Below are 56,830 nucleotides of genomic sequence, written 5' to 3'. Positions count from 1 at the left end.
GGACAAGTATTAGCCTGGCTTGAAGCGCATGGCCGTACGGTGTTAAATGGAACGAGCGCCCTAAAGCTGGAAGTTAGTAAGGTGCTGCAGTACTTAGAGTTAAACAAGTATGGTGTGAAGACGCCAAAAACCATTGCAGCAGTTGGAAAACAAAATATTATGAGGGCAGCTAAAAGCTTTGCAGGACAATCCTTTATTACAAAGCATAACCGTGCAGGTAAAGGCTTGGGTGTACAATTATTCCATAGTTTAGAAGCATTAAAAGCTTATGTGGAAGGCCCAACTTTCGAAGAACCGGTCGATGGCATTACCCTGATTCAAGAATACATTAAATCCCCTGAAAGCTATATCACCCGCTGTGAGTTTGTAGGAGGAAACTTTGTTTATGCAGTTAATGTTGATACCTCGGAAGGATTTGAACTTTGCCCAGCGGATGCCTGCCAAATTGGCGATTTATTCTGCCCGGTCGGAGAAGAAGTAGAAGAGAAGCCTAAATTTCAAATTATTGAAGGGTTTGAGGACGAGATCATTGAAAAATATAAAAAGGTTCTAGCTGCTAATCGTATTCAAATAGCTGGAATCGAGTTCATCAGAAATGCTGATGGTGAAATTTTTACCTATGATATTAATACAAACACGAACTATAATTCTGATGCAGAAGCAAAAGCCGGAAAATACGGAATGCTCGAACTCGCTTTATTTTTAAAGAAGACTTTAGAAGAAACGTACGTAACGGCTTAATTCGGTGAAGTAACATCGATTTAATTTAAGTAAGCTGCCATAATTGGCAGCTTGTTTTGTTTGTTTGCAGCATCGAAGCGAGCAAAACACCAATTCGTATTTGTGATACGGTTCACTGTAACCCATCAAAATGAGGTTTTTATAAATAGAAGTCCTATCCTTAATTAAGTAACCAGAGAAAGTAAAATAAGCGGAGAATTTTCGGTTAGATGCAGAATGGAGCACGTTTCGGGGTAAATAAGGGAAGTTTTTCCGATTATGCAAAGCAAAATTCCCGATTTTAGCGTTTTTCGAGTCAATAGGCGAAATTTCTCCGTCTATTTAAGCTATTTTTAATATTATTTACTAATTAAGCGAAATTTTTCCGTCTATTTATCTGATCGGGTACTTAACATGATCCCCCAAACGATATGAGCGGATCCTCTTGATCCCAGATGCAGGAATCAACATCTTTTTATCGACAAGTTGGGAAAGTACTTTTTTTACCGTCTTATCACATAGCTTCAAATACTCCTCGACTTCTTTTGGGGATACGTCTTCTCCTTTTCGAATCGCTAGCCGAAGCACTTCCTTTTCGATAAAGGACAGAGAAGTCTGGTCCAGTTCATCACCCAGCCATTGGCCAATCACTTGCTGAACAATCTGTTGACATTGACGTGGCTTTTCCTTAACTTGATCATAAGAAAATCGGATCACGGTCCATCCATCAATCACTAACTGGTTTTGACGTTCAAGGTTGTCGGAAAATTGCCATCTGCTTATGTTCTTTAAGTGAGGGCCATACCCGTCGACTTCGAAGCAAATCCGGATGGCGGCACGAATATAAGCAAAATCCAAATAACGTTTGCCATCCTTGAAATCATTGACTTCATATTCCGGATGTAGATATCGGAAATGGTAAAATAAGGGCCACCACACTTGCTTCAAAAACAACATTTCAGCCTGCTTGTGACCTTCTTGTAAGCGCCGCAGCCGTTCACCGGTTCTTGCTTGCAAGTGAGCATTCATAAAGGCCTGGTATTCTTCTTCAAATCCCATATCATCTCTCCTCCATTTCTCCTATTATTAAATGTCCCCTGAAACCAATATGTTTTCGGTATATTTCTCTACTGTTTCGATGTATTAATAACCGCACCTCATACAAAAGATGAACTTTATGAGTTTTGTAATAATATCTTCAAATGCAAAACGTCCACAACATGGGCATTTAATAGCAAACATATTCTATGCCACGAATGAAAGGTTTCCATTATGAATTCAGACAGATTCTTAAAATTAATGAGTAATAATACGAGTGAAAGAAGTGTATAATGTGGCTTCAATGGTAGATTGTAAAAACAAATATAGACTTGCGGAATAGTTAATTTAAAAAGAATATTTAGAGAAGAATTTGAGGATAGAACTACTTTTAGTTTAATAGAATTGTTAAGTTTGTCAATCTATTTTCCTTATATTTCGACAACACAGCGACATTTTAAGACACCTCTTATTTAAGTCTTTCAATACGAAATAAAAAAACTACACTCTGATAAAAACAACTAGGTAAGGGGACTCCCTCTTACCTAGTTAAGAAAAGTTATTTAGCCTCCTGAAATACCGTTACTACCTCACCTGTATGCTATCCCAACTCCGGGAGGGGCTTAAGGGCAAACATACCAAACACCACGCAGGCAATAAGCGCAAGGAGGAATGTGAGCATTAATCAAACCAATAATTAGCAGAAGTAAAATAAGCGGAGAATTTTCGGTTAGATGCAGAATGGAGCACGTTTTGGGGTAAATAAGGGAAGTTTTTCCGATTATGCAAAGCAAAATTCCCGATTTTAGCGTTTTTCGAGTCAATAGGCGAAATTTCTCCGTCTATTTAAGCTATTTTTAATATTATTCACTAATTAAGCGGAATTTTTCCGTCTATTTATCAGATCGGATGCTTAACCTGATCCCCCAACCGATAAGAGCGGAACCTCTTGATCCCAGAAGCGGGAATCAGCATCTTTTTATCAACTAGTTGAGAAAGTACTGATTTTACCGTCTTGTCACTTAGCTTCAAATACTTCATGTTCAAGCGTCCCCAACCTTAAGGAGAGAACCTCATTTATTTGTGATACGATTCACTGTAACCCATCTATATGAGGTTTAACGGGCACTGCTTAAGTACAAAATAGAAATACTCTTTCCTGTAAACCTTCTAAGACTTCTTCGGGAACTTCCCTGATCTTGATATCCTCACCTAGGAAAAGAAGCCAATTGGTTATTTCGGTCAATTCTTCTGAATGATTCACATTGATAAAAGTCTTTAGAATGGCTGTGGTTTGGTAAGGATCCGTATAGGAAATGGAAACCTTTAATGGATGGTATTTTTTGAACTGGGCAATCGCCTTTGGACCAAGTTCAACGACAAGGTTAATTACTTCTTCGTGCTTCCTTAGTTTTTCTAAGATCTTTTTCTTACTAACTCTTTTTTCCGTGGGGTATGGTTGTACATCGGTGAGGTTGTCGACAGAGAAAATTTGTCTCTTTTCCTCCTTTAAGTTAAAGCCTTCAATCAGCCAAAGGCCTTTTTCCTGATAAAGGTGTAAGAGATAAATGGGATAAGACTTTATGACCTTCCCTTCTTTAATGGTAATCAATAAATAGCGATCCAAAAGAAGGATTTGAATAAGTTTTTCTAACATCGGATGGGGAAGGTCTGACAGTTCAAGCAGGTCTGGGTTATGGGGATTGGTCCCTTCAAAAAGCAGGATTTGATTTAATAGGACCAGGTCATCCTGCTGGGTTTCTGAAATGAGGCCAAGTAATTTTTCAGCTAAAGACTGACGGCTCTTTAGATAAGGGAGTTGTTGATTTCTTGTGGCCATAAAGGCAATAAAGAGAGCTTTAATCTCATTATCGGTAAAGCGGACGGTGGGCAGGACCGAATTGTTCATGACAAAATAGCCGCCATCCCTGCCAACTTCAGCGACAAGCGGCATCCCCATGGCTTCAATTTCCCGAATATCTCGAATCGCGGTCGAACGAGAGATGTTAAATTCTTGCATGATCTCAGAAATGGTAAAGTGGGATCGGTTGTTGATATACCGCATGATGGTATTAATCCGTTCAACTTTTTTCATCGGGGTCTCCTAAACAGTTTCATTTTTTGACATGATTAAAGATTATTATAAACTCATCAAGTGAAAAGATAAATCATTTGATAAATTTTAAAAAAGGGATGGATTGAATATGACAAATTATACGTTAGAAGAAAAGGAAAGCTTCACCGTTTTAGGTATTGGAACAGAGCTTAAGAGCCACTACACAGACTATGCTGGCATCACCAAAGAAAAGGCAGACTTTTGGTCGGCCGTCAATCAAGATGGAAGGCTTGACAAGTTAAAAGCCGTTGCCGCAAATGACTACATTTTTGTCGTGAATGAAGCAGTGAATAACAAGATGATGCATTATGCCGGCGTCATGACAGAGGCATCCTTACCAGAAGCATCCAGAGTGATTCAATTTCCTAAAAGTGAATACCTCGTTGTAAAAGGGGAAGCAGAGACGGCTGAACAGTTGAGTAATATGGTTACTGGCATTGCCTTTGGTCAAGTATTGCCAGAAGCAAAGGATTTTGCCTATGTGGGCGGGCCAAATACAGCGGTCATCATGGGGCAGCGAAACGGCTCTGTATTTGGTGAAATGTGGATTCCGGTTGTTAGGAAATAGAGAGATAACTATAGGGAGATTAAAATTAGAGACCACTATAAATTATATACGGGCTAGTCAACAAATGGGCGCAATTGTTGAATAAATGAATCCCAATTTCTCATTTATAGCACTGAGAGATTGGGATTTTTAATTTTTGAATATCCTTAACGCTGTAAATCCGTATATAAAACGCTGAGTATTGAATGACTTTTCAGCTCGTGTGATCATTGATTACTTCTGCATGATTTATCGCTGTTTCGATGTAGGTATTCAAAGTGTCGATAAACGCTCGGGCTGCAAATCCCAAGTACTTTTCAGTGCGATAAACTATACAAATATTTTGACTCGGTGTGGGATTAGTTAACTTAATAATTTTAATATCTTTGTTATCAAGATTTTCAAGTAACAATTTTGGCAGAACACTTACCCCAATTCCTTGCTGTACCATGTTAATTAGAGAGGATATTGTTGTAGTTTCAATCTTTGGATGTAGATGAAATCCTAGTTCCGTGCAAAATTTATCAACTAATTTACGACACTGATGATTAGAAGGAAACATTACTGTTTCCATGTATTGTAGATCCTTTAGTTGAACAGTCCTTTTATTTGCAAAGGAACTCTCTACTGGAACAGCTAAAGAAAACTCTTCATTAAATAGAGGAATTTGCACAATTCGATCATCATGAACGGAGGAAGTGGTTACGCCGATATCGATATTTCCCTTTATGACTTGTTCTGTCACTTCGGTTGTTTCTATTACTGATAAAGATAATTTAGGGTAGGTTCGGTGAAATTCTACCAGCAAAGCATTAAATAACAGATCCGCATCTCCTGGCAAGACACCGATCGTAAGCGTTCCACCTTGAATATTTTTCATTTCTGCAATCGCATCACGAGCGTATTTAATATGTGAAAAAACATGATTACTTTGTTCTAACAACACTTTTCCGGCATCTGTCAAGGTAATGCGTTTTCCCATGCGATCAAATAAAGGAACCCCTAACTCCTTCTCTAAAAATTTAATCTGTTGGCTGAGATTGGACTGTGTGGTAAAAAGCTTCTCCGATGCCCTTGAAAAATGCATCTCTTCACAAATGGCAATAAAATACTCCAATTGTCTTAGCTCCATTTATACATCCCCCCAACGGTGATCATCATCACTTTTACTTATCATTATAATCGGAAATACATGATTGTTGGAATTTTTTACAAGAGGTAAACTTATTTTGAAAATAAGCGCGCAGTAAATAAAAGGAAAAGAGGTTTTCTCATGTTGTAATTGAGAAATATTAAGCAAATTTATCCATGCCTGCTTGAATCTTTATTAAGTTGTTATCTAACTAATAAACATGGAGGTGGAAAAGTGTACACTAAATTAACTATATTTTTCTTATTGATGTTTTTAATCGCATCTAACTCATATCTCCTATCACCGCTTTTGCCCGTTTTACAGATTGAATTTCAGATTACAACCGTGCAGGCTGGCTGGATGATTAGCTCCTATGCCTTAACTTATGCTGTTTTCTCTTTGTTATTTGGTCCTATTTCAGACAAATGGAATCGTAAGAAGGTAATGATTTATGGTCTGGTCGGTTATGCAATGGCTATTTTCTTATGTGGATTTTCCTCTAGTTGGTTAGAAATAATCCTATATCAAGCTATAGCTGGTTTATTTGCTGCTTTGATTACTCCTCAAGTGTGGGCATCTATCACTATACTAATTCCTCCTGATCGTTTAGTTATGGGGGTGGGGGTTGTAATAGGAGGTGTGTCAGCAGCCCAAGTGTTAGGACACCCTTTCGGAAGTTTTTTAGCAAGCATTAGTTGGTCGATTCCTTATTTTGTGCTCTCCCTTGAAGCGATCGTAATCATTATATTGCTTATTTGGTTGATTCCTAGTTTACCCCCACCATCGGGTGAAAAGAAGCCGAACCCATTTGTCGAGCCTTATCGTCAACTATTGAAATCGAGCAAAGCACGCTTTGGTTTTTTGGCTTACTTAATCTTTGCCATCGGTTATTATGCAACTTTCACCTTTTTTGGCAAGTGGCTTGCTGATCGTTTTCAGCTTGATGTAACAACTGCAGGGATGGTGTTTCTTTTTTTCGGATTAGGCAGTTTAATCGGCAGTCTGTTTGGTAGTCCCTTGGTGACAAAGTTGACCCGTTTCCATACATTAAATATTGGGGCTGTATTGATGTCCATTTTGTACATTATTCTTCCTATGTCGAAAACGGTTTTGTATGTTGAAGTATTGCTCTTTACAATCGCTGCCATCGGTGGTGTCTTAATTTCAGTTATCCTTAGTTCCCTACAAACTCTTTCTAGTAAGCAAAGAGGAACGGTTGCGGCATTATCTAACTCTTGCCAATATTTTGGTTCAATGATTGGAACGGGAATAGCAGGTGTATTATATAGCACATTGAATGGTTTTTTCTCGGTCAGTTTATTTGCATCACTTATGTTTCTCTTATCCATTTTTCTTTTCATAAAGAGCAAAATAACGGATGATAAAACTTTTGAGCAAAAGGGGATAAAGGAAGCAGCGGGAATAACTGGTTTAATTAAATAAAGAGGTAGACTCATTTTGTATTTCATCTCTGAAATAAACAACTTTTTTTGCAGAGCAAGAGGTACCTTAATTATATTTTTTGCTATTTATTAATATTATAAAATGCACGATTGTATCAGTGAGAGGAGAGAAAGAAATGAATAAACTTGTGTTTAAGCAATTTGAAATGACAAGAGAGTACTTCATCAAGATCATAGGGTCTGTTTCTAAGGGCCAAACTGATGTGCAGCCAGATGGTTTCAACAACACCATTCACTGGCATACAGGTCACGTTTTGACAGTTACCGAACAAACTATGTTTGGTTTTCCTCATGCAACAACACATCTTCCCCCAATCTATATGGAATTGTTCGGGAACGGTACTAAACCAGCTGATTGGACGGGGAATGTACCTACTATGGATGAGCTTATAGTACAGCTAAAAGATCAATTGGATCGTCTTCAGCAAATTCCAGCTGAACAACTAAACATTTCCTTGGACACACCATTAATGGGATGTAAAACCTTTGGAGAGCTGGCAGGTTTAACACTGATGCATGAAGCAGCCCACATGGGACAGATTCAAGCAATGATTCGAGTCATTGAACATGTGAGTGTATAATGATTACGGACCAGAGGCTATTTCGCAATCGTGCGCTTTTCTTTAGTAAGAAGGCGTCTTGGTGGTATGCTCCTGCACATAAAGGGATTAGATTATGTTAAGGTGAAAAAATGTGAACATTTTCACTTAAACTCGGATGCTTATGTTAAAGACGGGATGGCTGCGGCGATCCCCTTTTTCTTGTGCTAACGGGGCAGGTTACCTTTAAGAAGGAAGTTATTGAAAAAACGTAGAATTTTACATAGAGAAACTATTTGAATGTGGTGAATTGTATGGACATAAAAAATAAAATAAAGTCATTACTGAGGGAGACTGTTATAGATTTTGTTCAAGGTGATTTTAATAAAATTAAAGCAAAGTTACATAATGGGCTTTCAATCAGTGACCTTAAAGAAGAGTTGAGTTACTGTGGTTTATTAACGATTCCACCTGATACAGCTTATGAAAATATACATTTTTATAAGTATGATGATGGTTCAGGATATGCTTTGGAATTTGAACTTTGGATTAATAATCAAAGAAGCGATTTAACTTTATCCTGTGAAGCCATAATAGACGAAAATAATAATATTCGAGCTTTTACTGTTGAAAATCTACACGTATTATAAAAATGTTCTTATTAAGCTAACGGGTGCTTTGGTGGAACAACAGGTTAGTCCATAATCTTTTAAAAGAATTCTAGCTGAATAGGACTTATTTATGAGCCCTCATTTCTATAGAGATTTGCAATCGCTTTCATAAAATGGTATTATATGGGGGATTATTTTTGTTCAGTGTACAGGAAAGGTATAAGTTTAAACTTTTCGTTTTGATGATCACTGAGAGCAAGAATAGTAAAACAATGTGTTAAGGCACTAGGAGGCAACAAAAATGGAAAAAGGTAAAGTAAAATGGTTTAATGCAGAAAAAGGCTTCGGATTCATCGAACGTGAAGGTGGAGACGATGTATTCGTTCATTTCTCAGCGATCCAAAGCGAAGGTTTCAAATCTCTCGACGAAGGTCAAGAAGTAACTTTTGACGTAGAACAAGGTCAACGTGGACCCCAGGCTTCTAACGTACGTAAAGCTTAAAGTACAATAGGCGAATATAGACGGACTCTGAAATAAGAGTCTGTCTTTTTATTTTTTTAAAATTAAAATACCCCACTCAAGAATGAGCAGGGTAGATAAAACAGTAAAGAAAATGGTAGATACAGTGTAACATATGTATCAAGAATTTCCTAATTTTGGTTAAAGTGAATAAAAAGCCGAGCTTTATTAAATCCTGATGTTGATCTTTACGATAAGAATACCGCCTCGTTGAAGAGGCGGCTTATTGAGCTATCGTCTCCGTCGTAATCTGCCTTAGGAGAAAAGGTCATCTTACCGTCTGGTAAACGAGGGCTATGGCCCCAGAATCAAATGTCTTGTTTTCAATCAGTTTAAGATTGATCTTCTCCTTGAGACCTTGGAATAACGGCAACCCGCTGCCGATCAGGACGGGAGAAACCGTAATTTTATACTCATCTATTAGATCAAGCTGCATAAGGTAGTGTGCTAACCTAGGACTGCCGAGGATGACCATATCCTTGCCTGGCTGCTGTTTGAGGTTCTTGATTTCCTCCTCGACATCTTCTTTCACCAGTCTGGAATTGTTCCATTCGACTTTCTCCAACGTCGTGGAAAATACGATTTTGGGTGTCTTTTCGATCCACTCGGCATGATTCCGTTCATGCTGCGAAGCTGAGGGGTCAGAAGGCACAGATGTCCAGTAACTGTGCATCATCTGATAAGTCTCACGTCCCCATATGACAGTGTCGGCAGTACTCAGAATTTCTTTCGCGTGTTTCTCCAAGTCAGCATCGTATGAAACCCAGCCAATGTCCATTTCACCGTTTGGACCTTCTACAAAACCGTCAAGCGATGCGTGCAGAAATAGAACAAGTTTTCTCATTTTTAGTCTCCTTTGTTCATGAGGGATATTTTTTTCATACTTCTTTATCTCCAATGTAAGTATAACCAATTTTTTATAAATTTTGGTAAAGAGTTCTATAAGTTACACTAATTAAAATAAAATGGGACGGTGCCAGCATCAGTCCCGTTTTGTTTTGTTAAAGAGAAGATTGTGAAGAACTACACTTAAACAAACGGGGGCAAGAGTTTAAGATCGGGCTGCCATTTTAGGAGGTTTTTCTTATTCGACTAACTGGCAGGTTACTTCAAGAAGGAAAAAATTTGTAGGTGGTAGAATTTTTATTTAGGTGATTAAAAATGATATTAAAACATTTTCTTTTATATTCGGAAAACGACAATGGCGTTGCTGATGTGGAAAAAAATTTTTCATTCCAATCAAGATGTATTACTTCCCTTTACGAAAAGTGCTTTTCTAAATTCTCAACTGAAAATATTAAGCAAATCAACATCTTTTGTGTTAAAGAATCCCCAAAGCTCAATTTAACAATTGTTGATGGATTCTGTGATGTAGAAATTCTTTATGATGTAAGAGATTTTTTCCAACTTGATGACCAGCAAAGAAAAGAAGTAATACTAGAGGTTTTGAAACAAGGTATTGATAAAGTAATTAAATTATATAATTGGGATAACAGACCATTCGATAATGCCTATAACTGTGTGAAAAAAGCAAGTTACAAAAACGAATATGTTTGGAAGAAACCAAAGAGTAGCCCCAACCGTTGCCTTAAAGCTGAAGTTTTAATAAACCACGACCTTTATTTATGCGAAATATATTTGGTGGTCAAGGATAAGAACGGTAATGAAATAGTAAAAAGACTTGTCTCAACAACTAAACCAGATGAGATTATATTTAGTCATTTTCTTGGGGAATTGAATTGGTTATCAAATAATGAGGTTGCTTTATTTAATAGACCAAAATCCAAATATATTTCTGTTCATCTAAAAGAGGTCTTATTCAAGTAACGTGGGCAAGAGTTTAAGATGGATCGCTGCGGCGGTCTTTTTTGCTTGTTGTGCTAACGGCATGAAAAAGGAGAATGAATTCATTATGAAATCATCCCTTCAAAAGTTTGAATATGCTTATACTGATATTATTCATCAATGACTCGCTAAACGTTTTTCAAAATCCGCCTTAAACAACAAAATAGCATCAATATTTACAGCAAAATCGTGGTCACTGATATTAAAATTAGTTATAAACTCGTCAGACTTCTTACGAACCATAATTGTCGGACGGATATTATCTCCAATAGCGTCCTTAGTTACAGCACTTCCATAGAAATACCAGTTAGTTTGAGTAGGCACATTTGCTGCATTCTTAGATAAGTCATTTTTTATTATTTCGCATAATTGAACCATAAAATCTTCATTAAGCTTAATGGTTTTTCCATGCTGACCATCAACAGATATATCAGCATATCCATACCAAATATTCCTGCTTGTATACTTTCCGTCATTTGAAGTATATGTTTCATCAAACAAAATCTTCATTTCATTACCCTCCGTTAGTATAAAATTTCTTCAAACTATTATAAACCATTTAGAAAATGTAAAATAGCTTGCTGTTAGTCTCACTATACTTGTAAGAGTTAGGCAAGCTAACATCATGATAGGGTTCCTCCTAAAGTTGTGAGTTAGAGTGGTGTCTATACTCATATCTTACTGAGGAGCCCTATTTTTTTCAAAGTCGAAAAATAACGAACTACAGGGAATGCTATCGGGGGATTTGGTGAAAGAAAACGGTTGCCAGAAACGTGGTATTGAAGTAATGGAGCAGGTTACTTGAAGAAGGAAATATTTTTCTAAATGTCGAATTTAGTTGAAATGGAACAGGAGTGAGGAAATGTTTAGGTTTAAAAAGAAGGCAAAAAAATTCTACATACCAGGTGACAAAATTATACGATTAATCCACTCTGAAGAGGGGTGCATTGCTTCTGATAGAATAACGGTTGATGGCTGCAAAGTGGGATTTATGTATAGAGAAGAACCATACCAAAACGGAAATCCAGATAGTGGTTGGAGATTTCTTGCTGGTGATGAAAGTGATGAATATATGGATAATGCTGAGAACCATTCAGTTTTTCAAGTTAATACAATATGTAATTACGATAACGAAATAATTCCGTTTCTTAATTCCCCTCCAGGTACGGCATATATCCGTGATGAAGAGGGTAAACTCGTCCTTGATGAAGAGTGGGAACAACTAGAAGATTAAAATGCAGTTCTTCAGCTAACGGGGACGATGCTTCAATACTGAAGGTCGCTTTTTTCTTCTTCAAGTAACTGGCAGTTTAGTTGAAGAAGAAAAACTAATAATGCGTATTTGACTCAAAATGAGAAGCAAGAAGGTGACTGAATGTTTGAAAATTGTTACGGAAAATGAAGTCGTTTAGAAGCTTTTGAAAAATGATAAAGAAAAGTATGTTAATAGTGCTTTCTATACTTCAAACTATGCTTTCTTGAGTTCGGTTATTGGAAAGACCATAATCGATCTGATAAGTGTGAAGAGGATGAACAGGAATATAGGATATGGCCCTTCGCTTATGTTGGACTGATAATAGACTATTATTACGTATTAAGTATATGAACTGAAAAATATGGAAAAAGCACCCATATTTTATGAGTACTTTACTATTGTCTATTCTGAGCTGAGAATTTAGGTTTATGTAATATATGAAATAACCAGGTTATAACTTTTGCTATCAAAAGTACAAATACGTATCCAAAAAATAAGTGAAAATAATTAATTTCACCGTACATTCTAAAAAGACCAGTACTTACTAAAATAGGCTTTAAAATAAATGCAAATATAGCAGCAGTTATTATAGCATATAGGTAATAATTTTTTTGATTATTTAATGTCCATTGGTAAATGAGCATGAAGGCCACAGGGACCATGGAAGTGTCCAATGAGATGCTTGGCAGTGCAGGGATAATCTGATAAGGGTAATGCCAATACCCTCTATTTATACCGTATAAATCGATAAATGTAAAAAAAACATGAACGTTATATCCATAAAAACCAATTAGAAATACTTTACTTCGGTCAATTTTAATATAAAGAATAACCAATGGGACTAAAAGAATAGCGATTAAAACCCAAAACTGCCACGTAGAAGGGTTAGAATAGTCTGTCCAATAATTAATTAAAGAATCGGTATTCTCTTTTCTACCGTATAGAATCTTGTCAAATTCATGTAAACGTTCCATTAAACTTCCTCCCTAATGTTTGCCAATTATACAGTTAGAATAACCTAATATATTTAGTTTATTAGTTATTAAATAAAGAAGATAATTATTTCGCATTTGATGATATTGTGAAGAAATGTACTTAAGCTAACGGGGGCAATCCTTCAAGATCGGCTGCTTGAAAAACAGGCAGCCGTTATTGCGTTACAGGAGACCTTTAATTTAAAATGTTTCCTTTCTTCTGACAGACTTATTAAATTTCGAAAACAATCCATTCAATCATCTTTTCGTATAGAAAAACTTATTAAGAAACATGCACTAGAAAAAATATAAATCATATATTAGGTGATATCCCGTTTGAATGCTTGAGGAGGATATTATGAAACCTATGTTACCTAGTGAAAAATATTTCGGTAATTTAGAACTAGTTTATGCATTTTATGGGGCTATGCCTACAGGTGTTACTGTTTCAGAAACCGGTCGTATTTTCATTTGCTTTCCGAAATGGGGAGACGATGTTAAATTTACGGTGGGGGAAATTGTTGAGGATAAATTGCAGCCTTATCCTAATTTACAAACCAATTTGGTTAATCCCGAGAATATCACAATGACTTTCATCAGTGTCCAAAGTGTAGTTGCTGATGGAAGGGGAACGCTTTGGATATTAGATACAGCGGCACCCAATTTTTCTGAACCTATTAAAGGGGGGGCAAAATTAGTCGCTGTTGATTTAGAAACCAATACAATAAGAAAAGTATATACCTTTACAGAAGATGTTGTCCTGCCTACAACTTATCTGAATGATGTCCGTTTTGATTTTCGTGTAGGAAAAGCAGGTTATGCCTATATAACGGATTCTTCTTCAAGAGGACCAGGAGCAATTATCGTCGTAGATTTATCAAATGGAAACGCGTTTAGACGGTTAAATGGGGCAAATTCAACTTCACCCGATCCTTATTTCTTACCGAAAGTAGAAGGTCAAATATTAATGAATCGAAACAAAGACGGTTCAACTTCTCCATTTAGATTGGCGTCTGATAGTCTTGCGATTTCTCCCGATGGAAAGATATTATTTTTTGCTCCACTAACCAGTCGTCATTTGTTCTCGATCTCAACAGAAGCCCTAAGAGACAGATTGATACCGGACATGGATTTACCTTATCATGTGGAGTATTGGGGAGAAAAAGGTGCGTCTGATGGAATGATCACCGATGCAAAGGGAACTGTTTATGCTGGAGATTATGAAAACAACAGTATCCGTAAGATATTGCCAAATGGCATAATGGAAACTATCGCACATGATCCGAGAATTTTGTGGCCGGATACTTTTTCAATTGGTCCGGATCAATATTTGTATGTCATTGTGAACCAATTACATCGACAGCCTAGATTTCATTATGGAAAAGACTTGCGACAGAAACCTTATAGTTTACTTCGTATCAAAATTGATGAATTTCCTGCTCCGACCTTTTCATAATAAAAATAGTCTATTAATTGTTTTCAATTATATAGTGTAAAACAAACTCGAGTAAGCAAGAAGTATTAGTATTAACTTTATTTACTTCTGCCAAATAAACTCAAAATGGTTTAATAGGAACAGTTTATTTGGTGAGTGCTAAACTGTTCCTGGAAATTTTTTATAATGTCGGTAAGTTCAATGCTGTATTGATATTATTTAAATCCAAACTGATCTGTTCGTTTGTATCCCAAGCATGGTACCATCCTTTTTCTACCATATATGTGGATATTTGTTCATGCATATCAAGAGCTTCCACTAAATGGCGAGTGAGCATTTCTTTAATTTCCGGTGTTCCTGCCTCAGTAGCTGCCATGGCATAATTTCTAATTCCACTTTTAGCTGAAATGAGTAGATCCATTGTAACGACTTGATCCGATAGTCCGTCCATGCCCGTTAAAGTTTCAATGATTGGATTCATGTTCATTCATCTCCTAAATTTACTGCTTAGCGTTGGAAAGGATAGAAGCATATTCTTGTAATTGTCTCGTAGATACATCAATGTCTTGCTGCATAATATCTTTTAATAGCGGATCTGTGACTAACGCTTTCATCGTTTTGGATTTAGTTAAACAAGTGGTCTTAAATGCAGCCATCTCATGGACCTCAAGAACTTCATGTAAGGCGTAGTTCATTTTTTATATCTCCTTCCTCAAGGTTTCAACACGACTTTTATACAATCATCCATTTTTGTGTCAAAAATCTCATAGCCACGCTTTGCTTCACTAAGTGGAAGGACATGACTTACGACGTCTCCTGGATCAATTTTTCCGGTCGTAACTAATTCAAACATATATGGCATATAGTGGATGACAGGTGCTTGACCGGAGCGGATATTGATATTTCGCTGCATAATATCTCCAAGAGGGAAACCATTATATCTGCCGCCGTAAACGCCAGTAACTTGAATTGTCCCGCCTTTACGCACTGCTTGTGAAGCCATGATAAACGCACTTAATGCTCCGCCATGAAGCTTCATTCCGCTCGCAAGGAACTCCATATCAGTCATTTTACCGTCCATACCAACAGCATCAATGACAACATCAGCGCCGCCCTTGGTGATTTCCTTCAGGTAACTTCCTACATTCTCATGGTCCTCAAAGTTAACAATTTCTACTTTGTTGGTGCGTTTGGCGTGCTGCAGGCGATAATTGACATAATCAACGGCAATGACTCGCTTTGCCCCTTTTAACCAACAGAATTTTTGAGCAAAAAGACCAACCGGACCACAGCCAAGAACAATAACTGTATCTCCATCCTTTACACCTGCATTGTCAACACTCCAAAAACCAGTAGTCATCGCATCGGCAATAACTGCTAACTTTTCATCTGGTTCTTCACAAGTCTCTGGAATTTTGAAATGAGTAAAGTTGGCAAATGGAACTCTTAAATATTCAGCTTGCCCACCTGGATAGCCACCCGTCGTACCAGAATATCCGAAATAGGCACCCATATCACCATTATCATTTGAATTATCACATTGGCTTTCCAAATGGTTTTTACAGTAATGGCATTCACCGCATGCTATATTAAAAGGAATAATGACACGATCTCCCTTTTTTAGCTTAGTCACACCTGGACCAACTTCTTCGACGATTCCCATTGGTTCATGGCCAATAACATAGTTTTCTTGCAGGTTAGGAATCATGCCATGAATTAAATGTAAATCAGACCCACATATAGCTGTACTTGTTACTTTAATAATCATGTCATCTGGTTTTTCAATCTTTGGATCTGGAACTTCTTTGACTACAACATTTTTAATACCCTGATACGTTACTGCCTTCATTGGTTACAGCCTCCAGTGTTAGTGTTCATCAGGTGTCCGGTCAAACATACCTTTTCTATTGGTCTCAACAGGGAATAGATTCATTTTGCCAATCATCAATGTATTGTTGGCAGAGAGTTGGTCTAATTGATATTGTTCACTTAGTTCGTATGGATGGAACCATTTTTTACTAATCATTAGTTCTGTAATTTCTTGGTGCATGGCAATCCCTTGCATTAACTGGTTTCGTAAGAGAGTTCTAACATCAGGTGATGCAGCCTCCGTTAATGCAACCGCAATATTGCGCACACCTTCTTTGGCGCGAAGAAGTAAATCCATCGCAAATGTGGTATCTGCTAGCTCTGGTACGTGTAGCGCGTTTATAGGGTCTAAATAGTCCTGGTTCAATGAATTTGCCTCCTTTTCAATTTACTATTGGTGTTGGACGGTTTTGAGGAACAGGGGCTTCAAAAGGTGCACGTTGATAAATTGCCTGTAATTCCCCAAGCGCTTGCATGGATTGTTCAACATCTTTTTGCATTAATGCTCTTAAATCATGATCAAATACCAGTCCTTGCATTAGTTTTGATTTCACTAAGCAAAGGGTTTTGAAATTAATAACTTCATGTAAATCCAATGATTCATGATCGGCTAATTTTTGATTTTTCATTTCTAATTAACCTCCTTATTCGTTAATAGAATCAATTGTATTGTTCCAAAAATAGGGGGAAACATTCTTTACGGTTTTTTTAAATGGTAAATTATCTTTAATCGTTGAAATATTCATAAAGTGGGGGGATTCATATATTGTGATGGCTGAGGATGATTGCAGCGGTGGTCTTTTTTTTGTACCTAAAAAAATGTTCAACCAGAAATATCTGGTTGAACTTATAATACGAAAAGAAGAAATGCCTCTTCCTTTTTACTCTTATTGTTGATTAAGAACCTCCATCTAAGAAAAATCGTATTTATTATTGAAGAGACGTCTTATAACAGACATTGAAAATCTAACCAATAAAAAGGAAAAAGAAAGCGAATAAAAAGTGGTTTTCCAATTCCACCCCTTTTTATATTTAACAAGCTGTGTATTTTTTTCTAGCCATAGCTCAGAAATAGTCATCGGTACACTAAAATAGAGAACTTTTAAAAGGCACTGAAGGATGCGAGAATCCTTAGTCAGTTGATTATAAAAGACACAAGAAATTGGGAAAAGTATGATCATTTTTTATTTAATCCATTATAGGGTGCCATTCTTAAAAAGACCTTTTTGAATTGGGCCAAATATTGTTCTTCAACTTTCTAGCAGTGGTCTTTAATATGGATTTGACATTTTTGGTTAAACTAACAGAAACTAACCTTATGGTTTAGGAGTGATCACATGTTGCTGACGGGGAGCATTATTTCGGGCGAGTTTGATGAACTCATGAACGAATTTTCTTTACAGAAAGTAAAACATTTCACCACAGAATCGACTATTAAACAAAGCCAGTTAAAAAGTCTTTATGATTATTTGAAAAAACACCGGAATGACATAGATGGTCAAATCATTACTTTATATGATCAAATGCCCATACTGTTGAGCCAAGAGGAAATTAACCTCTTTATAAGTGATCTTGAAAAAGTTCAGTTAATGTACCGGCAATGAGATTAGACAAGAATAAATAAAAATGTAAATTTAGTTACACCCCCTAAAGATTTACTAATAATAAATCCAACAATCGGGCGCTTTTCTTTAATAAGAAGGCGTCTTTTTGCATGGACAACACATTTAGAGGATTGAATTTATTGAGGTAAAAAAATGATTGTGAAGTATTGTACTTAAAGTAATGGTGCTAGAGTTGAAGAACAAGCTGCCTTTTTGGTGGCTTTTCTTATTGAAGTAACGGGGCAGTTTAGTTTAAGTATATTTCTTCACAAATTTAAAAGCCGATTTTCCAACTACGGAACTCGGCGGGTTAAGAAGTCTTTCCACTTTCAAGAAAGTTGGGGGGGACTAAACCTTGCTCTTAAAATAAGGTTATTTCTATCCACTTACATTATTGGATCTTGGATACGTTTATAAATTACATCAGGAACTTCTTTAAGTGAATCTACTGTTATAAAAAGACTACTATGCTCAACGTTAACTTCAACCAGGTTATATTTCCATTCACTTTCTGCTGGAATGTATATTGCATGGATACCCGTTTCCAGAGCTGGGACAATATCCGTTCTTAATGAATTTCCAACCATCCATGTTACATTAGGGTCAGCCTTAATGGTTTTTAAAATATCGGATAGAGCTGTTGTATCCTTATGCTCCGAAATAAAAATGCGATGTTCAAAATATGTAGTCAATTCTAACTGGGTAATTTTTCTGTGTTGATTAGCCTCATCTCCTCCTGTATGCAAATATAATTCATGTCCCTCTTCTTTTAAACGTTGTAGAGTTTCATTCATATACGGAATAGGTTCAACAGGAATCTCGAATACCTTAAAACCCAACTCTCTTAAATATTGGATTTCATCTTTTTTCTTTTCCCTCCCAGTTAAGTCACAATAGTATTTATAAGTACCAACAAATGACTCAGGAAACCGATCTGACTTTAGTCCGTGCTCACTAATCGCTGCAACATCAAGTTGAAGCTGCTTCTGTTTTATATCTTCCTCGGTAATCGATTCAAACCACGCCATCATTTGGTCAGCGAACTCGTCTATTACTAGGCTAAAATATCTATTACAGTATGATAATGTATCATCAAGGTTAAATAAGATGTTTTGTTTATGCATTTTTAACTCCTTTTCAAGTATATAGCTTTGACTATTGTTCCACTTTGACTAAGTTAATATTACTAAGATAAGTAAGCAGAATGTCAGAGTTATTCAACTAATGGGCAGGTAACTTGAAGAAGGAAATACTTTTCTCAATGTCGAATTTAGGTGAAATGGAACAGGAGTGAGGAAATGTTTAGGTTTAAAAAGAAGGCAAAAAAATTCTACATACCAGGTGACAAAATTATACGATTAATCCACTCTGAAGAGGGGTGCATTGCTTCTGATAGAATAACAGTTGATGGCTGCAAAGTGGGATTTATGTATAGAGAAGAACCATACCAAAACGGAAATCCAGATAGTGGTTGGAGATTTCTTGCTGGTGATGAAAGTGATGAATATATGGATAATGCTGAGAACCATTCAGTTTTTCAAGTTAATACAATATGTAATTACGATAACGAAATAATTCCGTTTCTTAGTTCCCCTCCAGGTACGGCATATATCCGTGATGAAGAGGGTAAACTCGTCCTTGATGAAGAGTGGGAACAACCAGAAGATTAAAATGCAGTTCTTCAGCTAACGGGGGCGATTGTTCAATAAGGGCAGTCGCTTTTTTTGTTCCGCTAACGGGGCAGGATTATTGAATAAGCAAGGGGTGGGTTTTATTAAGGTAGATATTTCTAAATTGTAAAGTTCCGGTAGGTCAAACAGGCTTTCTTGTCGAAACTTAGACATATGAAGTTCATTAAATTGGAGGAAAAAACGATGGCAGAAGTTTTGTTGTTACACCATGTTTTAGGCCGAACGAAGGGGATTGAAGCAATCGCCGATCAACTGAGAGATGCGGGGTACACCTCCTGCCACGATTCCGAACCCTAAAGTAACGGAAAGCAAGGGTTTTACTAAAACACTCTTCATGGTTATCCTCCTTTTGTTATGGAATATATTTCCTTATCTATCACCATATTAATTTACCATTTTTATTTCAAATTTGGAAATAAACTGTACTAGGCACATCAATCAACAATGCAAAATAGGCGAAATTGTTTATTGGATAGGAGATGTTTTTGGGGGACAAGGACTTCCCACGGAAGCAGCTAAAACAGTAATAGAAAATGGCTCTTTTGTGATGTTTATAAGGAATAGTTGAAGATTAATAGAAATAAAGATATTCATATAATTATGGATAGATTTAGACGCTCACTGATAGGTTATTACAATTATTATTGCATCACAGATAATACCCAAAGTGTAAACAAATTCAGAGACAAAATCGGATATTTACTGTTTAAATGGCTCAATAGAAGAAGTCAGAGGAAATCATTTACTTGGGATAAATTCAGACTCTTTCTTAATAAATACCCATTACCTTACGCAAGAGTTAAGCATGCGCTTTGCAGAGGGTATTAGATATTATTTTGGACATTGGGGTTTCTATGACTAAAGAAAAAACGGATCTCCCTCGTGGAGATCCGTTGTCTACTGACCAGGAAATGGTTAGAATTTGTAGCCTTGTTCGAGTGAATACTTGTACTAGGGCACGTTGAGCGTGACCTGTACTCCTCCAGAGTCTCCGCGCGCGCCCCAGGAGAACCTCTGACAGCTGACGTTTTCTGGCCTGCCATCGGTGCAATTAATGAGGCCCCGGTCTACTGCAACAACCTGGTATAACCGACCCGAGGCCAGGGAAAGTGTTGTGCTGGCGCCGAAATTGAGCATACCCTTGTTGCTCCAGTTGCCCACTGCTGAGTCCCAGAGGAACACTTCCACCGAACGCCCCTGCTGGTGGCGGTTCACAAGCAAGACCGACTTGACACCTTGTTGTTGTTGTGCCAACTCCACGCTGTAGTTGACAGACGTCCCCTCATCGACACTCGTTCCGGCCGTGGGGTCCTGCCCCTTAACACGGAGGAGATCACTCCGGATCTCGCCCGTACCATTCAAGACATACCCTGTCCGCAACTTGGCTGCCATGATTGCCTGGGAAGCCTGGCTTGAGAGCAATCCTACTATGTTCGGGACGGTGGTCTTCGTCTTTGGGTCTGGTACTCGTGGAATGGGCTCTGGAAGACCAAGTTCGCGTCCCCGGATGTCTCTCCATTCTGCTTTACCCTTAGGGAACAGGAACACACCACAAACATAGCCCAGCCCGTAGTTGGCATAGTGGCCATTAGGCATTGCAGCTGCATAGTTATGCTTTGAAGCATAGTCTGACGCGCCTCTGAACCAATTTTCCATAGGTATTTTGCTGGGATCACCCGTGCCCAACCCTAGTTCTTTCGCTGGGACATCTCGCCATTCGCACGTACCCGGCTTGATAAGAAAGGTGCCATACACTACACCCTTACCGTAATTTGCCTCATGGAAGTTGGGATATCCATGCTGGTACCCATTTCTGCGTGCGTAATCATGTGCCCCGGTAAACCTGGTCCTTATGTCCTTGGCATTGTACTCCGATGCAGGTACATCGCGCCAGTCAACTACGTCTTGCTTCAACAGAAAATGTCCGTACACCGTTCGCTGAGGGTCCTGGTACGTGGCTTGGTGACAGTTTGGCCATCCTGCCCTGTAAGTGCCATTCTTGACACACCAATCGTTTGCGGCTCGAAAGTGCTTTCCAATATCTAATGTCATACGCTCATCCTTTATTTTGAATAATATATTTCATATAAGAAGATGCATATTCTTTGATAATTAGAACCATGTATAGAAAAAATAAATCTCCCCTTTGAGTTAGAACATTGTTGGATTTATTTGAGTGGTTTAAATGAAGCGGTGTGAAGTTGCACTCCACCTTATTTCGATATTGTCATTACAGTACAAAGTTATTTAAGCTATCCTCAATTTCCTATGGGTAATTCCGATATACAGCAGCGTGATCTCCGGCTTGGAATGGTTTAAGATGGTTTGCAACTTGGCGATGTCTTAAGCTAAAGGGGCAGTTGAAGAAGGAATTTCTCCAAACTTGGAAGAATTTATATTCAACAATATGTTAAGGAGCTTGTGAATTATATGGAATCCATTAGCAAAAGCGAAGTGAAGCTACGAGATATCACAGAGGAAGATCTTCCTATCTTTTTCGAACAACAACTAGATTCAATGGCGAACTATATGGCTGCCTTTACAGCTAAAGACCCCACTGATAAGGACGCATTTTTTGACCATTGGAAAAAAATTATCGCTGACGAGACTATCACAATTAAGACTATATTATTCAATGGCATTGTCACTGGACACGTCTCAAACTTTGAACGGTTCGGCAAACCCGAAGTAAGCTACTGGATTGGGAAGGAATATTGGGGTCATGGTATTGCAACTAAAGCGTTGTCAGAGTTTCTGGAGTATATTAAGGTACGCCCGCTCTATGCTCGTGCCGCTAAAGATAACCTCGCCTCCATTAGGGTATTGGAAAAATGCAGGTTTAAAATCATCTCTGAAGATAAGGGTTTTTCCAACGCAAGAGGCAAGGATGTTGAAGAATTTATTTTGAAGCTCGAACCTTAGGATAGGTAATTTAATACCGTAATACGATTGGAGCGGTTCTTGACTAAGAAACCTTCTGTTGTTTAACTACCATGAAAGAATGTAATTATCATTCATATTCTGTGGTGAAGCACTGCTTCATGGCTGGCTAACGGGGGCAAGAGTTCAAGAAAAGGGATGCTGTGGCAATCCCTTTTTCTTATTGCATTAACGGAGGTTTTAATAAAATCACCTATAATCAGTAATACAAATGGCAAGTGCGGTGTATAGAATAGAATCTGAAAAAATTTCAGAGTATTGGATTCAGATTGATAGGTTAGGAATTCAAAAACAATTAGAGTGCAATAAAAATATTAAAAGTGTTTAATTTTCAATGTATTTGTTAATAAACTCTTGTTCAACTAATGGGTGCAAGAGTTGAAGATGGGATCGCTGCAGGCGGTCCTTTAAGTATTTACAACTATAAACCAAGTTTTCTTATGGCTAGGGTAAGTTACAACTATTGCAAAAGTACAATAGTTTTGATATACAAGTTATAAAACACAATAATCAGGTGATGAAAAATGAGGCAGGAAATATTTGGGGAATTTTTATTGTCAATTATTAAAATGTCGGGTGTACTCGGTGGTGATAAGTCTTTTGTTGAAGGGCTGACCCCAAAACAATTGCATCTTTTAATGGAAATAGGTTCCAATACTTACCGTCACGGAGATTTGGCTGGCATTCTTGGTGTGGAGCCTTCCACTTTGACAAGGACACTGGATCCGCTTGTGAAATCCGGCCTAGTGGAAAGGCAACACAACCTTGACAATAGAAGGGAAGTACTTATCAAACTTACCGGAAATGGCTTGGAAGCAGTAGCGAATGCTCATGAGAAACATCATCAGTTGTTTGCGGACATTTTAAAACAAGTTCCAGAAAACAAGCGAAAGCAAGTAGATGAAAGTGTAGCTATATTGTTGGAGATTATCAAGAAGACAAACGTTAAGCATTAAAAAATAGAACGGCTGCCTGGATATTGAACCGAAGTTTAATTTTCAGGCAGCCGTTTTTATATAAAATAATTGTATAAATACAACAATTATGTATTGACAATGAATGAAAATGTTTTATATTTGTATATATACAACATTTGAGATTAAGCAATTAAATGAAGGATCTTGGTTATAAAATCAACAGCAATAAAATTGGTCTAGTCTGGCGATGTAACTGGAAAATTTGAATCATATTGTCTTGCAAAGGCGGGTGTTTATTTAGATGGTGTAGTTTTCTAAGTGAAAAAAATAAAAAAATATTAATCAGAGGAGAATTAAAATGAAGTTATTATTACGTGTAGTTGTTTATGTAATGACATTCGTTATATTTTTTGGAGGGATTGGTGTGTATGGATATATTCGCACCAATCAGGAATATTGGAATCCTGCTCGACAAACACCATTCCCTGCTTTACAACGCGTGAGTGTGCCGGAATATAATCAAAAAAAACCAACAGTAGCTGTGATTTTATCCAATCAGACCACCGAAGTGTTTGATTTTATGGTTCCTTATGAAATGTTTGCGATGACTGAATCTTATAACGTGTATGCAGTTGCTCCAGACAAAAATATGAAAACACTCTCTGGGGGTTTGGATCTGATTCCACACTATTCTTTTGATGAACTGGATCGATTATTAGGAAGAAGTCCAGACCTTATTGTAATCCCCGCCATGCCCATAGTTGACGAAGTAAAATATAAAACTGTCCGGGAATGGATTCGAAAACATTCTGATACAGAATTGTTAAGCATATGTGCTGGAGGGTTGAATCTGGCGGATACAGGTCTATTAAAAGGGAAAGAAGCAACAACTGACTGGAAAAGTTTTGATTATCAAGAAGTTAATAAATATCCTGATACAAAGTGGAGAAGGGATTTGCGTTATGTAGTAGACGGGAACATTGTTTCTTCAGCTGCTATTACTTCTGGAATCGATGCCGTCCTCTATGTGATTTCAAAGCAATTAGGCGAACCAATGGCGGAAAAAATAGCAAATAAGATCCATTACCCTTCTTATCATTTCGTGAAAAATCCAAAGGTAGATCCATATTATGTGGATGGAAGTGAATTGATTTATACGTTCAACACAGCATTCCAATGGCACAAAAAAACAGCAGGGGTATGGTTGTATGATGGGATGGATGAGGGGGCGCTTACCACGATTTTTGATACTTATGCAAATTCTGGAACAACAAAAATCTACACCGTCTCAAATGTCAAGCAGCCTATTGTTACGAAGTATAACCTTAACCTAGTTACCCGATATCACATGTGGGATGTGCCGAAGCTAGATCGAATGTTCGTTCCGGGGGAAGAAGCGAAGTCTTTAGCTGCAGAAGAAGTCAAGGATTGGAACGTAAGGGGTAACAAAGTAAACCTCGAGTTTATTCACAGCGGCTACTCAGACAGATTTATGTTTGATGTTACCCTCGAAGATTTAGCGAAGCAAGAGGACATCCTAACCGCTATATATGGTGCCAAGCGAATAGAATATCGTGCTGAAAATCTAAAATTCCAAGGCAGTCCGTTTTCCTATGAATCTTTCGGGATACCAGTTTTAATCAGTTTAGCTGCAATACTTACAGCTTTCTTTATTGATAGACGATTCATTCGAAAAGAGAAGAAAGGGCGTCAATCAATAGCACTTTGATGAGTCAAAATCTTCGCTTTTTATGTATCTTATTGTTGGTACATTGGTTTATGTAGGTGCTATTTTTTATCTCAAAGTTTCCCGAAATCTTGTTGAGCATAATACTGGGAGGGTTATCTCATGAATTTTTTTCTTTTGAATTGGGCAATATTTATTTTTATGGCCGGCCTTATCCTATCTTTGCCACTTGGAGCGGTATTTTACTTGAAAAATAGTCAACTTAACGATTTTTTTACGAATCCGAGAAAACTTAAAGCGGCACATTTGGATTATATTATGCAATCATTTTCGATAGGTTTGGTCTTCCTATTAGAATTTACTATGAATATTAAATTGCCTATATATATGGTTATTCCTTTAGCATTTGGAACGTTTTGTAACCCGTTTATTTTTTTATTAGAAGCCACTCCATTATATAAAGCAGCGGTTAGCAAAATCATTTATCAAATACTTAAAGTCATAAGCCCTGCATCCTTATTTTTTGCTTGGATTGCCATTATGATTACATCCTTGCCTGCTTATATTTCTTGGCTGCTGCTATTTTTCACACTTATGCTTGGATTAGGAATCATAACAAATAAAAAGAAACTTGCCCTCATTACAAAGGATACTCAATTAAAAAAATGAAATTATTGACTTTTTCAACAAACTAGTTAATCCAATATAAAAGTGTATAAGAATATTATTAGTAGGCGATACCTACACGTGATTTTTTATAATCGCTTGCTTCTATCTGTTTAAAGGTAAATTCTGCTGTATCCGGTACGGATATTTCAGCCCCACCCTCCGGCAAAAAGTCTCGCTCTATTCGATATCTGCCTACCCTTTCTCCATCCGGCAAGTACGTAGGACAGACAATCGTCCAATCGAGTATTGATTGTTTAAGCAATTCGTAAACTTTATGATGCTCTTCCGCTGCACGAGTTGATTTACGCTTTGATTCACTGGACTGATAACGCAATAAATTTGGCGTGGTTCTACTTTGCAGGATACCTGCAGTTCCTATAGTTATAATTCGTTGTATACCTTCGTTTTCCATTGCTTCGATAATAAATGGCATACTTTCTGATAGAGTGGTTGTGCCATCAGTATTTAGTGCACTAATAACTACATCAATCCCACGCATTGCACGTACTAGATCATCTTTATTTAAAACATTCCCTTGAATAATGGTTAAATTTTCATTATTAATTTGAATCTTCTCTGGAGTGCGAACTAATACAGTAACATGATGTCTGTCATGAAGGGCATAAGTCACTATTTGACTTCCAACTCGTCCAGTTGCACCTAAAATTAAAATATTCATAAGAATGAGGCTCCTTTTGTGTCTTGTTCAACTAACGGTGGCCGCGAAGATGGTGCTTCGATGGCAACTCTTTTTTATTGTTAGGGTAGCATGGTTCAATAAGAATTTGTTATTAAATGTATCTAACATAAAAAAACACTAGATATTTTGTTAGATGAAAACGTAAAGCCATGTCCAGCTATAGTCAATGATAGGGAACTGAACAAAAATAACAGAAAAGAGCGGAAAAGTGAAGTGACTCTCAGTAACCTCTATAGTAATTAGACTAACTCGTTTTGTTAGGACTAAGTGAGGTCAGACCCCGGATTTTGTCCATTTGTGGGTCTGACCTTTATTTAAATCGGAAAAACGGCAATACCCGCAGGAGCGTCTCCGACTTTAATCGTATCAATTACTTTTTGGCGTTTAATATTAATCACGGAAACAGTGTCTCCGAGGTTATTAATAATATAGGCGAATTTGTTTTCCTTTGTTATTGCGACAAGAACTGGGCCATCGCCAACTGTTATTGTTTTTATGACCTTATTCTTTTTAATGTCAATGACAGAAACCGTGTCGTCACCAAAATTAGTGACATACGCTAATTTATTGTCAGGCGTAACAGCAGCTCCAATAGGTTCATTTCCCACTTTGATTGTTTTAACAATCTTTCGTTTTTTAGTATGAATAACGGAAACTGTGTTATCAAGTCTATTGGTGATATAGGCAACTTTTCCATCGTTAGTAAATGCGATCTGGTCTGGACCTTTTCCGGTTTTTATCGTTTTAATTACTTTACGGGTTTTCTCATCGATTATTGTTAGTGTATTGCTGTTAAAATTAACAACGTAAACTTGACTGGGACCTTTACCGTGCAACACATTAACCCCACTAGGATTGTCACCCACTTTAATAGTAGCTAGGAGTTTTTTACCCTTTAAATCCAATACTGAGACAGTATCATCAGCTGCATTCGTAACATAGACAAATTTTTTTGAGGTACTAACATCGGTTGGAAGCTTCCCAACTTTTGTTGTGCGAATAACTTTATTCTTTTTTCTATCAATCACTTGAAGGGTGTTATCGTTCATATTTACAACATAGACAAATTTGCCGTTTGGACCGACTGTGATCTCCCAAGGCTTATCACCTGTTTTAATAGTCTTAATAACTTTTCTTGTTTTCGTGTTAATAATGGATATTCTATCATCCCCAGAATTGGATACGTAAACAAGGTGTAAAGGAGTTTTACCACGCAAAGGGATTCACCACCTTTTATACATTCTTAGTAATGTATCCTATTCGATTTGCTGCTTTATAGAAACGGCTTATATCTTTATTGATTTTGTTTTTTTTATTTCCGGTTCAATCCATTTTAGGACTTTTTTACAAGAAAGGGCTTTGTTCCTGAGCCTCGACATCTACGTTGTGCTAACTGGGCGTTTAGTAGAAGAATGCTCTTCTAAAAAGAAAAATGCCCTACCGATTTGGAAGGGCATGTTTTATCATTTTTCTTTTGCAATTTCTGCTCTATTAGGCGCAAGTGGAGGTTGTTCTAACCAATTATTTTTCACCATAATATTAAACCAGTTTTTTGTCACCATTAGATTTTGTAAAATCGTTGCTTCATAAGTGGTCACGAGGTCTGTTCGCATGGCTGTTGCAAGACCTGCCCCATGATAGGTTTGTGCAATTTGAAACAAAAATCCCATGTGGTACATTAATAACTTATCAGAAAATGGAGAGTCTGTTGAAATTGTCACTTCAGTTTCCATTGATTTTGGAACTGGTAAGTTATCCGCTTGGAGTATTTTTGCCAATGCTTTTATTTGTCCATCAGCCGTTTTCTCAGATTCAGTTAAAAATTTTCTAACTTCTTTGGATTCTGCTACCTGGCTGAATGCAATAGAAAGGGTTTTAGCCATTATACTTTTTTTCAGGTTAAAAGAAATACTAATGATTTCTGTAGCGGCAAGAGCTCTTCCCTTTCCAAAAAGGCCATCTTTGAAATCAGTGCTTGAAACAAACTGAGGGTGTTCATATGCATAAAATAATGGGTCTCTCTGAAAAAGCCCCTTATCAAGCAATAACTCAATCGTTTGGTGATACATCTTTTTTGCATCATTATCACATGAGTCGTAAAAATCCCTTAAGTCTTTTCTAACAGAAATGCTTAATGCAGAGATATGTCCTAATAATCCATGTAAGGTCATTACGTGCAAATAATTTAGGCAGAATGCATCTGTAAACAATCTCTGTTTTCCTAAAAACAGGTCGGATTCATTAAATCCAATTGGAACAGGAAACCCCTCGTTCTCAAAAAAAGTGATCATTTGTGTCTTTTGTTTTTCGAATGTCGTGAGCGCATCATGAAAAATCGCTTTTATTGCTTCATCTTCAATAATTGAGTACATATATTTATTTATTACGTCTACCGCTGTTCCGTTTACATATTCACCCCACAATGAACCAATCTCAGAAGATGTTAGTTTTAACTGCTCAGTATCCATATTTTTACCTCCCATGTATGTATTATTTCCCAATTTCTGTTGCAATATGTTTTCCTAGTTTTTATGTGACAAGAGAACCGTCCCTATGCATCATTTGCAACAATTGGTTTATTAAAAGCTAAAGAATAAGCGCAAATGATCTCCACCTTTAATCAAGACGGGAATTATTTACGCTTATTTTTTTATAAATATAGACATTCTGCATTCCTAGCATTAGCATAGACGGTTTCGATATTGGGAGTATTCATATAAACTTATGGAGGTTTTTTAGTAAAAAAATATTCAGAAGATATTAAATAAATTGATTGTTAACCGTTGACAGTTAACCGTAATTATCATACTATTAAAAATAGTTTGAGAAAACGCTTGCAAAGTGGTTCACAAAGGAGGGCGCTTTCATTGGAATCGATTGTTAGAGATACACTAAATACCCAAATCTATCAAATATTAAAGAAACGTTTATTGGAAGGTGATTACGTTCCTGGTGATCGATTGGTAGAAGCAAAACTTGCGGAGGAATTCGGTACCAGCCGAGGACCGGTGCGTGAAGCTTTAAAAATCCTTATTCAAGATGAGTTGCTTGTGCAACAGGGGAACGCCATACATGTGTTCAGCCCTTCAACATCCGATATGATTGATATTTATCAAGTTCGGCAGCAAATGGAATCGCTCGCAGCTAAATTAGCTGCACAAAAAAGTGAATCCTCAGAATTAGAGGTGCTTGAAAAGATCGTTGAAGAAACTAAAGCAGCATGGTTAAAACAGGATAAAAATCATGTAGTGGAACTGAGTATCAAATTTCATGAGATGATCCTAAAGGCATCCGGTAACCGCCAGCTAATTTCCTTAACAAATATGATTCGGGATAAAGTGACCTATCTAAGGAACAGTGTGGTGAGAGAAGCCATGCAGGATGAGAGCCCTATCGAAGAACATTCACGCATCCTTTCAGCACTTAAAGAAAGGGATGGGGATAAAGCTGCAGAGGTAATGCTTGAACACATTGAGCATGACCTAAGGACACTTATATCACTTTATAAGTAGAAATCTTCTTTAGCTTTAAACAGATTGAGACTATGGGGGGATGAATACATATGGGAAAAAAAGCGTTGGAAGGCTTAAAAGTACTGGAAATGGGACAGCTAATTGCAGGTCCATTTGCCTCTCGGTTGTTAGCTGAATTTGGTGCCGAGGTTATAAAAGTCGAACCTCCCGCCAAGGGTGATCCAATCCGAGAATGGCGGGTTATGGAAAACGGTACAAGTCTATGGTGGTATGTTCAATCCAGAAATAAAAAGTCCATTACCATTGACCTGAAGCACCATGAAGGACAAGAGCTGATACGCGGACTGGTGAAAGAAATTGATATTTTAATAGAGAACTTTCGCCCTGGAACATTGGAAAAGTGGGGCCTAGGATACGAGGAATTAAAAAAAATTAACCCAGGTCTGGTTATGATTCGGGTGTCCGGGTATGGTCAGGATGGTCCATACAAAGATAAACCGGGGTTTGGATCGATTGGGGAAGCAATGGGAGGTCTTCGCTATATCACGGGATATCCAGATCGTCCGCCGGTACGAGTAGGTGTAAGTCTTGGAGATTCCTTGTCATCGCTTTATGCTGTGATCGGTGCATTAATGGCGGTTTACCATCGTGATGTGAATGGTACGGGTGAGGGGCAGGTAATTGACGTTGCCTTATATGAATCGGTGTTTAGTTTAATGGAAAGTATTCTTCCCGAATATGATCGTGCAGGATTGATTCGGGAAAGATCGGGAAGTATGCTGCCGGGGATTACACCATCGAATACATATGTTTGTTCGGATGGAACGTATATCGTTATTGGTGCGAATGGAGATGCCATTTTTAAAAGGCTTATGCATGCAATGGGACGAGAGGACATTGCTGAGGATCCGCGCTATGAAAACAATGCCAAACGATCTGAACATGCTGCATTCTTAGACGGTCTTATCGAAGAATGGACGAAAAGTTTGCCATTCGAGGTAGTAAAAGAAAGTTTAGATAAAGCGGGGGTCCCGGCGGGTTCCATTTATTCTGTGGAGGATATAGTAAATGACCCGCATTATCAAGCCAGAAAAATGATTCAGGAAGTAGCCGTTGATGGTCTTGGCATGTTGAAGATGCCCGGAATTGTACCAAAGATGAGTGAAACCCCTGGTGAAATCCAGTGGGCAGGACCAGAATTGGGGCAGCACACCGATGATGTTCTTGGCGGAAAGCTAGGCATGACTGAAGAGCAAATAAAGGATTTAAAAGCAAAAGGGGTTATTTAAGAGAAAAACAATCCCATCCAATTGAAAAAGCTTGGAATTTCTAAAAATAAGAGGGGGTGTCTTATGAATCTTCCGGATAAAGTAGAAATAATTGAAGTCGGACCTAGGGACGGGATTCAGAATGAATTTAATTTTATCCCGACCGAAAAGAAAATAGAGCTAATCAATGCACTTAGCAAAACTGGAATCAAACGGATGGAAGCAGTTTCTTTCGTTCATCCGAAATATGTGCCGCAAATGAAGGACGCAAAAGAAGTTCTAAACGGCATAGAAAAAAGCCCTTCCGTTCAATATATGGCGCTGATTCCTAATGAGAAGGGATATGACCGGGCGATAGAAAGCGATGTCCATTCACTATCACTGGTAGTAGGTGCAAGTGACAGCTTTAATTTAAAAAATGTAAAAATGAGCCGGGAGCAATCTATTACTAATCTTGCAACGGTAATCAAAAAAGCAAAAGCAAATGATATTTTTATCCGCTATAGTATTGCAACTGCTTTTTGGTGCCCGTTTGAGGGAAAAGTAGATGCTGATCTGGTTCTCAAAATGGTCGAGGAAGCAGAAATGCTAGGTGCAGATGAAATTGTTCTTGCCGACACCATTGGAAGAGCAAATCCAAAGCAGGTTTTTGAGTTATTTCAGGCTGCCCTTTCATTAAAAACAAAAGCAAGTATTTCTGCTCATTTTCACGATACATATGGCCTGGCACTTGGAAATGTTACGGCTGCCTTAGAAGCAGGGGTCACTCGGTTTGATGCTTCGATCGGCGGTCTTGGCGGGTGTCCATTTGCCCCTGGTGCAGCTGGTAATGCGGCAACAGAGGATCTTGTTTTCATGATGCATGAAATGGGCATTGATACGGGAATTGACTTCGAGCAGCTTCTAGCTTGCATCGAATTACTGAAACCATATACAAATCGGGAATTGACGGGTCATCTTCATAAAGTAAAAGGTTGCCAATCCTAAATAGAGGGACACAATAATTGAACACGATAGGAAGAACAGGGGATTTTGAGAGATTTATATTTAAATATTGAGAGGGAAGGGATGTAAAATGAAAAAGGTAATTTCAAGTTTTCTAGCCTTAATTTTATTAATGGGAATTTTGACAGCTTGTGGGGGAAAGGCAACAAATCAAGCAGCTTCTACAAAAGGGGAAAAAGCTGAAAGCAACAGCGGCGGAGACGGGTATGAAGAAGCTACCATTCGTTTAGCGTACAATCTTCCTCAAGATCATCACATTTCTGTGGGTATTGAAGAATTTGCAAAAAAGGTTACTGAAAAATCCGGCGGTAAGGTAAAAGTGCAAGTATATCCAGCTGGACAGTTGTTAAGTGATAAGGAAATGAACCAGTCGATCCTGACAGGCGGGGTAGAGATGGGATTAAACTCGTCAACACTTTGGGCTTCGACCGTTCCTGCCATGGGAATCTTTGACGTCCCTTATGTTTTTCATGATTATGACGCTGCTGGTAAAGCACTTTCAGGTGAAATGGGTAACAAACTAAAGTCTGCTATGGAACAAAAGGGTGCAAAGGTATTATTATTTGCTGACTATGGTTACGCTCAATTTGCTAATAATGTTAGACCGCTTAAATCTCCTGGAGATTTTAAAGGCTTAAAGATCAGAAGTATTGGCGAAATTCCATCAGAACTAATTAAAGCATATGGAGCTTCTCCAGTGTTTATGGGCGCCGGGGAAGTTTATATGGCATTACAGCGTAATACAGTTGATGGTGCAACATCTGGAACAACTGCGATGCTTCAAAGAAAATATGATGAAGTGGTTAAATATTTAACCATTAACAATTATGCATATTTGGAGTTTATTTTAGCCGTTAATAAAGGCTATTGGGATAAGCTTCCTGCCAAAACACAAAAGTTAATTGAGGAAACTGCCGCCGAAACAGAACACTCGATTCGTGAAAAAGCAAAGGCTGAAGATGCGAGAACTGCTAAAGAACTAGAAAAGAAGGGTGTAGAAGTTTACGTTGTTCCTAAAGAAGATCTAAAAGTTTGGAAGGACGCGGCTAAACCAGTATATGATATTTTCGAAAAACAAGCCGGAGATCTTGGTAAGGAACTTCTAGACCTTGCTGAAACGCAAAACTAAAATAGTAGATTTATATAATCACCTGGGAGGACATGTCTCCCGGGTGAATTTTAATAATGTCGTTTCTGACATAGTTTGGAGGCAAAAATGGATTTATTTAAGACACTTTATAAATTCATCGATAGAATCATTCGTCTTGGGGGAATCATTTCAGGCATATTCATAGTGCTTATGACAGGAATGATCTTTTATGAGATCGTGTCTCGTGCTATTTTCAATTCCCCAACGATCTTTGCGACAGAATTATCCATTTATTCGTTGATTGGAAGCTGTTTTATCGGAAGCGGATACGCGTTAAGAACCTTCTCACATATTACTGTGGATCTTGTAACAAATGCGGTGCCATTAAAAGTAAAAAATATTTTGGACGTGATCTCCAATCTTTTAGGGCTCCTTTTTAGTGTCATTTTCACATTTTACTCGATCCTGCATGTACAAGGGACTTATACAATCGGAACAACCTCCTCATCACTATTAAGGGTGCCGATGTATTTACCGGAAATGATGCTTCCTATCGGCGGGGTATTGCTTTGCATGGCCTTTATCTTACAAATCATTGATGGTTTTAGTCGGAAAGGAGAGACTCACGCATGAATATATTTTTCCTTGGAGGAATGGGGACTCTCCTATTAATTGGTCTGCCCGTTGCCTTTACTCTAGGCTTACTTACGATAGGCGGAATGTATTTCTTTAATGGCGGAACACTAGCTTTCAATCAAATACCGATTATTTCATATAAGGCATTAGATTCATTTGAGCTAACGGCTCTTCCGTTATATGTATTAATGAGCCAGATTTTATTAGTTTGCGGTGTAGGGAAAGATTTATATGAAATGGCCAGCAAATGGTTCAGACATTTACCTGGCGGGCTTGCTATTGGAACTATTTTCTGCTGTGCTATTTTTGCTGCTATATCAGGTTCAAGTGTGGCAACGGCTATAACCGTTGGTTCAGTGGCTATTCCAGAAATGGTTAAACGAGGCTATACGAAAAAATATGTTTTAGGTTTAGTAGCCGCAGGCGGTACATTAGGGATTTTGATCCCGCCTAGCGTTCCGATGATTCTTTATGGAAATATCACTGGAGAATCTGTAGGTAAACTTTTCATTGCAGGTATTGTTCCTGGATTAATCCTTACATTACTTTTCACCATTTTTGCCTCCTGGCAGACAAGACATATTAAGGAAAAAGCAGCCACATGGGCGGAAAGATTTGAGGCATCAAAAAAAGCAATATGGGGATTAATCCTGCCAGTTATCATTATTGGCGGTATTTATTCCGGCCTGTTTACACCAACAGAAGCGGCGGCAGTGGGGGTAGTCATTAGCTTATTAGTCGCTGGATTAGCCTATAGAAATTTAACGTTTAAAAATATGAAAGAAATCTTATTTTCAACAGTGCAAACAAATGCAATGATTCTTTTCATTATTGTTGGTGCCATGCTGCTTGGCTTTATTTTAACGGTTCTAAGAATCCCACAAACCATTACCGAAATGGCTACATCATGGGATGTTTCCCCTTGGGTCATTTTTATATTAATAAATATCGTATTGTTGATTCTAGGGTGTTTCTTGGAGACGGTTTCCATTATCGTGATTACTGTTCCAATTTTATATCCAATTATTACGTCGTTAGGTTTTGATCCAATCTGGTTCGCTATTATTTTGGTTGTTAATATGGAATTAGCATTAATTACACCACCTGTCGGTTTAAATTTATTCGTATTAAAGGGAGTAGACAAATCTGCCTCTATGTCAGAAATTGTTAAAGGTGTTTTTTCATATGCGATAATCATGGTATTATTCATCGGACTGCTTGCGCTATTCCCAGAAATAGTCACATTCCTTACTAATACGGGGAATATAAAATAAGGAACAGTACTTGACCGGCATCATTAGGATGCCGGTTTTTTTGTGACGGGCAGGGTAAATTTTGTAAAAATTGTTAAGGAAATTTTACACTTAATAATCTGTACATACGGCAACGGTTCCATTAAGTGATCTTAAAGTTAAAAAAGTTAGCTGTACAATTTTAACGAATGATACCAGTGCTTTTCTAATAGGTTTATAAATATCCGATCATAACAGTTGAGGTTTGACGAAAGTGAGGAGGATTTATGATGCCTATACCACTGAAGGAGCCAGTTCTAATTTTTGGTTTAGCTGTGTTAATTTTTCTGCTGTTCCCTATACTCATGGGAAAATTAAAAGTGCCTGCAATTATCGGTCCCATTATCGCGGGAATTATTATCGGACCAAACGGGCTGGAAATATTGGCACGTGATTCAACAATCGAATTGCTTGGAACAGTCGGATTGTTGTTTATCATGTTTATAGCAGGACTTGAGCTGGATCTAGATGGTTTCAAAAGATACAGAAATCGCAGTATTTTATTTGGCTTACTCACGTTTTCAATCCCTTTAATTCTTGGAGTCATATTAGGTTTATGGCTGAATCTCAGTATATTATCGGCCATTTTATTTGGTACCATTTTTTCCTCCCATACGCCTTTAGGGTATCCCGCCATAAGCCGGCTTGGCATTGCGAAAAACAAAGCTGTGACAACAGTGATTGGCGGTACATTATTAACAGATAGTCTAGCTATGCTGTTTCTTGCTGTCATAACAGGGGCAGCTGAAGGCCATTTAAACTTTGGATTTTGGATGTACTTGATTATTGCAACAACGCTCTTTGCTGTAGTTGTTCTCCTAATCACCCCTTCCCTGACAAAGTGGTTCTTTAAACGCTCCAATAATGAAGGAACGATCGAATTTAACTTCGTCTTGGCCATTCTATTCGTCGCCGGGGCGATATCATTATTTGTGGGCTTGGAACCAATTATTGGAGCATTCTTGGCCGGTTTAGCCCTGAATCGATACATTTATGATCATGGTCCATTAATGAACAGAATCAGATTTACGGCAAATGCATTGTTTATTCCCTTCTTCTTATTATCCGTGGGTATGTTAATGGATCTTCGTGTTCTTGTAACCAGCTCCGATGCGATCCTACTAACCTTGTTAATCCCAATTGTAGCGATTGGCAGTAAACTGTTTGCCAGTTGGACAACAGGGAAAGTATATGGTTATTCCACAGCGGAAAGGAAGGTAATGTTTGGGCTTTCTACATCACATGCAGCAGCAACCTTAGCCATAACACTTGTTGGATATCGCCTTGGTTTATTTGACCAGCAAATCATAAATGCTGTCATTATTATTATTTTAGTTACGTGTATTATGGGCCCGTACTTCTGCGAAAAATATGGCAGGAAATTAGCCATTGCACGAGAGGAATCGGTAATGGATGAAACACTTCCTGAGCGTATATTAATCCCGATGGTAAATCCAGATACAATGGAATCCCTGTTGGATTTAGGATTTGTCGTAAAAAAGGCAAAAAAGACAGAAGAGCCGCTTTACCCATTATCAGTCGTTCAAAAAGACTTAAAACAAGCAAACAATGAAGTAGCTCAAGCAGAAAGAATGCTTGAACACTCCGTCATGTATGCATCAGGGGCAGATGTTGCTGTTAAGCTGTTGACACGGGTGGATTATAATATTGGAAGAGGGATCGAACGCGCCGCTACGGAAGAACGAATCACAACCATCATTGTGGGGTGGGATGGCAAAAGCGAAGGAGGCCGAAAAATCTTCGGGAGAGTCATTGATAATTTCCTTGAACATACGTATCAACGCTCGCTTATAACCACTATCAAGCAACCGTTAAATACGATTGAAAGGGTCATTCTTTTGTTGCCCAATAATATCGTGCACAAACCAGGTTTTGCTGATTCCATATCCATTATGAAGAGCATTGCCTCACAGCTCAGTGCTACAATGAAGGGTCTCGTCATTCGTGATGATTTAGACATGTATGAAAAGACATCTCAGCAAGTACACCCTAATGTAAAAATCGAGTTCGAATCCATCGATAGCTGGAACTCCTTTTATAAAAATCATTTAAATAATGTTAAATCAACGGATCTTGTGATGGTAGTAAGTGCCAGAAGGGGGACTGTAGCATGGCACCCGGAACTGGAGGCTTTACCCAAAAAAATTGCTTCAATGTATCTTGAAAACTTCATTGTGTTCTACCCAACAGAAATGAAGGAAACAGACATTCGTGGTTCACGGGGTACTGAGATCCCAAAGGAATTGCTCTTTAAGAAAGATTATGATGATTAAATGACACTTTTAATATTGGAATTACTGGAAAAAACGATAACAACACGATTAAAATAAAAATTCTAATCTATTTAAAGTTTAGGGGAGATATTCATCAATCTAGATGGTTGAAAATGACCCCACGAGCAATAGTTATGGTCACTTATCCAAAATATAGCGAATACTGAAGAAACACAATTATTTAATGACCCAACGTGGCTTTTTTTATTGTCAAACCGGCCTGTTTCGTGTAACAAGAAAAAAGTAAAATTCTAGACTTTTGCTAATAAAAGTACAATGAAGAAAAGTTTACAAATAGGCAAATATCTATTCCTTTGTAAATAGGGACACATACACTATTTTTGAAACAAATTGAGGAGGAGATATAAAATGGAAAGACAATTCTTTGGAAGCGGTATGGGTTATGGTATGGGTATGGGATATGGAGGCTACCCTGGTTATGGTATGGGATATGGAGGCTACCCTGGTTATGGTATGGGATATGGAGGATATCCTGGTTACGGTATGGGTTATGGAGGGTACCCATTCCATCACGGATTTGACGGTTACCCGTTCCATCATGGGTATGGCGGCTATCCATTCCATCATGGTTGCTGTTAGAAATGGTTTGAATTTTTAAGAAAATGTTTAGTATCATGACGCAAAAAACAATTGCAAAATTGGTTAAACAGCTAATCAATAATACAAATGAAAGCAAATAGGATTAGTTTGATTTTGATATATAATAGTCCCAGCTACTTGGGGTTAAAGATTCAGCTGCCATTTTTGGCGGCTGTTTCTTATCAAGCAAACGGAATTCTTATGTTAAAGATGGGATGTCTGCGGCGATTCCGTTTTCTTATTGTCTAACAGGGCAGTTGAAGAATCAATTAATGATTAACTTTGCATTTGACCAAGAAATGCGAAGCAGGGGGAGTTACCTCCCCCATAGTCTTGTGGTATTAAGTGGTACTATAACTCGTCCGTTTATTTGTTTATGAATGATTGGGTTTTTAAAAGGATCATATTCCTCACTATCATTAACAGAGGAACGCGCCCGAACATCTATACCTAATATGCTTCGGATGCCATTGCTGTTTGTCATACAATCATCTCCTTCTATAGGTATTGATGTAATTATTTTCTTTTAAACAATAAAAAATACATAAAAAAGATGGATAATATAAAGCTAAAGTTATCCTTATTTGATCTAAATGCGAAGTAAAAAAAGAAGCGTTTTAGGCGCTTCAATTAAAAGGAACTTCTCCATGTCCTATATTATTTGCTGTGAATAATTTATGTATTTGCTTCTACATTTTAAAGATTTTCTTTGGGGTTGTAACAATAAATTTATCATTGCGTCTTCTGTAAATTCCTTGTGGATAAAAAAAAGCATCAAATGATGCTTTTGGGGGATAAACTCATTTAGAGTTTAATAATGGATTATTATATTTTATTTTATGTTAAGAACATTGAAATAGCTTGGGCGAACATTAAATCTTTTTAAATTAATACATTATACTGTTACGCAGTTCGGTGAAGACCTTTTAGCAACTTCATGCTCTTTCAAGTATTAAAAACACTGTAAGGTGAACCTTACTCTATCAAATTGCTTATTCGCTAATTCTTCTTCTTTGATACAGAAGTAAAGCAGCCCGCAATCGCCCCACATCACCCCTAAATCCTCTTCATCGGAGTCGATTTGGAACAATAATACCGGTTCCTTTTCGTCGTCGTAAAGCTCTTCAAACACATCGTTTTGCACGTTAAATGGTTCGCCAAGCATGTAGTGAGCGGGGGATGTGTTGCCTTCTTCATCTTCCTGCTGCATTAATTCTTGACGAAAGTTCCAAAAGCGCTCTTCGTCGTCTTCGTTTTCAAATGTAAGATTAGCAGGATTTTCAGATATCGTAGAGACGTTCTTGAAATTCACCTGGTATGCATTTAATGGATAATAGTCATTGGTGATCTCCGGATATTCTTTTCTTTTCAATGCGGTCAAATCACCATCAAAATAAAGTACTTTAAAGCATCCCTCATCCTCTTCAAAGCCCCAAGGCTGCTCAGCGACATCGTAAAAAAGATACAATATCCCGTTGCTCGGAAGCAAGTTATCTTTATCATATGGCTTTATTTCTTTAAGGTTAAATTGGCCGACAAACGTTAAGTAGCCTTTATCATATTTGGGGAATTCCATTTCATCAGGCAGATCTGGCAAACCTCCTAATTTCGAAGAACCAATTGGAATAAACGCGTTTACCTTTGTTTTTTCTATTTTAATAGAACTCTTCAATGCTAAGATAATATCTGATTTTTTATGGTACAACCCATATTCGCGAAGTAATGTGTCAATGTGCTGCATAAAACAGAATCCCCCTTTTTCAGCCGTTTTTTTACAACTATCAAAAATCAGCTTTAAATGTATTATATAAAAAATTTCAAAGCTTGTTTGTAACGTTTTGGTAAATGCTGATTATAAGCACTGCATATGGTCATCGTACTGTTGATTACTTATATAAATTGATAACATAATTTCGTAACTTTCTGTGGTATAATTATCCAAAACAAATGGAGGTTCGCAAATGAATGCAATTTTTCCAATCGTAACTTTCTTATTTTACATAGTTCCTATTGTATTTGTGATTTGGTTTCTGGTTAAATTCCTTAATATACAGCAGGAAAAAAATAATATTTTAAGAACTATAGCTGACAAGCTAGATAAGCTAAATAAGTAGACGGGAAACACCGTCTCTTAATCGCCAAAGCATTTGCAGGAGAATCTAGTCCTTATTTTTCAACCATCTAACGACCCCATAAATAATAAGCAGGAACGCCCCCATCTCGATTGCATGGTCGGCCAAGTTAAGAATTCCACCGGAGCGAATTATAAAATCTGTCACCTGCCCAAACAAAAGTCTATCAATGCCATTTCCAATCGCTCCTCCGACTAGGAATCCAAAACTACTATCGATGAGGGCACCCTTCATTTCTTCGTTTCTTCGAAAATATAAAACACCTATTACAAAAATCACAGCTACAACCCCGAAGAGTCGTGCATTACCTTGAAATAACCCTCCTGCCATTCCGCTATTTTCGATATGTGTGAGGTGTACTCCCCATAATGAAAATGTTTCATTGATATCAATGTAGGCCCGAATTAGAAACTTAGAAAGCTGATCCATCATAATAACGAGGATGGCAATTATATAAAATAGCATATATTGTCCTTCTTTCCTGCAGAATAACTTGCATCCTAATCATCATTATAATGGGAGGCTATGGGAGAAGTAATTGGTTGTAATTATTCATATTTTGTTGAATGAAATTATCTCAAATTCGAGACATTTTGTTTGACTAATACAAATTCGAGGGATATTATGGTTACATAAAGTATATTAGATAACTAAAAGTTACTTAATGTATAGTACCAAAAGCAAAAAAGGCATGCCAATACAGTAGATCTACTGAGATTTATTTTTTGTTGAATAGTAATTATATATTGAAGCCGGCTAATTCTAAAATAAAAAATATTCCGTTGACAAATAATAGTTGTGAGGTCGATAAGTTAGTTGATTTTTCCTTACAGTTGTTAAAAGTATATAATTTTTATATAAAATTGGAGGAATGCATCATGGGTAAACTAGACGGTAAAGTAGCCATTATTACAGGGGCAGCACAAGGTATGGGTGCTATGCATGCTCGTAAATTCGTGGAAGAAGGAGCAAAAGTAGCCATTACTGACCTTAACTTGGAGGGTGCACAAAAACTAGCCGATGAATTAGGGGAAAACGCAATCGCACTTAAATTAGATGTTGCTAGTGAAGAGAATTGGATAGAAGTTGTAACAAAAACAGAAGAAACCTTTGGTCCTATCAATGTGTTAGTAAATAACGCAGGGATTGGTATCTTCAAAACATTGGAAGAACTAACTGTCAAAGACTTTGAATTAACATTTAAAGTAGATGAGCTTGGAGTATTCCTAGGAATGCAAAAAGTAGTGCCTTCTATGAAAAAAGCTGGTGTAGGTTCCATTGTTAATATTTCATCTGTAGATGGTTTGGTGAGTGCACCAACGGCTATTGCTTATAGTGCTTCTAAACATGCTGTAACTGGTATGACAAAAGGTGCAGCTGCTGAGCTTGGACAATATAACATCCGTGTAAATTCTGTACATCCAGGAATTATCAAAACTCCTATGGCTGACCAACCAGATGTAGAAGAATATCTAAAGCAACTTGAACAAGATATTCCTCTAAGAAGAAGAGCAGAAGTAGAAGAAGTATCTAATTTAGTTATATACCTTGCTTCTGATGATTCAAGCTATTCAACTGGAGCCCAATTTGTAGTAGATGGCGGAATGATCTCTGACTTATAATTGATAAAAACAACTCATGGTTGGAAAAGAAAAATAAGGATGCATGGGGACGGTTCTTTTGCATCATTTTAGCTGTTCTCAGCTCAATTGCCGGAGATGGACCCTAAACCGGCATAGTAAGAAAAGAAATAGGTTTGTTACACTATTTGGCGCATTTCTATTAAGAAGAAATGCGCCAAATTTTATTTTTGAAAAATAAATTTAAGAAATTTATTCGGTAAAGCTGAGAGAAAAAAGGGGTTTCAAGCTTCACATTCCTAATGACTCTTTCACAAAAGCATTTAAATAGTCGACATTGGTCATTTTTTTATTGCATTCGCTGCCATCGGCGCAAATAAGATTGCCAATCGACTTGTAATAATCAGGGTTTTTAGGTTTTTTTGCTTTCGTTACCGTGGAAACATAGGCAACTTCACCAAAGCAATTACAGAAGGAACAAAGGTTCTTTTTGAAAAATAAGGTGCAAAGCCAACATATTAGAAAAGCTTATTCAGCGATAAAATTAAATGTCTCGCCCCATGCAAAGTATCGCCTTTCCAATAATAGGCTTTACATGAGTGGAAGAAGTACCAGACAATCTAACGTGATTCTCCATCTGTAAGCACCCCCTTTAATTTGTAATTATAGCGAAAATCATTATTTGTTTGAATCGTTTTAGGCTATTTTTAAATAAGTCTTTTTTTATTACATAAACCGCCTGATAGAGGTCTTTTGTATCAGGCGTCGAAATAGTATAAAAGTTAGGGTTCCATTGTTTACTTCCGGAAATCGCAGCCCATTCGTTATACAGCTACTTACTCCCACGCACAGCATACATATCGTTAACTTCCGAGCGAAACATCATCCACAAGATTTTGAGGAAGATTTAAAAGCCTGACACTACTGGAAGAACATTATTAAAAATAGTAACAGCTGAATTTCTGCTACATTCGTGTAACAAATAGTTTCATTTGTTAAAATTTTTTTGCTTTTGTTTGAATTTATTTTAAGAGATTGTTAAATCTTGAACAATCCTCCCTGAAGCCAAAATACATTTGCTATGCTGTGGATGTATCGAAACTAAATTGCGGAGGTGTTGTTAATGTTAGTAAATTGGTTAAGACAAAGCAAAACTGCATCTGGTATTTTAACTGTTCTTCGTTTATATCTTAGTTACGTTTGGCTCACGGCGGGGTGGCACAAATTATCAAGCGGAGATTTTGACGCTTCGGGATTTTTAAAAGGAGCAATCGCTAACCCAGTTAAAGGTCCTGACGGTGCGGTTGTTTTTGGCTGGTATGTTGATTTCTTAAAACATGTTGCATTGCCTAATGCCCATATCTTCAATACGATTATTCCTTTAGGTGAATTTCTTGTTGGTTTAGGATTATTACTAGGATGCTTAACAACAGCTGCCATGTTCTTTGGTCTATTGATGAACTTCTCTTATTTATTTGCTGGAACGATTTCTTCGAACCCATTAGATATTTTATTAGGAGTTATAATCCTATTTGCAGGCGCTAATGCTGGAAGAATCGGACTAGACGGCTGGATAAAGCCATTCATTAGAAAAACAGTACTTAAACGCAAAGTAAAAGGCAACAACCAAACCGTAAAAGATAACCAATCAGTCATAGACAATAAACCTGTCAACCTAAATTAGATGCATGGGGACGGTTCTTTTGCTTCATTTTCAGTCGTTTTCAGCTGCATTTGCCGGAGATGGAACCTGAACCGGCACTGCGGAATGGGACAAGAGAACCGTCCCTATGCATCATTCAAGAGGGAAAGCCTCCATCACGAGTTTGAATGACGCAAAACAAAGGTAAGAGGCATATTTTCAGGCGAAGCATTAATTTAGTGATTGAACAAACGACAGCGTAACCGCCGCTGTTTTGTCAATCTGTGAAACCAAAAAGACCTGCCATCAGGCGGCTTGAAAAAAATAAACACAGCAATCTCATCAAGAGTGCTGTGAGCCCTAATATTTTTAACTTGAATTGTCGCGAAATAAATCAATATACAGGTTTCCTTTTGATCCTACAACAGCGTAGGAAATTTCAGAGACCTGAACGTTTCTCTTTTTTAATTCTGCCAAGAACCAGTCTTTATCGTAATCGTGGGATAGAGAACCACTTACTTCTAAAATGGCACATTCAACTTCTTCTATATTAAAGATATCTTTTCCTCGTAATGCCTGTGTAAGCATATCTAAAGAATAACCAAACTTCTTAAGTGATGCTTCCAGGATTTTTCCCTCTTGAATTAAGAAAATTGGTTTTCCTGCAATCCATTCTTTATAGCGGTGTTTTTTAACAGTGAGGGTATTCAATGTGAAAATAACGGCACCCATTATAACGAATGAAAGGATAAAATACCGGAACTTAATATTTATATTGAATGCTAGATTTCCTGCAATGGTTCCCATTGTAATCGTAGCGATGAAAAGGTGATACGTCTTTTGAAATATGGTCTGTTTCCCAAGAATATGTAAAAAAACCCATAAGATGATAAATGCAGTTAAGGTTCTAAAGATGATTTCTAAAGATACTGGCATCACTGTTCTCCCTTGCAAAAGTCAAACCTTGGCATCTTAAGTTAAAGATATTATGTTCTTCCTGCAAGTGGATTATCCGGTGTGTTCATATTTCATAAACTATCCATTTTAAATTAAAAAATGTAAATACGAACGTTCCCTTAATGGTGTTTCTTTAAAAATTTCAACACTTCGTTAAAAGCATTTTGAAATGATTGTTCATTAAATTTAGCAGAGTGCGGGTCACTAAATCCGTGTTGACCGTTAAATTTATGGATCTCGATATTTTTTTGAACAAGGTTTGAAATTAACTGATCCACATTAAAGGATTGTTCCTCTTCTGGAAAGAATAAAACCGTTGGACATTGCGGCACGATTTGTTGGTAATTTCTAATTCTCGAACCATAATAGGCAACGACTCCATCCAGACAATCTTCCTCACTGCACAGCCAAGCAGCAGTTGCGCCAACGCTAAATCCAATAAGATATATTTTTTCGTAATCGTTTTTAACATCTAACAATAGGTTCTTTATTTTTTTAACAGCTTCGGAGAAACCTACATTGTTCATAAAATGATGGTAGGCAATCTCTTCTTCAGAATAAGTAAAAGGTTGTTCTCGCTCTAACAAGTTCGGGCAGATCACATCAAAATCGTGTGTTGATAATAAATTACAAAAGTCTTCCATATGTTGATTAATGCCATAGATTTCGTGTATGACAATAATCAACTGACTTGAATTCTTCAGTATTTGGAGCATTTTATCCCCCATAAAGTGTCAATATTTTAAAGTAAGCTTTCCGCAAATTGCTCTTCGGAAATGACTTTAAATCCATTTCTTTTTAGTAAGGCAGAAGTGACTCCTATTCCCTCTATTTTTTCGCCAATAAATCTGCCGTTATAGATCATCGAACTCCCGCAGGACGGACTGTTTTCCTTAAGAACCACTAAAGTCGCCTTTATTTCTTTTGCTTTTTCAAGTGCAGCATAAGCTCCGTTTAGATAAAGCTGGGTAACATCATTTCCTGATTGATCTACTACTTTCGCCTTACCATCCAGAACATCTTCACCGTTACCGTCTATGATTTCAGCAGGCGCTCTTGGCGTTGAAAAGCCGCCAAGTAATTCTGGACAAATGGTAATTGCTTTATTTTCCTCTACTAGTTTCCTAATTTCATTATTTAAACTATGTGTACCGTTATATCGCACTTCCAACCCCGCTAAACACGAACTCACCAATATCATTACAATCCCCCCCCTCAATGTAAATTTTAGCATATTTCACAGGGGGATCTTCTTGCTTTTTGGTATAGGGAATGATTGTAATAGGTAAAGAAAACCGTTACTTTGGAAAGTAAACGCCGAAAATGGCAGTTGGATTTTAAGCAAGGGTTACACAGTTCTACCATCATTCTCGTACTCCTCCCAAATCTAATTTGATTTTTAGTAAATTGACAATCCCAATTCCATTCGATAATATTTTTATTATAGATAAAATAGAAACAACTATTTCTATAATAGAAACAAAATTCAAAGTTGGGGGGATAGGATGATAACGTTACTAACAATTGGCCAAACTCCAAGAGAGGACTTAATGAAGGCTTTTCATTTAGGTGGAGTAGATGAGCTGCAGCTGATTGGCGCCCTGGATGATGTTTCTCAGGAAAAAATCAATTGGTTAGCAAACCAGCCAGGGGAAGAAAAATTATATGTTGTTTTAAAAAATGGAATGGCAAATATTAATCACCAGCTAATCGAGCAGAAAATTGAAAAATTAATAAAAGAATACGAGAAATCATCTGATGCTATTGCCGTTCTTTGTATGAGTGAGTTTGAATGCACATCCAATCAAACTCCGATTATTTATCCAGTTAAAGAGATGAAAGAAGCCGTGGCAGGAATTCAAAGTGATGATTCGACTGTCATTTTTGTTCCAATCACAGAGCAGCTAAAATCAGCTCAAGTGAAATGGAGCAATGTAATGGGGAAAAAGTATTTTGCAGCTGTTCATCCTAAATCACCTGCTGTCCTAGATGAAATCGAGAAAGAAATTGAATTCTATCAAGCAAATCATATTATTATGGATTGTTATGGATATGATTATGAATTAGTTGCAAAAATTGAAAATAAATATCCTTGTTCTTGTCATAACGTACAGCATCTTGTTGTGCAGAAAGTGAAGAAGGTTAAGCATGACTAAAGAAAGTTCAGAAATTTTATTAACTTTAGATAAAGGATTACAAGTAATAAAATATCTATCCATGATTAATCGGCCCATATCTGTTGGAGAATTATCAAAAGAAGTAGATATTAATAAATCAACAATGTTCAGAATTTTAAAAACCCTACAAAGAAGAGGCTTTGTTTTTCAACAGGAAAATGGGGATTATGGTTTAAGAGCAGAGGAATTTTATCTCATTGTTGACCGTTTTGACCAAAATGAGGCCCTCCAAAGGGCGCTTAGGCCAGAGCTGGAGCAATTATCTAAAAAATGTGAAGAGACTGTAACACTTTCAGCTCTTGTTGAAGAAAACGTGGAATGTATTGATAAAATTGACAGCCAGCAGTCCGTGCATGTTACCCAAGTCGTGGGAAGATATTCTCCTTTACATGCTGCAGCATCAGGAAAGGCTGTATTAGCCTTTCTTCCCCAGCCGAAAGTAGAAAAGATCATCAGTAAAGGGGATTTGCAAAGATTTACAGAAGCGACAACCGTTTCAAAAGAGAAACTTCTAGAGGATTTAAAGGAAATAAAAGCGAGGGGCTTTGCTGTTAGCCATGGGGAACTCGATATTGGAGTTAGTGCGGTAGCCGCTCCTATTTTTGCTAAATCGGGAATAGTAGTAGGTTCGGTCAGTATACTGGGATTTAGTCAAAAATTTACTGAAGAAACAATAGATAATTTATCTGAAATTATATTAGAAACAGCTGGTAACATGTCAGCTTTATTAAACTATTAATGGGGTGGAGAAATGGAATTGATCAACAAGGAAAGATTATGGGAAACGGTTCATGCTTTAGCAGCCATTACAATCGAAGGGAAACCATGGACAAGACGATCTTTTACGGCTAAATATAACGAAGGCCGGGAATGGCTGAAAAATCAAATGCAGGATATCGGCTTAGAAGTTGAGGTGGATGCTGCAGCGAATGTCATTGGACGTTTGATTGGGACTGAACCGAACCTGCCGTCCATTGTGATTGGTTCCCATACGGATACGGTTCCAGACGGAGGAAGATTTGATGGAATCGCCGGGGTTCTTGCAGGACTAGAAATTGTTCAATCTTTAAAAGAACAAAACATTCAGCTTAAACATACGATTGAAATTGTCGATTTTACTGCCGAAGAGCCTTCTGAATATGGGTTATCGACTGTTGGTAGCCGAGCTTGGTCTGGGAACTTGACAACGGAAATGTTGTCTTATACCAATGCAGATGGTCAATCTTTAGCGGAAGCCATCTCTTTTGCCGGGGGAAATCCAAAGGAAATTAATAAGTGTCTAAAAGAAAAAGATGAGATTGCTTTATACCTGGAGCTGCATATTGAACAGGGGCCGGTCCTAATAAATAAGAATGCCAATTTAGGTGTTGTGACCGGGATTGTTGGAATACAACGTTTTAAGATTTTCGTAGATGGATTACCAAATCATGCTGGAACAACACCGATGGATATGAGGAATGATGCGCTTACAGCTGCGTCTGAAATGACGTTGGCTATCGAGCGAATTGCCGGGAAAAAGTATGAACAGCCCGTTGTTGGCACGGTTGGGGTCTTTAATAATTTTCCGAATGCCTCCAATGTTGTACCAGGAAAAGTAGAATTTCAAGTTGAGATTCGCAGTATTTCTGAAGAAGTAATTGATCAGGTAGCTAGTCAATTTTTATCAGAAGCGAACTCGATTGCCAGCAGGAGAAATGTAGGTTTGAAGACCGAAAAAGTTTCACGTTCAAAAGCGATCATTGTCCGTGATGAAATTAAGCACCTATTAGAGAACTCATGCAGAACGGTTACAGACAAAGTCATTGAGCTGCCGAGCGGAGCAGGGCATGATGCGAATCAAATGTCCTTGCTTGCTCCGGTAGGGATGATTTTTATACCATGCAAAGATGGAAGAAGCCACTGCCCGGAAGAATGGGCTGAGAAAGAAGATTTGTATTTGGGAACAAAAGCCTTGTTGAGTGCTGTTCTGGAGTTTTCTAAATAAAGCTGTCCATTATTTTTGAATTTTTCGGAGGTTCAGTAACCTTGTTATTTTAAGGTTATTGGGCCTTTTTTAAATTTAATTTTCAGATAATGGAGAATAATACCGCTTGCAAGAAAGATTAAAAATATGTATTATCAAATATAGATAATACATTATCAATATTTGATAAAAAGAAGGTAATATCGTGAGTGCAGAAAAAACGTTGGAAATTTTAGAGTTGTTTGATTTTGAATCAAGAACGCTTTCTGTTCCAGAAATCGCAGCGAAGTTACAACAACCGCAAAGTTCCGTATATCGACATATGCGAGTACTGAAGGAAAAAGGATACATTATTGAGTATTCACCAGGACTGTATAGTTTAGGCTATATTTTTTTAAAGTTAGCGAAAATTGTCAAAATGGATATTAATTTGCCAGCCGTTGCTCAAGATGCAATGAGGGAATTAACAAGGGCAACAGGAGAAACCTCTATTTTACTTGTCCCCTCCAATTTACAAGCGGTTTGTTTAGCATCTGTTCCATCAGGGCATCCAATAAAGGTTTCCTCTGAACAGGGGACAATTGTCCCTCTTTATGGAGGTGCCTCCTCAAAAGCATTACTAGCCTATATGGGGGACCGTGTTGTTGAAGAAATATTTAACACAAATATGGTTAAAAGGCACACGGAACACACCATTTTAAGCATAGATGAAATGAAAAATCATTTAGCAGATATTCGAGAAAAAGGCTATGCAGTTTCAGTAAGTGAAATTGACTACGGTGTTACCGCATATGGAATGCCAATCTTTGATAGTGATGGTAAGTTAGTTGCTTCTTTGAGTATTGCAGGACCAAAGGAACGCTTGGAAAACAAAAGGGTGGAGGAAATTGTAATCGCACTCAAAGATGCAGTTGAAAAAATACAAGATCAAATTTAACCGGAGGGATGAAACATGAATAAAGTAGATCGCATCATTAGGGGAAAAATCGTTTTAAAGGATTCCGTTATTCAGGGTGAGGTGGGAATTAACGAAGGGAAAATCGTAAGTATTCATGAAGGAACGGGAAATTTAGATTCTGACAACATCAAGGACTTTGGTGAGTCGTACGTATTTCCTGGAGTCATTGATGTGCATGTGCACTGTTTTAGTAACCCGAATGAGGGCTTTGTCTCAACAAGTACTTCCGCAGCAGCAGGTGGGATTACCACATTCCTGGATATGCCGTACGATCTTCCAAACCCAATCAATAATGTCGAGATATTCAAAAAGAAAGTGGAGCAGTTAGAGAAGGAAGCAGTTGTAGATATTTGCTTATGGGGGACGATTTCCAAGCGGAATGGAACAGATCAAATCATTCCATTAGCAGAAGCTGGAGCAGTTGCTTTTAAGATGTCTACTTTTGAAACAGATGAGTATCGTTTTCCGCGCATTCCTGATACGGAAATCTTGAAAGCAATGAAGTTAATTGAACAGACTGGGCTAAGAGCGGCGTTCCATTCGGAAAACGATGAAATCATTGTGGATTTGATTGATCAATATGTAAAGGAAGGCAAGGTTTACCCTAAGGCTCATAACGAAACTCGTCCGCCATTGACGGAAACGAGTGCAGTGTTGAAGTTAATGGAATTTGCGTACTGGACGGGCGTAAAGCTGCACATTGTCCATGTGAGTCACCCAAGAACGATTGATTTAATTAAGCAATTCCAAGCACAAGGCGTAAAAGTAAGCTGTGAAACTTGTTATCCATATTTGTTAATGGATGTGGAAGATTTAGAAAAATACGGGCCGGTTGCGAAAAACAATCCGCCATTAAGGGAAAAAGAAGAAGTTCAGGGCTTATGGAAGCATATTGAAGAAGGAAACATCGATCTAATCTCTTCTGATCATGCTCCTTGGAGTGCAGAACAAAAAATAAAAGGGAATGAAAATATTTTTCTTGCCTCTTCCGGACTTCCTGGTGTTGAAATTATGACACCATTAATGTTTAACAGTACTGTTTCCAATGGAAGACTATCACCGAATGAATTTGCCAATTTAATGTCTACTCATCCTGCAGAAGTATTTTCGATTCCAGGAAAAGGGCAGATTAGTATTGGATACGATGCTGACTTCACTGTGATCAATCCAAATCAAAAAATGGTCATCGACCAGAATTCATTTAGATCTTTTTCAAAACTATCTCCATTTGACGGACAGGAATTAAATTGTAAGGTGATTTCAACGATTGTACGTGGGGTAGAGGTTTTTGATGGGGAGAATGTAACGCAGAATCCTGGATATGGTAAGTTTGTTCCTGGTTCTGCAGCAAAAGCAGCTATATCTTTATAAGCATAAGCAGGTAACCACCATTCAGATGGCGTAAGCCGTCATCTGAGTGGCTTTTATAAAAATATTAAAATGAATAAAGAGGAGATGAAAAGGATGAAGCCATATTATCTATTAGCAATCTTGCCTTTTATCGCCATACTGGGGGGAGCGGCTTTTGTTAATAAAGTGGAGCCGTATGTGTTGGGAATACCATTCTTCCTATTTTGGATTATTATTTGGGCTATTCTTTGTTCCGTAATTATGGTCATTATTTATCGATTAGATCCTATTAATAAGGGGGAGGGAAAATGAATCCAGCACTAATCATTATTTGTTTATTCTTAGTCCTAAGTATTGTTTTAGGTCTCCTCGCTAAACGTGGGAAAGAGATGGGGATGGAGCAATGGGCAGTAGGAGGACGCGGGTTTGGGGGAATATTTGTCTTCTTACTATTAGCGGGTGAAACCTATTCTGTTTTTACGTTATTGGGTACCAGTGGTTTAGCCTTTAATAATGGGGCAGCAGCGTTTTATTTGCTCGCTTTTACAGCTTTAGGAACCATTACATCCTACTGGATTTTACCTCCAATTTGGAGATACGCAAAAGAAAACAATGTCGTCTCTCAATCTCAGTTCTTCTCAAAAAAATATAATAGTAAAGGACTCGGAGTTTTTGTTGCTATTGTAGGGGTAGTTGCATTGATTCCGTATATTACCATTCTATTTAAGTCCATGGGAATTCTCGTTGCTGCTACTTCCTATGGAGCCATTCCTTCAACTGCTGCAATATGGGTAGGGATGATTGCCTTACTGGTTTACGTTATGGCATCGGGAATCCATGGATCCGCTTGGACATCTACCGTTAAAGATTTCTTAATATTCTTTGTTATTCTATTTTTAGGAATTTACCTGCCAATTCATTATCATGGAAGTATTGGAGGACTGTTCCATGCAGTCAATGAAGTAAAACCGCATGCACTTACACTGCCTGCTAAAGGATTAAGTGTACCATGGTTTATTTCCACAGTTGCGATTAGCGCATTTGCCTACTTTATGTGGCCACATAATGCTCCAACCATCTATGCATCGAAAAATGAAAAGGCCTTCCGTTTAAACGCTGTCTTGCTTCCGATTTATGCACTCATGGTGTTATTTGTTTACTTTGTCGGCTTTACCGCAATCGTTGAACTTCCAGGTTTAGAAAAAGGTGATTTTGCTTTATTAGAGCTCTCGATTAAAACGTTTGATCCGTGGTTTGTCGGAATTATCGGGGCAACTGGATTACTAGCAACACTCGTTCCGGGTTCCATGATGTTAATGTCGGCTGCCACCATGATTACCACGAACGTAATTGAACCGTTAAAATCTGATATCTCGGATAAAAGCAAAGCATTTACTGCAAAAGGATTTGTTGTTCTATTATCTATCATTTGTGCCTTCTTTTCGATGAGTGACAGTAATACCTTGGCTACTTTATATTTGACATCTTTCAGTTTGATTACACAAATGGCTCCTTCCTTATATTTAAGTTTAAGGAAGAAAAATAACATTACGAAATATGGTTCTGGAATGGGCATGTTCGTCGGAGTCGCGATTGTTGTCTATGTTACTTTTACGAAAACGACTATGGCTATGCTTTTTCCAACCCTTCCTAGCGCCATTCAAGATTTAAATATTGGAATTGTTGCCCTTGCAGCCAATATTGTGATTATGTTTACAGTGAGTTTTTTTACAAAAAAGACTCTTGTTAGTGACAAAAAAGATGGAGATAATTTAACTTCTGCGGCCAGCTAACACAAGGTAAGATATAATACGGGTATTTATATTTAGTAAAATGCGGCTGACTCAAGGGGCGTTGAAAGACGACTTATTTGAGTCAGTTTTTAATTTGTCTTTAAGGCCCCCGGAATACTCTCGGATAGGGCAGATTTACTCTCGGATAAACCGGCAGTACTCTCGGATAAACGGAAAATACTCTCAGTAGCGCAGAATACTCTCGGTTAGAATAGAAAAACTCTCGGATAAGACAGATTTACTCTCGGATAAACTGGTAATACTCTCAAGAAACATGAGGGCTTTTCAGCAATTTCAGGCGTTTCACATGGACCAGCATGCAGAATGAGGCAGAAGAACCGTCCCTCTGCCTCATTTATTATGTCCAACATATTGAAATGAGTAAATATGGGTTTTTGTTAGCTCAATGGCTTCTTGGATAAATGCTTCTGGAGTTTCTTTGAAGCCATTTTCGATCCAATTCTGGAGGAGTCCATAAAAGCCATAGGCTGTATAGCGTTTAAAATAATCCATATTAACTGGGATATTGTTGATCGTTTCGAAAATAAATTGTTCCTTATAGATTTTTATGATAGTTTGAGGGAACCGAGTATGCAATCCTGGTAGAGTGTCATCGTAGTTGAACAATGTGAAAAAATTCTGATTTTTATAGATGTAAGAAACGATATTAAAAGATGGGGCACCTATCTTGGCTGTAAAAACCTTTTGACCAGGTACATAGGCTTTGCCTACTGAATTTTCTAACCCCTGAAGCATGGATACCAGTAAATCCTCGGCCAATTCAAGTTTATCTGTGTAATGGATATAAAAGGTGCTGCGGTTATAGGCAGCGTGATCAACAATGTCTTTTACTGTAACGGAATGGTACCCTTTTTCTTTTATGAGTTCAATCAGTGCTTGCTTTAAATGTGCTTTTGTTCGATTTTGTCGTTGAGATGTCGTAGTTTGTTCATTATTCATGAATAAACCTCCATTAATATAGACAAATTAAACCTATGTGTCTAAATAGTAGACACTTAATGATATCTTAATGATTGTTAAATGTGAACAAAATAGTACAATTTAATTGTGGACAAAAAAGCACAGATAATAGATATATCTATTATTTTTCTCTAGACTGTGCTAAAGAATTCTTGAATACGAGGAGGATTTAGGATGGGAAAATTACAAGACAAAGTAGCTGTGATTACCGGTGGAGCATCTGGTATTGGAGCAGCAACAGCACGTTTATTCGTTTCAGAAGGAGCCAAAGTGGTTCTTGTTGATTTAAATGAGGAAAAAGGTAAAGCTTTTGAAGCAGAATTGAAAACGCTTAATGCGGAAGCTCTTTTTATAAAAGCAAATATTACGAGTGAAGAAGAGGTTGCCAATATCTTTAAACAAACTGTTGAAACATTTGGCAAAGTGGATGTGGTCTTCAACAATGCGGGTATTGGACGTGTACATCCTTCACATGAGTTAGAATACTCAGAATGGCGCAACACCGTAAATGTTGACTTAGATGGTGTCTTCTTAGTAGCACGTGAATCCATCCGTGAAATGTTAAAAACAGGCGGCGGTGCGATTGTCAATACGGCATCCATGTACGGTTGGGTTGGATCACCAGGTTCAGCAGCTTATAACGCGGCAAAAGGCGGCGTGATTAACTTAACTCGTTCCCTTGCACTTGAATATGCAGAACAAAATATTCGTGTTAATGCATTATGCCCTGGTTTTATCGACACACCAATTATCCCTGAAGAAAGCAAGCAGGCTTTGGCTGCAGTCACACCAATGAAACGTCTGGGGAAAGCAGAAGAAATGGCAAAAGCAGTATTATTCATGGCTTCTGATGATTCTTCATTCATGACTGGTAATAGTTTGACTGTTGATGGCGGGTATACGGCGCAATAATAAATCCTGTGAATTAAGTGTAAATGATGACCTTTCATGGGTATATATCTTTAATGTGAGATAATTTATTTCGAAATATTTTTTTTAAAAAACAAAGGGAGGAAATTTCCATGAGTAATCGTTTTGATGGGAAAGTGGTATTAATTACAGGAGCAGGTTCTGGTTTAGGCCAAGCTTCAGCTTTACAAGTTGCAAAAGAAGGAGCCAAACTTTCGCTTGTAGATTTAAACGCTGCTTCATTAGAAGAAACGAAAAGACAAGTCTTAGAAGTTGCACCAAACGCAGAAGTATTACTGATCACTGCGAATGTGGCAGACGAACAAGCGGTTCAAAATTATGTAAATGAAACAGTTGAGAAATTTGGGAAAATCGATGGTTTCTTCAACAATGCAGGAATCGAAGGAAAACAAAACCTGACAGAGGATTTTGGCATTGATGAATTCCAAAAAGTAGTCGGCGTCAATTTAAATGGTGTGTTTTATGGTATGAAACACGTATTGAAAGTCATGAGAGAACAAGGCTTTGGCTCTATTGTTAATACTGCTTCTGTTGGTGGTATTCGCGGTGTAGGTAACCAATCTGGCTATGCAGCAAGCAAACATGGCGTGGTCGGCTTAACAAGAAACTCTGGAATTGAATACGGTCAATACGGAATCAGCATCAAAGCCATCGCACCAGGCGCCATCATGACACCGATGGTCGAAGGTTCATTAAAACAAATGGATCCAGATAACTGGGAAGAGGTAGGAAAACAATTTGTTCAGCCAAACCCAATGAAACGTTTCGGTAAACCAGAAGAAGTGGGCTATTTAGTGGCATTCCTGCTATCTGACCAAGCCAACTTCATCAACGCAACCGTTATTCCAATTGATGGCGGACAATCTTATAAATACTAAGAAGTGTGGAGATGGTTCTCCTGCTTCAACTAATCTAGCGATAGGCGCATTTCTATAACAAGAAATGCGCCTGTTTTTATTTTTAGAGGAAAGGAACCAGGGGAAACGGGCAAGGTATGCGGTGCAAGGTCTGTTAGGTTTTGGTAAAATTGGTTATGGATGCATTATTTTAAAAAAATACATCCAATGAATGAAAAGGGGTGGGCCTATTGTTAGTGAGAGAAGTGACTGAAGAAGAATACCTAGAAACTATGAAACTATCTGAATACGCATTCCAATATAAGGTTCCAGAGGACAGTATACCGGCTCGGAAAGAAGCATTGAAGAACCACAAAATTTTAGGAATCTGGGATGAGGACAATCTGGCTGCCAAACTACATATTATCCCGTTAAGCGTTTATATGATGGATGCTGAATGGAAAATGGGCGGCATTGCCGGAGTCGCTACCTACCCGGAATACCGAAGAACCGGTTACGTCAAATCACTCATGATCGAATCCTTAAAACAGATGCATGATGATAATCAGATCGTATCTCTTTTACACCCGTTTGATATCGGTTTTTATCGGAAATATGGGTGGGAGATATTAAGTGATAAGAAAAAGGTGACGATTGAAAAAATCAATCTGAAGTTCCTCGAACCACAGCAGGGTTTAATAAAAAGATATTCAAAAGATACCCATAATGAGGAGATAGAAAGGATTTATCAGCAGTTTTGCAGTCAGTATACAGGGATGCTGAAGCGTGAGACCGATTGGTGGAAGCGGAGCGTGTATGATGATCATTCCCAGCTTGCTGTCTATTACCGTTCCGAACACGAGGCTTTGGGTTATATGCTGTATCATGTAAAGGATCAAAAAATGGAGGTGCAGGAGCTCGTTGCACTTGAACATGAAGCTAGAATTGGGCTATGGAATTTTCTCTGCCAGCATGATTCCATGGTTGACACAGTGACGATGGAACTTGCTGGTCATGATCCGTTTCCTTACTTTCTGCCGCAGCCGAATGTGGAACAGAAGGTAACGCCTTATTTTATGGCAAGGGTCGTGGATGCTGAGGAATGCTTAAAGAGATTTCCGTTCCTGCATGAAAATGAGTCCCTATTCCTGCATCTCGAAGATTCACACGCACCATGGAATAATGGCAGCTACCTGCTCGGTAACGGAGAAATAAAGATGTTTAAAGAAAAAACAGGCAGCCAATGTGTCCATCCCCCTAAAAAAGGGATTCAACTCAACATCAATTCCCTATCAGCCATCCTATTTGGCTACAAAAGGCCAAGGGAACTTTATGAAATGGGCTACTTAAAAGGCTCCAAGAATGAGATTGAACTTTTTGAAAAGAAAGTCTCGCCAATCAAATCAGCATTTTTTGATTTCTTTTGATGCATGGGGACGGTTCTTATGCATCATTTTTAGTCGTCTTCAGTCCGTGCTCCGAAGACGGAACCTGAATCAGCACCTCAGAATGAGACAAGAGAACCGTCCGAGACCACTGAAAAACATTTCCAAATAAGTGGAAATGAGATGTATTTTTCTGAATAAATAAATAAAAAAGCC

At 37.8% G+C, this 56,830-nt stretch carries 61 protein-coding genes and 2 pseudogenes (1 of these 63 cut by a window edge); 38 read left to right on the top strand and 25 right to left on the bottom strand.

The window, feature by feature from the left end; genetic code table 11:
• Positions 1-741, top strand: the 3' portion of a protein-coding gene (locus ACFPA1_RS20910; RefSeq protein ID WP_378585193.1) for an ATP-grasp domain-containing protein. Its footprint begins 207 nt before the window's first position; 741 of the gene's 948 nt are visible here — the last part of the coding sequence; its start codon lies beyond the left edge, outside the window; the stop codon is at positions 739-741.
• A gap of 372 nt (positions 742-1,113) precedes the next feature.
• Here ACFPA1_RS20910 and ACFPA1_RS20905 read toward each other — a convergent pair whose 3' ends face one another.
• Complete coding sequence (locus ACFPA1_RS20905) at positions 1,114-1,779, bottom strand: DNA-binding response regulator (protein WP_378585190.1); 666 nt, start codon at positions 1,777-1,779, stop codon at positions 1,114-1,116.
• A 1,111-nt stretch (positions 1,780-2,890) separates the two neighbouring features.
• Positions 2,891-3,853, bottom strand: a complete 963-nt coding sequence (locus tag ACFPA1_RS20900) for a helix-turn-helix transcriptional regulator (RefSeq protein WP_213146213.1) — start codon at positions 3,851-3,853, stop codon at positions 2,891-2,893.
• A gap of 109 nt (positions 3,854-3,962) precedes the next feature.
• Between ACFPA1_RS20900 and ACFPA1_RS20895 the strand changes: the two genes are divergently transcribed.
• Positions 3,963-4,442, top strand: coding sequence for a GyrI-like domain-containing protein (locus ACFPA1_RS20895; protein WP_213146214.1), 480 nt, complete (start codon positions 3,963-3,965; stop codon positions 4,440-4,442).
• A 193-nt stretch (positions 4,443-4,635) separates the two neighbouring features.
• Here the strand turns inward: ACFPA1_RS20895 and ACFPA1_RS20890 are convergent, their stop codons facing one another.
• A complete protein-coding gene (locus ACFPA1_RS20890; protein WP_213146215.1) occupies positions 4,636-5,553 on the bottom strand; it encodes a LysR family transcriptional regulator in 918 nt (305 codons plus the stop codon).
• 234 nt (positions 5,554-5,787) lie between these two features.
• On the opposite strand from ACFPA1_RS20890, the gene ACFPA1_RS20885 reads away from it, so the two are divergent.
• The 4 genes from ACFPA1_RS20885 (at position 5,788) to ACFPA1_RS20870 (ending at position 8,668) form a co-directional block, all read left to right on the top strand.
• Positions 5,788-6,996, top strand: coding sequence for an MFS transporter (locus ACFPA1_RS20885; protein WP_378585188.1), 1,209 nt, complete (start codon positions 5,788-5,790; stop codon positions 6,994-6,996).
• A 136-nt stretch (positions 6,997-7,132) separates the two neighbouring features.
• Positions 7,133-7,597 carry a DinB family protein gene (locus ACFPA1_RS20880; protein ID WP_378585186.1) on the top strand — a complete coding sequence of 155 codons (465 nt, stop codon included), beginning with the start codon at positions 7,133-7,135 and terminating at the stop codon, positions 7,595-7,597.
• Between the two features lie 272 nt (positions 7,598-7,869).
• On the top strand, positions 7,870-8,205 hold the full coding sequence (locus ACFPA1_RS20875) for a DUF7668 domain-containing protein (RefSeq protein WP_378585184.1): 336 nt from the start codon (positions 7,870-7,872) through the stop codon (positions 8,203-8,205).
• Positions 8,206-8,467: 262 nt separating this feature from the next.
• Positions 8,468-8,668 (top strand): cold-shock protein, encoded by a 201-nt coding sequence (locus tag ACFPA1_RS20870; RefSeq protein ID WP_046524299.1) that lies wholly within the window; start codon positions 8,468-8,470, stop codon positions 8,666-8,668.
• A gap of 286 nt (positions 8,669-8,954) precedes the next feature.
• On the opposite strand, the gene ACFPA1_RS20865 is transcribed toward ACFPA1_RS20870, so the two are convergent.
• Positions 8,955-9,530, bottom strand: a complete 576-nt coding sequence (locus ACFPA1_RS20865; RefSeq protein WP_213118903.1) for a dihydrofolate reductase family protein — start codon at positions 9,528-9,530, stop codon at positions 8,955-8,957.
• A gap of 317 nt (positions 9,531-9,847) precedes the next feature.
• Between ACFPA1_RS20865 and ACFPA1_RS20860 the strand changes: the two genes are divergently transcribed.
• Positions 9,848-10,513 carry a hypothetical protein gene (locus ACFPA1_RS20860; protein WP_378585181.1) on the top strand — a complete coding sequence of 222 codons (666 nt, stop codon included), beginning with the start codon at positions 9,848-9,850 and terminating at the stop codon, positions 10,511-10,513.
• 135 nt (positions 10,514-10,648) lie between these two features.
• Here the strand turns inward: ACFPA1_RS20860 and ACFPA1_RS20855 are convergent, their stop codons facing one another.
• Complete coding sequence (locus tag ACFPA1_RS20855; RefSeq protein WP_378585179.1) at positions 10,649-11,041, bottom strand: hypothetical protein; 393 nt, start codon at positions 11,039-11,041, stop codon at positions 10,649-10,651.
• A 352-nt stretch (positions 11,042-11,393) separates the two neighbouring features.
• On the opposite strand from ACFPA1_RS20855, the gene ACFPA1_RS20850 reads away from it, so the two are divergent.
• Positions 11,394-11,765, top strand: coding sequence for a DUF2185 domain-containing protein (locus ACFPA1_RS20850; RefSeq protein ID WP_378585177.1), 372 nt, complete (start codon positions 11,394-11,396; stop codon positions 11,763-11,765).
• 416 nt (positions 11,766-12,181) lie between these two features.
• Here the strand turns inward: ACFPA1_RS20850 and ACFPA1_RS20845 are convergent, their stop codons facing one another.
• On the bottom strand, positions 12,182-12,760 hold the full coding sequence (locus tag ACFPA1_RS20845; protein ID WP_378585175.1) for a CBO0543 family protein: 579 nt from the start codon (positions 12,758-12,760) through the stop codon (positions 12,182-12,184).
• A gap of 358 nt (positions 12,761-13,118) precedes the next feature.
• On the opposite strand from ACFPA1_RS20845, the gene ACFPA1_RS20840 reads away from it, so the two are divergent.
• Positions 13,119-14,216: a major royal jelly family protein gene (locus ACFPA1_RS20840; RefSeq protein WP_262307441.1), complete on the top strand. Its 1,098-nt coding sequence runs from the start codon at positions 13,119-13,121 to the stop codon at positions 14,214-14,216.
• A gap of 160 nt (positions 14,217-14,376) precedes the next feature.
• Here the strand turns inward: ACFPA1_RS20840 and ACFPA1_RS20835 are convergent, their stop codons facing one another.
• The 6 genes from ACFPA1_RS20835 to ACFPA1_RS20810 form a co-directional block, all read right to left on the bottom strand.
• Positions 14,377-14,676: a spore coat protein gene (locus ACFPA1_RS20835; RefSeq protein WP_213146229.1), complete on the bottom strand. Its 300-nt coding sequence runs from the start codon at positions 14,674-14,676 to the stop codon at positions 14,377-14,379.
• 19 nt (positions 14,677-14,695) lie between these two features.
• Complete coding sequence (locus tag ACFPA1_RS20830) at positions 14,696-14,890, bottom strand: hypothetical protein (protein ID WP_026576189.1); 195 nt, start codon at positions 14,888-14,890, stop codon at positions 14,696-14,698.
• A gap of 17 nt (positions 14,891-14,907) precedes the next feature.
• Complete coding sequence (locus tag ACFPA1_RS20825; RefSeq protein ID WP_221845550.1) at positions 14,908-16,044, bottom strand: zinc-dependent alcohol dehydrogenase; 1,137 nt, start codon at positions 16,042-16,044, stop codon at positions 14,908-14,910.
• An 18-nt stretch (positions 16,045-16,062) separates the two neighbouring features.
• Positions 16,063-16,431 carry a spore coat protein gene (locus tag ACFPA1_RS20820; protein WP_378585173.1) on the bottom strand — a complete coding sequence of 123 codons (369 nt, stop codon included), beginning with the start codon at positions 16,429-16,431 and terminating at the stop codon, positions 16,063-16,065.
• 16 nt (positions 16,432-16,447) lie between these two features.
• Positions 16,448-16,693: a spore gernimation protein GerQ gene (locus ACFPA1_RS20815; protein ID WP_378585171.1), complete on the bottom strand. Its 246-nt coding sequence runs from the start codon at positions 16,691-16,693 to the stop codon at positions 16,448-16,450.
• A gap of 282 nt (positions 16,694-16,975) precedes the next feature.
• Positions 16,976-17,245, bottom strand: a complete 270-nt coding sequence (locus ACFPA1_RS20810) for a CBO0543 family protein (RefSeq protein WP_378585169.1) — start codon at positions 17,243-17,245, stop codon at positions 16,976-16,978.
• 156 nt (positions 17,246-17,401) lie between these two features.
• On the opposite strand from ACFPA1_RS20810, the gene ACFPA1_RS20805 reads away from it, so the two are divergent.
• Positions 17,402-17,668 (top strand): hypothetical protein, encoded by a 267-nt coding sequence (locus tag ACFPA1_RS20805; RefSeq protein ID WP_213119171.1) that lies wholly within the window; start codon positions 17,402-17,404, stop codon positions 17,666-17,668.
• A gap of 386 nt (positions 17,669-18,054) precedes the next feature.
• On the opposite strand, the gene ACFPA1_RS20800 is transcribed toward ACFPA1_RS20805, so the two are convergent.
• A complete protein-coding gene (locus ACFPA1_RS20800; RefSeq protein WP_378585167.1) occupies positions 18,055-18,792 on the bottom strand; it encodes an HAD family hydrolase in 738 nt (245 codons plus the stop codon).
• Between the two features lie 174 nt (positions 18,793-18,966).
• Between ACFPA1_RS20800 and ACFPA1_RS20795 the strand changes: the two genes are divergently transcribed.
• The 3 genes from ACFPA1_RS20795 (at position 18,967) to ACFPA1_RS20785 (ending at position 20,187) form a co-directional block, all read left to right on the top strand.
• Entirely contained in the window at positions 18,967-19,338 is a 372-nt protein-coding gene (locus ACFPA1_RS20795) for a DUF2185 domain-containing protein (RefSeq protein WP_378585165.1), read from the top strand.
• 156 nt (positions 19,339-19,494) lie between these two features.
• Positions 19,495-19,656 (top strand): hypothetical protein, encoded by a 162-nt coding sequence (locus ACFPA1_RS20790; RefSeq protein ID WP_378585164.1) that lies wholly within the window; start codon positions 19,495-19,497, stop codon positions 19,654-19,656.
• Positions 19,657-19,923: 267 nt separating this feature from the next.
• Positions 19,924-20,187 (top strand): group II intron maturase-specific domain-containing protein, encoded by a 264-nt coding sequence (locus ACFPA1_RS20785; protein ID WP_378585162.1) that lies wholly within the window; start codon positions 19,924-19,926, stop codon positions 20,185-20,187.
• Positions 20,188-20,310: 123 nt separating this feature from the next.
• On the opposite strand, the gene ACFPA1_RS20780 is transcribed toward ACFPA1_RS20785, so the two are convergent.
• Positions 20,311-21,411 (bottom strand): PASTA domain-containing protein, encoded by a 1,101-nt coding sequence (locus tag ACFPA1_RS20780; RefSeq protein WP_378585160.1) that lies wholly within the window; start codon positions 21,409-21,411, stop codon positions 20,311-20,313.
• Between the two features lie 178 nt (positions 21,412-21,589).
• A pseudogene (locus tag ACFPA1_RS20775) lies at positions 21,590-21,702 on the bottom strand (site-specific integrase); the annotation flags it as partial.
• A gap of 87 nt (positions 21,703-21,789) precedes the next feature.
• Between ACFPA1_RS20775 and ACFPA1_RS20770 the strand changes: the two are divergent.
• The 5 genes and pseudogenes from ACFPA1_RS20770 (at position 21,790) to ACFPA1_RS20750 (ending at position 25,572) form a co-directional block, all read left to right on the top strand.
• Complete coding sequence (locus ACFPA1_RS20770; protein WP_378585159.1) at positions 21,790-22,281, top strand: GNAT family N-acetyltransferase; 492 nt, start codon at positions 21,790-21,792, stop codon at positions 22,279-22,281.
• A 220-nt stretch (positions 22,282-22,501) separates the two neighbouring features.
• Positions 22,502-22,627: pseudogene (locus tag ACFPA1_RS20765) on the top strand (ester cyclase); the annotation flags it as partial.
• Between the two features lie 226 nt (positions 22,628-22,853).
• Positions 22,854-23,255 (top strand): MarR family winged helix-turn-helix transcriptional regulator, encoded by a 402-nt coding sequence (locus ACFPA1_RS20760; RefSeq protein WP_378585158.1) that lies wholly within the window; start codon positions 22,854-22,856, stop codon positions 23,253-23,255.
• Positions 23,256-23,574: 319 nt separating this feature from the next.
• Positions 23,575-24,945, top strand: a complete 1,371-nt coding sequence (locus ACFPA1_RS20755; protein WP_378585157.1) for a DJ-1/PfpI family protein — start codon at positions 23,575-23,577, stop codon at positions 24,943-24,945.
• Between the two features lie 120 nt (positions 24,946-25,065).
• Positions 25,066-25,572: a hypothetical protein gene (locus ACFPA1_RS20750; RefSeq protein ID WP_378585156.1), complete on the top strand. Its 507-nt coding sequence runs from the start codon at positions 25,066-25,068 to the stop codon at positions 25,570-25,572.
• Positions 25,573-25,630: 58 nt separating this feature from the next.
• On the opposite strand, the gene ACFPA1_RS20745 is transcribed toward ACFPA1_RS20750, so the two are convergent.
• The 3 genes from ACFPA1_RS20745 to ACFPA1_RS20735 form a co-directional block, all read right to left on the bottom strand.
• The gene (locus ACFPA1_RS20745) at positions 25,631-26,251 is read right to left on the bottom strand and encodes an NAD(P)-dependent oxidoreductase (RefSeq protein ID WP_378585154.1); all 621 of its coding nucleotides are present in this window, start codon (positions 26,249-26,251) and stop codon (positions 25,631-25,633) included.
• Positions 26,252-26,586: 335 nt separating this feature from the next.
• Positions 26,587-27,489, bottom strand: a complete 903-nt coding sequence (locus tag ACFPA1_RS20740) for a beta-propeller fold lactonase family protein (protein WP_378585152.1) — start codon at positions 27,487-27,489, stop codon at positions 26,587-26,589.
• A gap of 246 nt (positions 27,490-27,735) precedes the next feature.
• Positions 27,736-28,740: a DUF3231 family protein gene (locus ACFPA1_RS20735; RefSeq protein WP_378585150.1), complete on the bottom strand. Its 1,005-nt coding sequence runs from the start codon at positions 28,738-28,740 to the stop codon at positions 27,736-27,738.
• Between the two features lie 399 nt (positions 28,741-29,139).
• Here ACFPA1_RS20735 and ACFPA1_RS20730 point away from each other — a divergent pair, with 399 nt between their 5' ends.
• The 8 genes from ACFPA1_RS20730 to ACFPA1_RS20695 all read left to right on the top strand — a co-directional run bounded on the left by ACFPA1_RS20730 (position 29,140) and on the right by ACFPA1_RS20695 (position 37,930).
• Positions 29,140-29,784 carry a GntR family transcriptional regulator gene (locus tag ACFPA1_RS20730; protein ID WP_378585149.1) on the top strand — a complete coding sequence of 215 codons (645 nt, stop codon included), beginning with the start codon at positions 29,140-29,142 and terminating at the stop codon, positions 29,782-29,784.
• A gap of 50 nt (positions 29,785-29,834) precedes the next feature.
• Positions 29,835-31,034 (top strand): CaiB/BaiF CoA transferase family protein, encoded by a 1,200-nt coding sequence (locus ACFPA1_RS20725; RefSeq protein WP_378585147.1) that lies wholly within the window; start codon positions 29,835-29,837, stop codon positions 31,032-31,034.
• Positions 31,035-31,097: 63 nt separating this feature from the next.
• Positions 31,098-32,000: a hydroxymethylglutaryl-CoA lyase gene (locus ACFPA1_RS20720; protein WP_378585146.1), complete on the top strand. Its 903-nt coding sequence runs from the start codon at positions 31,098-31,100 to the stop codon at positions 31,998-32,000.
• 88 nt (positions 32,001-32,088) lie between these two features.
• On the top strand, positions 32,089-33,147 hold the full coding sequence (locus tag ACFPA1_RS20715; protein ID WP_378585144.1) for a DctP family TRAP transporter solute-binding subunit: 1,059 nt from the start codon (positions 32,089-32,091) through the stop codon (positions 33,145-33,147).
• Positions 33,148-33,234: 87 nt separating this feature from the next.
• The gene (locus ACFPA1_RS20710) at positions 33,235-33,741 is read left to right on the top strand and encodes a TRAP transporter small permease (RefSeq protein WP_378585143.1); all 507 of its coding nucleotides are present in this window, start codon (positions 33,235-33,237) and stop codon (positions 33,739-33,741) included.
• On the top strand, positions 33,738-35,018 hold the full coding sequence (locus ACFPA1_RS20705; protein ID WP_378585141.1) for a TRAP transporter large permease: 1,281 nt from the start codon (positions 33,738-33,740) through the stop codon (positions 35,016-35,018). The genes ACFPA1_RS20710 and ACFPA1_RS20705 overlap by 4 nt, the downstream gene beginning before the upstream one ends.
• A gap of 245 nt (positions 35,019-35,263) precedes the next feature.
• Entirely contained in the window at positions 35,264-37,330 is a 2,067-nt protein-coding gene (locus ACFPA1_RS20700; RefSeq protein ID WP_378585140.1) for a cation:proton antiporter, read from the top strand.
• A gap of 369 nt (positions 37,331-37,699) precedes the next feature.
• Complete coding sequence (locus tag ACFPA1_RS20695; RefSeq protein ID WP_378585138.1) at positions 37,700-37,930, top strand: hypothetical protein; 231 nt, start codon at positions 37,700-37,702, stop codon at positions 37,928-37,930.
• A gap of 316 nt (positions 37,931-38,246) precedes the next feature.
• On the opposite strand, the gene ACFPA1_RS20690 is transcribed toward ACFPA1_RS20695, so the two are convergent.
• From ACFPA1_RS20690 to lspA, 3 genes are all read right to left on the bottom strand, one after another.
• The gene (locus ACFPA1_RS20690) at positions 38,247-38,414 is read right to left on the bottom strand and encodes a hypothetical protein (protein WP_213118486.1); all 168 of its coding nucleotides are present in this window, start codon (positions 38,412-38,414) and stop codon (positions 38,247-38,249) included.
• 468 nt (positions 38,415-38,882) lie between these two features.
• Positions 38,883-39,671 (bottom strand): YwqG family protein, encoded by a 789-nt coding sequence (locus ACFPA1_RS20685; RefSeq protein ID WP_378585136.1) that lies wholly within the window; start codon positions 39,669-39,671, stop codon positions 38,883-38,885.
• Positions 39,672-40,089: 418 nt separating this feature from the next.
• On the bottom strand, positions 40,090-40,527 hold the full coding sequence (gene lspA, locus ACFPA1_RS20680) for a signal peptidase II (RefSeq protein WP_378585134.1): 438 nt from the start codon (positions 40,525-40,527) through the stop codon (positions 40,090-40,092).
• Between the two features lie 413 nt (positions 40,528-40,940).
• On the opposite strand from lspA, the gene ACFPA1_RS20675 reads away from it, so the two are divergent.
• Both ACFPA1_RS20675 and ACFPA1_RS20670 read left to right on the top strand, forming a co-directional pair.
• Positions 40,941-41,684: an SDR family NAD(P)-dependent oxidoreductase gene (locus tag ACFPA1_RS20675; protein WP_213146250.1), complete on the top strand. Its 744-nt coding sequence runs from the start codon at positions 40,941-40,943 to the stop codon at positions 41,682-41,684.
• Between the two features lie 1,081 nt (positions 41,685-42,765).
• A complete protein-coding gene (locus ACFPA1_RS20670) occupies positions 42,766-43,326 on the top strand; it encodes a DoxX family membrane protein (RefSeq protein ID WP_378585132.1) in 561 nt (186 codons plus the stop codon).
• A 327-nt stretch (positions 43,327-43,653) separates the two neighbouring features.
• Here ACFPA1_RS20670 and ACFPA1_RS20665 read toward each other — a convergent pair whose 3' ends face one another.
• From ACFPA1_RS20665 to ACFPA1_RS20655, 3 genes are all read right to left on the bottom strand, one after another.
• Positions 43,654-44,220, bottom strand: a complete 567-nt coding sequence (locus tag ACFPA1_RS20665; protein WP_378585130.1) for a DUF421 domain-containing protein — start codon at positions 44,218-44,220, stop codon at positions 43,654-43,656.
• 140 nt (positions 44,221-44,360) lie between these two features.
• Positions 44,361-44,957, bottom strand: coding sequence for a dienelactone hydrolase family protein (locus ACFPA1_RS20660; RefSeq protein WP_378585128.1), 597 nt, complete (start codon positions 44,955-44,957; stop codon positions 44,361-44,363).
• 26 nt (positions 44,958-44,983) lie between these two features.
• A complete protein-coding gene (locus ACFPA1_RS20655) occupies positions 44,984-45,442 on the bottom strand; it encodes a DUF523 domain-containing protein (protein ID WP_378585127.1) in 459 nt (152 codons plus the stop codon).
• Between the two features lie 304 nt (positions 45,443-45,746).
• Here ACFPA1_RS20655 and ACFPA1_RS20650 point away from each other — a divergent pair, with 304 nt between their 5' ends.
• From ACFPA1_RS20650 to ACFPA1_RS20620, 7 genes are all read left to right on the top strand, one after another.
• Positions 45,747-46,397, top strand: a complete 651-nt coding sequence (locus ACFPA1_RS20650; protein ID WP_378585126.1) for an AroM family protein — start codon at positions 45,747-45,749, stop codon at positions 46,395-46,397.
• The gene (locus ACFPA1_RS20645; protein WP_378585124.1) at positions 46,390-47,157 is read left to right on the top strand and encodes an IclR family transcriptional regulator; all 768 of its coding nucleotides are present in this window, start codon (positions 46,390-46,392) and stop codon (positions 47,155-47,157) included. The genes ACFPA1_RS20650 and ACFPA1_RS20645 overlap by 8 nt, the downstream gene beginning before the upstream one ends.
• A gap of 12 nt (positions 47,158-47,169) precedes the next feature.
• The gene (locus ACFPA1_RS20640; RefSeq protein WP_378585123.1) at positions 47,170-48,402 is read left to right on the top strand and encodes a Zn-dependent hydrolase; all 1,233 of its coding nucleotides are present in this window, start codon (positions 47,170-47,172) and stop codon (positions 48,400-48,402) included.
• Between the two features lie 184 nt (positions 48,403-48,586).
• On the top strand, positions 48,587-49,318 hold the full coding sequence (locus tag ACFPA1_RS20635) for an IclR family transcriptional regulator (protein ID WP_378585121.1): 732 nt from the start codon (positions 48,587-48,589) through the stop codon (positions 49,316-49,318).
• Positions 49,319-49,333: 15 nt separating this feature from the next.
• Complete coding sequence (locus ACFPA1_RS20630; protein WP_378585120.1) at positions 49,334-50,710, top strand: dihydroorotase; 1,377 nt, start codon at positions 49,334-49,336, stop codon at positions 50,708-50,710.
• A gap of 93 nt (positions 50,711-50,803) precedes the next feature.
• A complete protein-coding gene (locus ACFPA1_RS20625) occupies positions 50,804-51,001 on the top strand; it encodes a DUF3311 domain-containing protein (protein WP_378585119.1) in 198 nt (65 codons plus the stop codon).
• Positions 50,998-52,482, top strand: a complete 1,485-nt coding sequence (locus tag ACFPA1_RS20620) for a sodium:solute symporter family protein (protein ID WP_378585118.1) — start codon at positions 50,998-51,000, stop codon at positions 52,480-52,482. The genes ACFPA1_RS20625 and ACFPA1_RS20620 overlap by 4 nt, the downstream gene beginning before the upstream one ends.
• A 351-nt stretch (positions 52,483-52,833) precedes the next feature.
• Here the strand turns inward: ACFPA1_RS20620 and ACFPA1_RS20615 are convergent, their stop codons facing one another.
• Positions 52,834-53,442 carry a TetR/AcrR family transcriptional regulator gene (locus tag ACFPA1_RS20615; RefSeq protein ID WP_378585117.1) on the bottom strand — a complete coding sequence of 203 codons (609 nt, stop codon included), beginning with the start codon at positions 53,440-53,442 and terminating at the stop codon, positions 52,834-52,836.
• A 195-nt stretch (positions 53,443-53,637) separates the two neighbouring features.
• Between ACFPA1_RS20615 and ACFPA1_RS20610 the strand changes: the two genes are divergently transcribed.
• From ACFPA1_RS20610 to ACFPA1_RS20600, 3 genes are all read left to right on the top strand, one after another.
• Entirely contained in the window at positions 53,638-54,375 is a 738-nt protein-coding gene (locus ACFPA1_RS20610) for an SDR family NAD(P)-dependent oxidoreductase (protein ID WP_378585115.1), read from the top strand.
• Between the two features lie 110 nt (positions 54,376-54,485).
• Entirely contained in the window at positions 54,486-55,271 is a 786-nt protein-coding gene (locus ACFPA1_RS20605) for an SDR family oxidoreductase (protein WP_378585114.1), read from the top strand.
• 215 nt (positions 55,272-55,486) lie between these two features.
• Complete coding sequence (locus tag ACFPA1_RS20600) at positions 55,487-56,656, top strand: GNAT family N-acetyltransferase (protein WP_378585332.1); 1,170 nt, start codon at positions 55,487-55,489, stop codon at positions 56,654-56,656.
• Positions 56,657-56,830 lie beyond the last annotated feature (174 nt).

The organism is Neobacillus sp. GCM10023253 (assembly GCF_042653105.1).
GTDB classification, from domain to species: Bacteria; Bacillota; Bacilli; order Bacillales; family Cytobacillaceae; genus Neobacillus; species Neobacillus citreus.
The sequence above is the reverse complement of the archived record's forward strand: the minus strand, read 5'-3'. Positions and strand labels throughout refer to the sequence as shown.

Coding starts and splice junctions, on each gene's coding strand:
- ACFPA1_RS20745 (WP_378585154.1), bottom strand. CDS start 26,251: ATGAATATTTTAATTTTAGGTGCAACTGGACGAGTTGGAAGTCAAATA.
- ACFPA1_RS20900 (WP_213146213.1), bottom strand. CDS start 3,853: ATGAAAAAAGTTGAACGGATTAATACCATCATGCGGTATATCAACAAC.
- ACFPA1_RS20865 (WP_213118903.1), bottom strand. CDS start 9,530: ATGAGAAAACTTGTTCTATTTCTGCACGCATCGCTTGACGGTTTTGTA.
- ACFPA1_RS20715 (WP_378585144.1), top strand. CDS start 32,089: ATGAAAAAGGTAATTTCAAGTTTTCTAGCCTTAATTTTATTAATGGGA.
- ACFPA1_RS20830 (WP_026576189.1), bottom strand. CDS start 14,890: ATGAACTACGCCTTACATGAAGTTCTTGAGGTCCATGAGATGGCTGCA.
- ACFPA1_RS20815 (WP_378585171.1), bottom strand. CDS start 16,693: ATGAAAAATCAAAAATTAGCCGATCATGAATCATTGGATTTACATGAA.
- ACFPA1_RS20665 (WP_378585130.1), bottom strand. CDS start 44,220: ATGCCAGTATCTTTAGAAATCATCTTTAGAACCTTAACTGCATTTATC.
- ACFPA1_RS20755 (WP_378585157.1), top strand. CDS start 23,575: ATGAAGTTATTATTACGTGTAGTTGTTTATGTAATGACATTCGTTATA.
- ACFPA1_RS20670 (WP_378585132.1), top strand. CDS start 42,766: ATGTTAGTAAATTGGTTAAGACAAAGCAAAACTGCATCTGGTATTTTA.
- ACFPA1_RS20725 (WP_378585147.1), top strand. CDS start 29,835: ATGGGAAAAAAAGCGTTGGAAGGCTTAAAAGTACTGGAAATGGGACAG.
- ACFPA1_RS20805 (WP_213119171.1), top strand. CDS start 17,402: ATGTTGCTGACGGGGAGCATTATTTCGGGCGAGTTTGATGAACTCATG.
- ACFPA1_RS20685 (WP_378585136.1), bottom strand. CDS start 39,671: ATGCAGCACATTGACACATTACTTCGCGAATATGGGTTGTACCATAAA.
- ACFPA1_RS20850 (WP_378585177.1), top strand. CDS start 11,394: ATGTTTAGGTTTAAAAAGAAGGCAAAAAAATTCTACATACCAGGTGAC.
- ACFPA1_RS20700 (WP_378585140.1), top strand. CDS start 35,264: ATGATGCCTATACCACTGAAGGAGCCAGTTCTAATTTTTGGTTTAGCT.
- ACFPA1_RS20860 (WP_378585181.1), top strand. CDS start 9,848: ATGATATTAAAACATTTTCTTTTATATTCGGAAAACGACAATGGCGTT.
- ACFPA1_RS20795 (WP_378585165.1), top strand. CDS start 18,967: ATGTTTAGGTTTAAAAAGAAGGCAAAAAAATTCTACATACCAGGTGAC.
- ACFPA1_RS20615 (WP_378585117.1), bottom strand. CDS start 53,442: ATGAATAATGAACAAACTACGACATCTCAACGACAAAATCGAACAAAA.
- ACFPA1_RS20735 (WP_378585150.1), bottom strand. CDS start 28,740: ATGGATACTGAGCAGTTAAAACTAACATCTTCTGAGATTGGTTCATTG.
- ACFPA1_RS20855 (WP_378585179.1), bottom strand. CDS start 11,041: ATGAAGATTTTGTTTGATGAAACATATACTTCAAATGACGGAAAGTAT.
- ACFPA1_RS20825 (WP_221845550.1), bottom strand. CDS start 16,044: ATGAAGGCAGTAACGTATCAGGGTATTAAAAATGTTGTAGTCAAAGAA.
- ACFPA1_RS20690 (WP_213118486.1), bottom strand. CDS start 38,414: ATGACAAACAGCAATGGCATCCGAAGCATATTAGGTATAGATGTTCGG.
- ACFPA1_RS20880 (WP_378585186.1), top strand. CDS start 7,133: ATGAATAAACTTGTGTTTAAGCAATTTGAAATGACAAGAGAGTACTTC.
- lspA (WP_378585134.1), bottom strand. CDS start 40,527: ATGCTATTTTATATAATTGCCATCCTCGTTATTATGATGGATCAGCTT.
- ACFPA1_RS20675 (WP_213146250.1), top strand. CDS start 40,941: ATGGGTAAACTAGACGGTAAAGTAGCCATTATTACAGGGGCAGCACAA.
- ACFPA1_RS20625 (WP_378585119.1), top strand. CDS start 50,804: ATGAAGCCATATTATCTATTAGCAATCTTGCCTTTTATCGCCATACTG.
- ACFPA1_RS20840 (WP_262307441.1), top strand. CDS start 13,119: ATGAAACCTATGTTACCTAGTGAAAAATATTTCGGTAATTTAGAACTA.
- ACFPA1_RS20695 (WP_378585138.1), top strand. CDS start 37,700: ATGGAAAGACAATTCTTTGGAAGCGGTATGGGTTATGGTATGGGTATG.
- ACFPA1_RS20810 (WP_378585169.1), bottom strand. CDS start 17,245: ATGATCATACTTTTCCCAATTTCTTGTGTCTTTTATAATCAACTGACT.
- ACFPA1_RS20655 (WP_378585127.1), bottom strand. CDS start 45,442: ATGATATTGGTGAGTTCGTGTTTAGCGGGGTTGGAAGTGCGATATAAC.
- ACFPA1_RS20640 (WP_378585123.1), top strand. CDS start 47,170: ATGGAATTGATCAACAAGGAAAGATTATGGGAAACGGTTCATGCTTTA.
- ACFPA1_RS20720 (WP_378585146.1), top strand. CDS start 31,098: ATGAATCTTCCGGATAAAGTAGAAATAATTGAAGTCGGACCTAGGGAC.
- ACFPA1_RS20845 (WP_378585175.1), bottom strand. CDS start 12,760: ATGGAACGTTTACATGAATTTGACAAGATTCTATACGGTAGAAAAGAG.
- ACFPA1_RS20905 (WP_378585190.1), bottom strand. CDS start 1,779: ATGGGATTTGAAGAAGAATACCAGGCCTTTATGAATGCTCACTTGCAA.
- ACFPA1_RS20875 (WP_378585184.1), top strand. CDS start 7,870: ATGGACATAAAAAATAAAATAAAGTCATTACTGAGGGAGACTGTTATA.
- ACFPA1_RS20645 (WP_378585124.1), top strand. CDS start 46,390: ATGACTAAAGAAAGTTCAGAAATTTTATTAACTTTAGATAAAGGATTA.
- ACFPA1_RS20800 (WP_378585167.1), bottom strand. CDS start 18,792: ATGCATAAACAAAACATCTTATTTAACCTTGATGATACATTATCATAC.
- ACFPA1_RS20750 (WP_378585156.1), top strand. CDS start 25,066: ATGAATTTTTTTCTTTTGAATTGGGCAATATTTATTTTTATGGCCGGC.
- ACFPA1_RS20605 (WP_378585114.1), top strand. CDS start 54,486: ATGAGTAATCGTTTTGATGGGAAAGTGGTATTAATTACAGGAGCAGGT.
- ACFPA1_RS20870 (WP_046524299.1), top strand. CDS start 8,468: ATGGAAAAAGGTAAAGTAAAATGGTTTAATGCAGAAAAAGGCTTCGGA.
- ACFPA1_RS20650 (WP_378585126.1), top strand. CDS start 45,747: ATGATAACGTTACTAACAATTGGCCAAACTCCAAGAGAGGACTTAATG.
- ACFPA1_RS20770 (WP_378585159.1), top strand. CDS start 21,790: ATGGAATCCATTAGCAAAAGCGAAGTGAAGCTACGAGATATCACAGAG.
- ACFPA1_RS20620 (WP_378585118.1), top strand. CDS start 50,998: ATGAATCCAGCACTAATCATTATTTGTTTATTCTTAGTCCTAAGTATT.
- ACFPA1_RS20710 (WP_378585143.1), top strand. CDS start 33,235: ATGGATTTATTTAAGACACTTTATAAATTCATCGATAGAATCATTCGT.
- ACFPA1_RS20610 (WP_378585115.1), top strand. CDS start 53,638: ATGGGAAAATTACAAGACAAAGTAGCTGTGATTACCGGTGGAGCATCT.
- ACFPA1_RS20660 (WP_378585128.1), bottom strand. CDS start 44,957: ATGCTCCAAATACTGAAGAATTCAAGTCAGTTGATTATTGTCATACAC.
- ACFPA1_RS20705 (WP_378585141.1), top strand. CDS start 33,738: ATGAATATATTTTTCCTTGGAGGAATGGGGACTCTCCTATTAATTGGT.
- ACFPA1_RS20630 (WP_378585120.1), top strand. CDS start 49,334: ATGAATAAAGTAGATCGCATCATTAGGGGAAAAATCGTTTTAAAGGAT.
- ACFPA1_RS20895 (WP_213146214.1), top strand. CDS start 3,963: ATGACAAATTATACGTTAGAAGAAAAGGAAAGCTTCACCGTTTTAGGT.
- ACFPA1_RS20835 (WP_213146229.1), bottom strand. CDS start 14,676: ATGAATCCAATCATTGAAACTTTAACGGGCATGGACGGACTATCGGAT.
- ACFPA1_RS20780 (WP_378585160.1), bottom strand. CDS start 21,411: ATGACATTAGATATTGGAAAGCACTTTCGAGCCGCAAACGATTGGTGT.
- ACFPA1_RS20890 (WP_213146215.1), bottom strand. CDS start 5,553: ATGGAGCTAAGACAATTGGAGTATTTTATTGCCATTTGTGAAGAGATG.